44 protein-coding genes are annotated in these 55,750 nt (G+C 50.6%); 22 read left to right on the forward strand and 22 right to left on the reverse strand.

Features of this window, described 5'->3' with window-relative positions; genetic code table 11:
• On the reverse strand, positions 1-3,815 hold a 3,815-nt coding region (locus ACN0YH_RS26800; RefSeq protein ID WP_417382676.1), incomplete at its 3' end, for a DVUA0089 family protein.
• Positions 3,816-4,370: 555 nt separating this feature from the next.
• On the opposite strand from ACN0YH_RS26800, the gene ACN0YH_RS26805 reads away from it, so the two are divergent.
• From ACN0YH_RS26805 to waaF, 3 genes are all read left to right on the forward strand, one after another.
• Positions 4,371-5,759 carry an alkaline phosphatase family protein gene (locus ACN0YH_RS26805; RefSeq protein ID WP_417382677.1) on the forward strand — a complete coding sequence of 463 codons (1,389 nt, stop codon included), beginning with the start codon at positions 4,371-4,373 and terminating at the stop codon, positions 5,757-5,759.
• A 222-nt stretch (positions 5,760-5,981) separates the two neighbouring features.
• Positions 5,982-7,526 carry a PfkB family carbohydrate kinase gene (locus ACN0YH_RS26810; protein WP_417382678.1) on the forward strand — a complete coding sequence of 515 codons (1,545 nt, stop codon included), beginning with the start codon at positions 5,982-5,984 and terminating at the stop codon, positions 7,524-7,526.
• Positions 7,523-8,587, forward strand: a complete 1,065-nt coding sequence (gene waaF, locus ACN0YH_RS26815; RefSeq protein WP_417382679.1) for a lipopolysaccharide heptosyltransferase II — start codon at positions 7,523-7,525, stop codon at positions 8,585-8,587. Before ACN0YH_RS26810 ends, waaF begins: the two co-directional genes overlap by 4 nt.
• A gap of 7 nt (positions 8,588-8,594) precedes the next feature.
• Here the strand turns inward: waaF and ACN0YH_RS26820 are convergent, their stop codons facing one another.
• Both ACN0YH_RS26820 and ACN0YH_RS26825 read right to left on the reverse strand, forming a co-directional pair.
• Positions 8,595-9,854: a glycosyltransferase family 87 protein gene (locus tag ACN0YH_RS26820; protein ID WP_417382680.1), complete on the reverse strand. Its 1,260-nt coding sequence runs from the start codon at positions 9,852-9,854 to the stop codon at positions 8,595-8,597.
• 105 nt (positions 9,855-9,959) lie between these two features.
• On the reverse strand, positions 9,960-10,709 hold the full coding sequence (locus ACN0YH_RS26825; protein ID WP_417382681.1) for a hypothetical protein: 750 nt from the start codon (positions 10,707-10,709) through the stop codon (positions 9,960-9,962).
• 216 nt (positions 10,710-10,925) lie between these two features.
• On the opposite strand from ACN0YH_RS26825, the gene ACN0YH_RS26830 reads away from it, so the two are divergent.
• Both ACN0YH_RS26830 and ACN0YH_RS26835 read left to right on the forward strand, forming a co-directional pair.
• Complete coding sequence (locus tag ACN0YH_RS26830) at positions 10,926-11,684, forward strand: glycosyltransferase family 2 protein (protein ID WP_417382682.1); 759 nt, start codon at positions 10,926-10,928, stop codon at positions 11,682-11,684.
• 7 nt (positions 11,685-11,691) lie between these two features.
• Positions 11,692-12,513, forward strand: coding sequence for a glycosyltransferase family 2 protein (locus tag ACN0YH_RS26835; RefSeq protein WP_417382683.1), 822 nt, complete (start codon positions 11,692-11,694; stop codon positions 12,511-12,513).
• Positions 12,514-12,543: 30 nt separating this feature from the next.
• Here ACN0YH_RS26835 and ACN0YH_RS26840 read toward each other — a convergent pair whose 3' ends face one another.
• Positions 12,544-14,343, reverse strand: coding sequence for an arylsulfatase (locus ACN0YH_RS26840; RefSeq protein ID WP_417382684.1), 1,800 nt, complete (start codon positions 14,341-14,343; stop codon positions 12,544-12,546).
• Positions 14,344-14,687: 344 nt separating this feature from the next.
• Here ACN0YH_RS26840 and ychF point away from each other — a divergent pair, with 344 nt between their 5' ends.
• The 3 genes from ychF (at position 14,688) to hisB (ending at position 17,783) form a co-directional block, all read left to right on the forward strand.
• On the forward strand, positions 14,688-15,779 hold the full coding sequence (gene ychF, locus ACN0YH_RS26845; protein ID WP_417382685.1) for a redox-regulated ATPase YchF: 1,092 nt from the start codon (positions 14,688-14,690) through the stop codon (positions 15,777-15,779).
• Between the two features lie 158 nt (positions 15,780-15,937).
• Positions 15,938-17,002, forward strand: coding sequence for a histidinol-phosphate transaminase (gene hisC / locus ACN0YH_RS26850; protein WP_417382686.1), 1,065 nt, complete (start codon positions 15,938-15,940; stop codon positions 17,000-17,002).
• A gap of 193 nt (positions 17,003-17,195) precedes the next feature.
• Positions 17,196-17,783: an imidazoleglycerol-phosphate dehydratase HisB gene (hisB, locus tag ACN0YH_RS26855; RefSeq protein ID WP_417382687.1), complete on the forward strand. Its 588-nt coding sequence runs from the start codon at positions 17,196-17,198 to the stop codon at positions 17,781-17,783.
• Positions 17,784-18,514: 731 nt separating this feature from the next.
• Here the strand turns inward: hisB and ACN0YH_RS26860 are convergent.
• From ACN0YH_RS26860 to ACN0YH_RS26870, 3 genes are all read right to left on the reverse strand, one after another.
• The gene (locus tag ACN0YH_RS26860) at positions 18,515-19,192 is read right to left on the reverse strand and encodes a hypothetical protein (protein WP_417382688.1); all 678 of its coding nucleotides are present in this window, start codon (positions 19,190-19,192) and stop codon (positions 18,515-18,517) included.
• A 175-nt stretch (positions 19,193-19,367) separates the two neighbouring features.
• Positions 19,368-20,711 carry a DUF1552 domain-containing protein gene (locus ACN0YH_RS26865; RefSeq protein ID WP_417382689.1) on the reverse strand — a complete coding sequence of 448 codons (1,344 nt, stop codon included), beginning with the start codon at positions 20,709-20,711 and terminating at the stop codon, positions 19,368-19,370.
• On the reverse strand, positions 20,704-23,085 hold the full coding sequence (locus tag ACN0YH_RS26870; RefSeq protein ID WP_417382690.1) for a DUF1592 domain-containing protein: 2,382 nt from the start codon (positions 23,083-23,085) through the stop codon (positions 20,704-20,706). Before ACN0YH_RS26870 ends, ACN0YH_RS26865 begins: the two co-directional genes overlap by 8 nt.
• A gap of 427 nt (positions 23,086-23,512) precedes the next feature.
• Between ACN0YH_RS26870 and ACN0YH_RS26875 the strand changes: the two genes are divergently transcribed.
• Both ACN0YH_RS26875 and ACN0YH_RS26880 read left to right on the forward strand, forming a co-directional pair.
• The gene (locus tag ACN0YH_RS26875) at positions 23,513-24,889 is read left to right on the forward strand and encodes a tripartite tricarboxylate transporter substrate-binding protein (protein WP_417382691.1); all 1,377 of its coding nucleotides are present in this window, start codon (positions 23,513-23,515) and stop codon (positions 24,887-24,889) included.
• Between the two features lie 57 nt (positions 24,890-24,946).
• Positions 24,947-26,488 carry a tripartite tricarboxylate transporter permease gene (locus ACN0YH_RS26880; RefSeq protein WP_417382692.1) on the forward strand — a complete coding sequence of 514 codons (1,542 nt, stop codon included), beginning with the start codon at positions 24,947-24,949 and terminating at the stop codon, positions 26,486-26,488.
• Between the two features lie 27 nt (positions 26,489-26,515).
• Here ACN0YH_RS26880 and ACN0YH_RS26885 read toward each other — a convergent pair whose 3' ends face one another.
• Positions 26,516-28,000 carry a hypothetical protein gene (locus ACN0YH_RS26885; protein WP_417382693.1) on the reverse strand — a complete coding sequence of 495 codons (1,485 nt, stop codon included), beginning with the start codon at positions 27,998-28,000 and terminating at the stop codon, positions 26,516-26,518.
• Positions 28,001-28,202: 202 nt separating this feature from the next.
• Here ACN0YH_RS26885 and lgt point away from each other — a divergent pair, with 202 nt between their 5' ends.
• Together lgt and ACN0YH_RS26895 are read left to right on the forward strand one after the other, a co-directional pair.
• Positions 28,203-29,054 (forward strand): prolipoprotein diacylglyceryl transferase, encoded by an 852-nt coding sequence (lgt, locus tag ACN0YH_RS26890; protein ID WP_417382694.1) that lies wholly within the window; start codon positions 28,203-28,205, stop codon positions 29,052-29,054.
• A 315-nt stretch (positions 29,055-29,369) separates the two neighbouring features.
• The gene (locus ACN0YH_RS26895; protein WP_417382695.1) at positions 29,370-29,957 is read left to right on the forward strand and encodes an RNA polymerase sigma factor; all 588 of its coding nucleotides are present in this window, start codon (positions 29,370-29,372) and stop codon (positions 29,955-29,957) included.
• Positions 29,958-30,020: 63 nt separating this feature from the next.
• Here ACN0YH_RS26895 and ACN0YH_RS26900 read toward each other — a convergent pair whose 3' ends face one another.
• Complete coding sequence (locus ACN0YH_RS26900) at positions 30,021-30,965, reverse strand: YHYH protein (RefSeq protein ID WP_417382696.1); 945 nt, start codon at positions 30,963-30,965, stop codon at positions 30,021-30,023.
• A gap of 320 nt (positions 30,966-31,285) precedes the next feature.
• Between ACN0YH_RS26900 and ACN0YH_RS26905 the strand changes: the two genes are divergently transcribed.
• Entirely contained in the window at positions 31,286-33,880 is a 2,595-nt protein-coding gene (locus tag ACN0YH_RS26905) for an alpha/beta hydrolase-fold protein (RefSeq protein WP_417382697.1), read from the forward strand.
• Positions 33,881-33,975: 95 nt separating this feature from the next.
• On the opposite strand, the gene ACN0YH_RS26910 is transcribed toward ACN0YH_RS26905, so the two are convergent.
• Genes ACN0YH_RS26910 through ACN0YH_RS26935 form a run of 6 tightly spaced genes read right to left on the reverse strand, consistent with a single transcriptional unit; the run spans position 33,976 to position 40,131 of the window.
• Positions 33,976-35,586, reverse strand: coding sequence for a hypothetical protein (locus ACN0YH_RS26910; RefSeq protein WP_417382698.1), 1,611 nt, complete (start codon positions 35,584-35,586; stop codon positions 33,976-33,978).
• Positions 35,587-35,643: 57 nt separating this feature from the next.
• Positions 35,644-37,518, reverse strand: a complete 1,875-nt coding sequence (locus ACN0YH_RS26915) for a hypothetical protein (RefSeq protein ID WP_417382699.1) — start codon at positions 37,516-37,518, stop codon at positions 35,644-35,646.
• On the reverse strand, positions 37,511-37,879 hold the full coding sequence (locus ACN0YH_RS26920) for a hypothetical protein (RefSeq protein ID WP_417382700.1): 369 nt from the start codon (positions 37,877-37,879) through the stop codon (positions 37,511-37,513). Before ACN0YH_RS26920 ends, ACN0YH_RS26915 begins: the two co-directional genes overlap by 8 nt.
• 2 nt (positions 37,880-37,881) lie before the next feature.
• Positions 37,882-38,637 carry a hypothetical protein gene (locus ACN0YH_RS26925; RefSeq protein WP_417382701.1) on the reverse strand — a complete coding sequence of 252 codons (756 nt, stop codon included), beginning with the start codon at positions 38,635-38,637 and terminating at the stop codon, positions 37,882-37,884.
• Between the two features lie 32 nt (positions 38,638-38,669).
• Positions 38,670-39,689 (reverse strand): hypothetical protein, encoded by a 1,020-nt coding sequence (locus ACN0YH_RS26930; protein ID WP_417382702.1) that lies wholly within the window; start codon positions 39,687-39,689, stop codon positions 38,670-38,672.
• Entirely contained in the window at positions 39,682-40,131 is a 450-nt protein-coding gene (locus ACN0YH_RS26935; RefSeq protein ID WP_417382703.1) for a hypothetical protein, read from the reverse strand. The genes ACN0YH_RS26930 and ACN0YH_RS26935 overlap by 8 nt, the downstream gene beginning before the upstream one ends.
• A gap of 231 nt (positions 40,132-40,362) precedes the next feature.
• Here ACN0YH_RS26935 and ACN0YH_RS26940 point away from each other — a divergent pair, with 231 nt between their 5' ends.
• The 3 genes from ACN0YH_RS26940 to ACN0YH_RS26950 all read left to right on the forward strand — a co-directional run bounded on the left by ACN0YH_RS26940 (position 40,363) and on the right by ACN0YH_RS26950 (position 43,110).
• On the forward strand, positions 40,363-40,737 hold the full coding sequence (locus tag ACN0YH_RS26940; protein ID WP_417382704.1) for a gamma-glutamylcyclotransferase family protein: 375 nt from the start codon (positions 40,363-40,365) through the stop codon (positions 40,735-40,737).
• Between the two features lie 91 nt (positions 40,738-40,828).
• Positions 40,829-41,296: a DUF1569 domain-containing protein gene (locus ACN0YH_RS26945; protein ID WP_417382705.1), complete on the forward strand. Its 468-nt coding sequence runs from the start codon at positions 40,829-40,831 to the stop codon at positions 41,294-41,296.
• Between the two features lie 128 nt (positions 41,297-41,424).
• Positions 41,425-43,110: an FAD-dependent oxidoreductase gene (locus ACN0YH_RS26950; RefSeq protein ID WP_417382706.1), complete on the forward strand. Its 1,686-nt coding sequence runs from the start codon at positions 41,425-41,427 to the stop codon at positions 43,108-43,110.
• 113 nt (positions 43,111-43,223) lie between these two features.
• Here ACN0YH_RS26950 and ACN0YH_RS26955 read toward each other — a convergent pair whose 3' ends face one another.
• The 4 genes from ACN0YH_RS26955 to ACN0YH_RS26970 all read right to left on the reverse strand — a co-directional run bounded on the left by ACN0YH_RS26955 (position 43,224) and on the right by ACN0YH_RS26970 (position 47,133).
• The gene (locus ACN0YH_RS26955) at positions 43,224-43,814 is read right to left on the reverse strand and encodes a peroxiredoxin family protein (RefSeq protein WP_417382707.1); all 591 of its coding nucleotides are present in this window, start codon (positions 43,812-43,814) and stop codon (positions 43,224-43,226) included.
• Positions 43,815-43,981: 167 nt separating this feature from the next.
• A complete protein-coding gene (locus ACN0YH_RS26960) occupies positions 43,982-44,968 on the reverse strand; it encodes a pentapeptide repeat-containing protein (RefSeq protein WP_417382708.1) in 987 nt (328 codons plus the stop codon).
• 233 nt (positions 44,969-45,201) lie between these two features.
• Positions 45,202-46,218: a zinc-binding alcohol dehydrogenase family protein gene (locus ACN0YH_RS26965; RefSeq protein WP_417382709.1), complete on the reverse strand. Its 1,017-nt coding sequence runs from the start codon at positions 46,216-46,218 to the stop codon at positions 45,202-45,204.
• A 120-nt stretch (positions 46,219-46,338) separates the two neighbouring features.
• A complete protein-coding gene (locus ACN0YH_RS26970; RefSeq protein ID WP_417382710.1) occupies positions 46,339-47,133 on the reverse strand; it encodes an SDR family NAD(P)-dependent oxidoreductase in 795 nt (264 codons plus the stop codon).
• Positions 47,134-47,352: 219 nt separating this feature from the next.
• Here ACN0YH_RS26970 and ACN0YH_RS26975 point away from each other — a divergent pair, with 219 nt between their 5' ends.
• The 4 genes from ACN0YH_RS26975 (at position 47,353) to ACN0YH_RS26990 (ending at position 50,015) form a co-directional block, all read left to right on the forward strand.
• Positions 47,353-47,724: a hypothetical protein gene (locus tag ACN0YH_RS26975; RefSeq protein ID WP_417382711.1), complete on the forward strand. Its 372-nt coding sequence runs from the start codon at positions 47,353-47,355 to the stop codon at positions 47,722-47,724.
• Positions 47,725-47,817: 93 nt separating this feature from the next.
• The gene (locus tag ACN0YH_RS26980) at positions 47,818-48,354 is read left to right on the forward strand and encodes a DinB family protein (RefSeq protein WP_417382712.1); all 537 of its coding nucleotides are present in this window, start codon (positions 47,818-47,820) and stop codon (positions 48,352-48,354) included.
• Between the two features lie 139 nt (positions 48,355-48,493).
• On the forward strand, positions 48,494-48,901 hold the full coding sequence (locus ACN0YH_RS26985) for a globin (RefSeq protein ID WP_417382713.1): 408 nt from the start codon (positions 48,494-48,496) through the stop codon (positions 48,899-48,901).
• Positions 48,902-49,046: 145 nt separating this feature from the next.
• A complete protein-coding gene (locus ACN0YH_RS26990; RefSeq protein WP_417382714.1) occupies positions 49,047-50,015 on the forward strand; it encodes a leucine-rich repeat domain-containing protein in 969 nt (322 codons plus the stop codon).
• Between the two features lie 49 nt (positions 50,016-50,064).
• Here ACN0YH_RS26990 and rph read toward each other — a convergent pair whose 3' ends face one another.
• Positions 50,065-50,805, reverse strand: coding sequence for a ribonuclease PH (rph, locus tag ACN0YH_RS26995; protein ID WP_417382715.1), 741 nt, complete (start codon positions 50,803-50,805; stop codon positions 50,065-50,067).
• Positions 50,806-50,964: 159 nt separating this feature from the next.
• On the opposite strand from rph, the gene ACN0YH_RS27000 reads away from it, so the two are divergent.
• A complete protein-coding gene (locus tag ACN0YH_RS27000) occupies positions 50,965-51,645 on the forward strand; it encodes a 7-carboxy-7-deazaguanine synthase QueE (RefSeq protein ID WP_417382716.1) in 681 nt (226 codons plus the stop codon).
• 11 nt (positions 51,646-51,656) lie between these two features.
• Here the strand turns inward: ACN0YH_RS27000 and ACN0YH_RS27005 are convergent, their stop codons facing one another.
• Together ACN0YH_RS27005 and purE are read right to left on the reverse strand one after the other, a co-directional pair.
• A complete protein-coding gene (locus tag ACN0YH_RS27005; protein ID WP_417382717.1) occupies positions 51,657-52,796 on the reverse strand; it encodes a 5-(carboxyamino)imidazole ribonucleotide synthase in 1,140 nt (379 codons plus the stop codon).
• Positions 52,793-53,287 carry a 5-(carboxyamino)imidazole ribonucleotide mutase gene (gene purE / locus ACN0YH_RS27010; protein WP_417382718.1) on the reverse strand — a complete coding sequence of 165 codons (495 nt, stop codon included), beginning with the start codon at positions 53,285-53,287 and terminating at the stop codon, positions 52,793-52,795. The genes ACN0YH_RS27005 and purE overlap by 4 nt, the downstream gene beginning before the upstream one ends.
• A gap of 246 nt (positions 53,288-53,533) precedes the next feature.
• Here purE and ACN0YH_RS27015 point away from each other — a divergent pair, with 246 nt between their 5' ends.
• Entirely contained in the window at positions 53,534-54,529 is a 996-nt protein-coding gene (locus tag ACN0YH_RS27015; protein WP_417382719.1) for a sugar phosphate isomerase/epimerase family protein, read from the forward strand.
• Positions 54,530-55,750: the final 1,221 nt, after the last annotated feature.

The raw sequence follows: 55,750 nt of genomic DNA on the forward strand, positions 1-55,750 counted from the left end.
CCCGTCAATGCCTGGATGGCAGCACTGGTTGTCGGGTTATAGGAAAACGTTCCATTGGAATTTAACGTCAGGTTTGCACCGGAGGCAAGAGTGACTGGTATGCCGACATTGACTGGCGCTCCCTGCAGTTGCGTGACGTTGAAGAGATCGCTGGCATCCGGGTCGCTGTCGGCTCCATTGCCGTTGTCAGCGAAAACATCCCCGGTGAAAGTTCCAGTCTGATTCAGTTGGAAGGTGTCATGTTGAGCGAGCGGGGTATCGTTAAGGCCATTGATGGTGATAGTGACTGTGGCGGTATCGGTTCCGCCGTTGTCATCATCGATAGTATAAGTGAAGCTGTCAGTAGCGGATTCAGCGTCCGGCAGATAGTCAAAGGCGCCGTTGGGATCGTAGATAAAGTTACCGTCATCATCGAGTGTCAGCAGGGCACCGGAGGCCAGTGTGATCGAACTGTTGACATCTACAGTAATTCCATTGACGGCACTGACAGAAAGGACATCACTGGCATCAGGGTCGCTGTCGGTACCATTGCCGTTATCGGCAAATACGCTGTTACTGAGAGGGGTGTCTTCATCAGTGACAAAGCCATTGTCTGTGGTGACTGCTGCACTATTGGGATCAGGAGCAAAGTTCAGACGCAGTTCATATTCGCCATCGGTGGTGCCATTGTCACCTGAATTTTCGATTTCCGGGTTGTAGTTATCATTGCCTGTACTGGTCACACCAACAAAGTATGACCCAGCAGCTAAGTTCAGCTCCAGAAATGAATCATTACTGAAGTAGTCATCATTGCGGGCAATAATATTATGATCTTCATCAAATAGTGTGAGTACGCTGTTGAGAAGACTGGAATCCCAAAGTCGCTCGGCAAAGACTTCCGCGCGGAATGTACCGGATTCACTAAGCTTGAATTTATACATATCAATATCGTTGGCGTCAGCACGATACATTCTGAGCAGGTGATCCAGATCATAGTCTCCCGGAAACACTGTCTGACCCCCTGACTGTGGCAGAGGGTCGTCACTCATGATCGAGGGGACATCATAAGCATGGCCCAGTCCAAGTGAGTGACCGATTTCATGGAAGGCCGTTTTCATCCAGGAGCCGCCATAAACATCATCTGCAGGGTCGGTATATTCAGAGAAATCCATGATGACCGTCGAACCGCTCGAAACGCCTCCGGGATCGCCAGTGCCGACGGGCAAACTTGCGTCTGCAACGCGCAGGTCACCCGTGACAACAGTCATCCCCTGATCTGCCGTTTCCACGATTTCGAGACCCAGGTAATAAGCATAGATTTCAAAGATTTCGCGTGTGCGTGCTTTCTGTTCTTCTGTAATTGCATTGTGCAACTGATTGCCTTGCACGTCCGATCCGTACGCATCCTGGAAATTGTAGTAAATGACCGAAACGGATCCCGTTAGCTCAGGGTTGGTACCGCTATTACCGATATGAGCATCCAGGGTTGCGGGCAACTGCCGATGACCGGGCTCATCTGTACCGCCTGGCAGGGGAGGCAAACCGACTCCCTGAGCCTGAATTTCAGAGGTGATGATGAACTCTTCAGTGCCAGCATTCCAGTGGTGAGTGGCATCAGTCAGATCGGTCGCCGTATCAAATGAAGAGTTCTGATCAGGTAAGTTCACAACACGCAGGAGTTTGTCCGTGTTGTCAAAAAAGTAGGGGGCGTTACCCGTTCCAATGGCCAGACTGCTGGGGGATGTCAAGGATGTTTCGATAGCTGGATCACCATCCACAACAATTGCCGAATTTCCATCTCCGGCGATGACTTCAATGGTTCGATCTGCTGGGTCAGCATAGGGATCAAATTTGACAATGTACCCCGTTGAGTCAGTATAATAAAGAAAGCCATTGGCATCGAAGGCGATATCGGTGACAGAGGATAGGTTAAGTGTAGTTGTCAGAACTCCGTCAGTCGGAGCAGCGGCTCCACCACCGGCAAGATGGGTCGGAAAGACATTTGGATCAAAGGAGAGGCCTACCGTATATTCAGTGGAACCTGCATTAGTTTCATAAATGTAAATCCCTTCTTTACTGAAAGGAGATATGCCTAATCCTGTTGTGAGGATGAATAGATTTCCTGAAGAATCCAACTTTAAGTCATTGATCACAAGGGGGCCAACGTCTAAAGCAGCAAGAACAAGCCCAGAGTTTCCATCTATCACAATCAGTTGACCGGCGCCGGAGTCGTGTAAGTAGATATTCCCGTCATCGTCGATGGCTAACTGCGCTGGGGTATCCAGCTGCAGGTCAGTTGGAGCATCACCAGGCTCGGGAGTGTCATCAATGCCGCCACCGGCGATCACCGTCACCCGTTGTGAAACCGCATCCACTTTCAGAACATGAGCATCATCAGTGAAATACAGGTTACCATGCGCGTCCAGTGTCATATCGCGAGGGTCTGTAATTTTGAGCGAGCTTGCCAGTGTATATTGATAATTGACAGGATCAAATGGGGAGTCGTCTCCTACCACAATCGTTCCATCGCCGGCGATGATTGTGATTAAACCGGTCTGGTGGTCTACCCGGAGAATGCGGACATCAGTTCCATCGTTGTGCACGAAGTAGTAGTTTCCGGCACCATCAATCACGAGGTTGGAAGGATCATTCAGATCCAGATCCTCAATGGAAGTCTCGCCATCAACGGGTGTGCTGACAGTGTTTGTTATATCTCCTGCCAGGATAGAAATGGTTTCATTTTCGAGACCGAGGGTCGAGTAATTTTCTGATGCTTTATTAGGGGTATCAGACACACCGACACGCAGTCGATACTGAGTTCCGGCATTCAGGGACGTTGAAGTCAGTTTCAAAACCGTGACGTCTGATAAAGCATCGTAAGTGGCGGTGTAATCGGTTGTCAGAAGTGGTTCATCTGTAGTGGTATCAATGATCTGATAAAAACGGGGGTCATTTGCCAGATCGGGATTCAGATCGTCATCATTGAAGTGAACAAGAATCTGGTTGTCGCGGGCTACCAGGTTACCATCTGCTCTTGCAAAGGCAGGATTACCCGGATTAACCAGTGCAAATGAGATCGCAGGTGTGAAGGAATCACCCGAGATCGTCAGGTTTACGCCATTTTGTGGGATAGTGATAGTTGCATAACCACCGGTTCCCAGTAGGGAGGAGTTGAATGCCTCCAGGATTGATTCAGCAATCTCAGATGCATCCTCTGTTGCCGTGTAAACCACCGAAATATTGTTCTGGTCATTCAAGCCGCCGCCATCCAGATCCATTTCAAATGTGACAGAAGCGCCGCCCACGGTGATGGTGAAGGTGTCTCCATCCTGCGGATTGATCACGTCACTTACGGACAGAACCTGTTCCCTTAAAACAGGCTGCGATACAACGGCGACTACTTTCGCTCCGAGGTCGAGCTCAAAGTTAATGGTCTGGTCCATACCGTCCCGGACTGCATCTTCATTAAAGTCCTGGAATGCTTCTCCATTCAGATTGAGTAAAGCATCGACGCCAGTTCCGAAGATGGTAATCTGGTAGTGATCGTCGGGAAGCGCAGAAGCAAAGCGGACGATGACTTCGTTGGGGGTGTTGCCAATGCCCACATAGCCGCGCTCAATAGGCACTTCATTGCCGTCTGTAAACGTTCCATCAGAACCACTGCGGACAATCTGAATCCCTCCAAGGGAATCAGGATCAATCTGCTGCCCGGGAGAAAATACAAAAGTCAATTCCTGGGGGGCTTCGTGATAAACCTCACCATCTGTGAGAGAGAGGTCAATATTCGGTTGAATATTGACCAGAGAAGCGCCCGCTAACAGCGTACGGTCTTCCAATTGCTCGGCAGTGGAATAGGAGCTGACATAGTTTTTAATCTTATTTCGGCTTTGGCGTTTTCTTTGGCCTCTGCGAAGACAGTGAAACAAAGATATAGATCTGCGAAATGACGACACGAAGGAAGGAGGGCCCACAACCATAGTTTCAGTCTCTCTAGCAAATAGAAGAAAGAATCAAGAGAATTTGATTCTAGATATTATTGATTAGCCAAAAATGTGATCCAGTTTTTAGATAGTTAAAAGATAAAATTGGGATATGAGGATTATTTTCATAGAAGGGATTAATCCGGTTATTTCAGTATTATTAAATAACCTAAATTAGCCAAAGTTAGTAGTCAATGAAAATCTACTCAGATAAACGTTTATATCTCTAAAAACAATTTTCATGATTTGTCGGGTCACTCACTCAAGTAAGACAAAATCCTGATTCAAAAAACGGAAGCGATAACCTCAGCGCGTTTTCTACTTTCCTTTTGCGTCATGTCTCCATAAACTACGAATCTCAGGCGGTCGTAAGTGTTTTGAATTAAATGTCTTCTGTAATTAAAGAGATCCATGACTAAACCACTGATCGTAATCAACGTGGTCGGTTTGACCCAGGAAATGCTGGGGGACCGTACTCCTCATTTGACGAAACTGGCAAATGAAGGGTTTTCCAGGTCCATGGGAACGATATTGCCAGCCGTCACCTGTTCGGCTCAATCAACCTTGTTAACAGGGTTGATGCCACGAGATCATGGGATTGTGGCGAATGGCTGGTATGTCCGTGATCTCGCCGAGGTCATGTTCTGGAAACAGTCAAACAGACTCGTCCAGGGTGAAAAAGTCTTTGAAACCGCGAAACATCGCGACCCGGCATATACCACCGCGCAGATGTTCTGGTGGTACAACATGTATGCCCCGGTGGACTGGTCAGTCACTCCGCGCCCCAGTTATCCAGCGGATGGGCGAAAAGTTTTTGATTCGTATAGCCAGCCAGAAGGTCTCAAAGACGAATTGCAATCTGAGCTGGGAGTATTTCCGCTTTTACGTTTCTGGGGGCCGGGAGCGGACATTGTCAGTTCTCGCTGGATTGTCGATGCGTCGATCAAAGTGTTTCAGGAGAAAAAACCAAATCTCACGTTAGTTTATTTGCCACATCTCGATTATAACCTGCAACGACTGGGCGTCAGTAATCCAGGCATTGACCAGGATATTCGCGAAATCGATCGGGAAGCGGGACGTTTAATCGAAGCTGGCCAACAGGCAGGTGCTGAGATTGTTGTCCTTTCCGAATATGCCATTACCGATGTGTCCCGGCCAGTTCATCTCAATCGAATTCTCAGAGAGCAGGGATGGCTGAGCGTCAGAAAAGAGGCATTAGGCTGGGAAACCATGGACTGTGGTGCCTCCGAAGCGTTTGCCGTTGCAGATCATCAGATCGCCCATGTTTACGTGCAACAACCCGATAAAATCTCCGCAGTCAAATCGCTGCTTCAGAAAACCGAAGGTGTTGAAATGGTTCTTGATCGCAGTCAGCAGGCTGAGTTCGGTATCGACCATGATCGCTCAGGAGAACTGGTTGTAATTGCAGCACCGGGAGCCTGGTTCACTTATTACTTCTGGTTGGATGACTCACTGGCACCCGATTTTGCCCGCACAGTCGACATTCATCGAAAGCCGGGTTACGATCCCGTTGAATTGTTTATTGATCCAACCATTAAGTTTCCCAAATTACGCATTGCGAGTCGGCTGGCCAGAAAAATCCTGGGCTTCCGATACTACATGGATCTGACCAGTCTCGATGCGTCTCTCGTCAAAGGCAGTCATGGTCGCTTGCCACTCCCCGGGAAAGAAGAAGCCGAAGCCCCGATCTTTATCTGCTCGTCCAAAGCGATTGAGCGTGATGAAATTCCGATGACAGCGGTCAAAGAAATGTTGCTGGAACTGCAGTTTGGCAAATAGTACCAGACCCTGGTAAGTCAAATTTGGGACAGAAATTGCGCTGATAAACCTTCGAGTTCCTGCCCTTCAATATTCTTTGTCTCTAGTGTTGATAAACGCCCCAGCTTCTCAAAATCGGCATTGACTCAAAACAGCGTTCTGATGATGATTCCGCAGCCTGTGGTAGCAGCCAATTGCATTTACAGATCTGGACTTAAATCAACATCCGAAACGCCCGCATTTATGTCATATCATTTAATCAATACTATTCAAAAATTAGGCCATCCGAAAATTCTGGTTCTCGGCGATTTGATTCTGGATCGCTATACCTGGGGAAACGCAGAACGTATCAGTCAGGAAGCACCTGTCATTCTCTTGCGTGAAGATACTCAGGAAGTTCGGCTGGGGGGGGCAGCGAACGTTGCCAACATGCTGATCGGACTGGAAGCAGACGTAACCATGGCCGGTGTTACGGGAATCGATCTGGATGGGGTCGTAATCAAAGAGACTCTGGAAGAATGTGGTGTGAACTGTTCCGCCATCATTGCTGACCCGAGTCGACCAACGACCGTGAAGCAGCGTTTCATGGGGCGTGCTCAACAGAGGCACCCGCATCAGATCCTGAGAGTCGATCGTGAGGTGAATACGCCCCTCGATCAATCAATTTCAGAAACGTTACTCAATACCATTCTGCCCCTGATTGCGGAACAGCAGGCGATTCTGGTCAGCGATTATGCCAAAGGGGTCTGTACTCCAGACATTTTAGCGACCATCATCAAAGCAGCCCGCTCGGCGAATGTCCCGGTCATTGTCGATCCTTGTCCGGGCCAGGATTACCGAATGTATTCTAGCGCGACAGCCATTACACCTAACCGGCTCGAAACATCGCGTGCTGTGGGCTTTGATGTGAAGAATCAGGAAGATGCATTTCGGGCAGGCAGGCAGTTATGCCTTGATTTAAATCTTGATTTTGTATTTGTCACGCTGGACAGTGATGGCATTGCCTTAACACAGGCAGACGGTACAAGCGAACTGCTGCCGACACGGAAACGCGAAGTCTATGACATCACCGGTGCTGGAGATATGGTGCTGGCTACGATCGGCGTCGGAAGTGCTGCCGGGATTGCCCCTGATGACCTGGCACGCTTGGCCAATGTCGCCGGGGGGCTCGAAGTTGAGCAGATTGGCGTTGTCACTATCAGCCGTGAAGAAATGCTGGCAGATCTCTTGATGGGATCCCGGGTGACCAGTGAAAAAGTATTACCGCTGGAAGAATTACAGCGGCACATCGTGGCCCGTCAGAAGCTGGGACAAAAAGTAGTTCTGACGAATGGTTGCTTTGATGTCATGCATATCGGTCATGTTTCATATCTGGAACAGGCAGCGGCGGAAGGGGATTGTCTGATCGTCGCCGTCAACAGTGATGACAGTGTCCGATCACTGAATAAAGGCCCGGATCGCCCTATTTTCGGTCAGGATCATCGCGCTTCCATGCTGGCTGCTCTGGAAGGCATCGATTATGTGGTCGTCTTTGATGAATCGACTCCTTCCGACCTCATCAGAGTTCTGAAGCCAGACCTGCTGGTGAAAGGCGGGACTTATCAGAAGGAAGAGATCGTGGGGTGGGAAATTGTCGAATCGTATGGCGGGGAAGTGAGAGCACTGGGAATTACCCCCGGTATCTCAACCACACAGGTACTTGGAATGATTCGCAGCAGTCAGGAAAGTGAAACTCTTTCGGCAGACAAAAACGTTCCCATTGAACCACCGAAACGAAAAGCCGGATGAAAATAGCAGTCTTTTTACCGAATTGGATCGGAGACGCCGTCATGGCGACTCCTGCGCTGCGGGCGATGAGACAGGAATTTTCGGATTCAGAAATCGTCTCCATTCAAAGACCTTACGTGGCTGATGTTCTGGACGGACTGACCCTGGTCGATCGATCCATTTCATGGAAAAGCGGCGAAACGCTGACATCTCAGCTACGGTTTCTACAGCAGCTCAGAAGCGAACACTTTGATCTGGCAGTTCTGTTTCCTAATTCATTTCGCAGTGCCAGCCTCGCTTTTCTGGCTGGTATTCCCAGGCGGGTGGGAATCAATCGTGACTATCGGCGTTGGTTATTAACCGATGTGCTTACCGCGGGTGACAGACAGACGCCGCATCCGGCTATTGATGAATATCTGAAAATCGCCGCGCATGTGCTGGGAAGAGAAAACTCTGAGTTTCCAGCGGCATCAGGAATGTCACGATCAATGGAACTTGCGGTAACAGATCAAGATCGTCAACGTTGGAACGCGTTTTGGAATAAGCAGTCTGCTGAATTTAAAAGTCGGCCACTGATCTGTCTGAACCCGGGTGGAGCATTTGGTGCTGCTAAACACTGGCCGACTACTCATTTTGCAACACTGGCTCAACGGATTACCACAGACCTGAAAAAGTCGGTCTTAGTCGTGTGTGGTCCAGCTGAAAAAGAGGAAGCGATCCAGATTGTTGAACAGGCCGGTCACCCGTTCGTAACGTCTCTGGCAGGAGAACCTTTACACCTGGGTCTCACAAAGGCTGCCATTCAACAAGCCGAATTACTGGTGACCACCGATTCGGGACCTAGACATTTTGCTGCTCCCTTTCAGGTGCCTGCAGTGACTTTATTTGGCCCGACACACCAGATGTGGAGCGAAACGTTTTACGATCGGAGCTTGCCTGTGCAGCTCGATCTGGACTGTGGCCCCTGTCAGCAGCGGGTCTGCCCGTTGGGCCATCATCGTTGCATGAAAGAACTGGGGGCGGATCAGGTCTTCCGGGCTGTGATTTCCCTGCTGGATCAACAACAGCGAAAAGCAGCATGAACCCGCTTTAAGCTGCCCAGGATGTTTTCTGACCGACGGGCGCATCCTTTGGCTGGCATACCTGTAATGCACTCGCGCTGGCGCGACTCTCAATATAGACGATCTGCCAGACCATTAATGGGATGATGCCCAATGGCAGAATCGCAGGTGACCAGGCAGCGACGGGCAACAACAAACGTTCGACGCCGCCGGTCCCCAGTGGGATCAGCATCAACCAGGCGACCACTGCCAGAACCCGATGGCATTGTTCCCTGAAACTGACAATCAATGCCCAGCTGGCGATGGGAGCAGCCAGAAGAAATGTCAGTCGCTCGGTTCCCGGCCCGACCAGTAACTGCCAGCAGACCCAGGTTGTGAGCACACCTGTAAAATAGGTTTGCGTCGAACCGGAAATTTTCGCCAACCTGAGACACCAGAGCAGAGCCAGTCCGGCCATGCCCAGTTGCAGCAGGGTATAAACCCGATCATCCACGTAGCTACCGAACTGTTCGGCGATGGTATAGGCATCCCGTAAACCACCCTGCCTGAGAGTGCGGTAAGGGCCCGTCAGCAAACCATACCAGTTCTCGTATTGCTGGAGAACTACGGGTAAGGGGCGTGTTAAAAATGGGGGGATTACCAGTAAAGCACTTGCGGCAGCAAAACGCATGGAAAGCTGCCAGGGAAACCGTGCCATCAACAACAATGCCAAAGCAGCTGGCCAGAGCTTAATATGCACGGCGGCTGCGAGCAGGAAGGCGGCGATCCACCAGCGTTCTTTTTTCAGAGAAACGACAGCGAACACAGCCAGCGCAAAGACCAGTGAGTTACTTTGCGCAGACCAGATCGCGCGCGTACAGCCTGCCAGGCTGAGGATCAGAAAGCTGGCTTCCTGAAAGCGGGACCAGTTACCGGGAAAGATCTCTTTCACGAGTAGTCGTAGCGCGAGCACCAGTAGTGAAATATTCAATGCTGTCCAGAGAATTCCCCCCAGTGAGACAGGCATGATCGCAAAGGGAGAAAACGCCAGTGCAAAGGTGGGGCTATAGCGAAAACCGGTCTTATAGACTTCATTATCATACAGATTCCGGTCAGCCCACCAGTGAATAGATGAGTCTGCAAAACAGGGGTAAACCGATTTTTTTTCCGGTTGAACGATGAATTTGACACTGACGGCAATCCATAACACGGCCCATAAAATCAAGGCTCGTTTCAGCCAGATGACACCCGATGATTCTTCGACCAGGGGGGATTTGAAAAACAGCGGATTCTGTGAGGATTGATTCATGTCAGACCTGAGAAATAGGTGTCTTACATGCAAAGACAGCAGGATGAGGCTGGGAGCATTACGACCCGTGCTTTTAAGATTTTTTGCTAATCAAGGCAAGGTCAATCAACCTGTCAGGGATTGCGATCTTGAGGCGAGCAGACGTTTTCTTAACGTTTGGAATAAATGCCGTCGCTCTTTTCTGCTGAATTGCCCCAGTGCTGAGCGTATACAAATGATTTGCAGCGAGAGGGGGACCGCAAGTCCTTCATTTAACGGTTGAATTGCAAGTCGATCCAGCATGCAGACAAATGAGTCTGAGATCGAGAAACTATTGCGAATTCCGACGGGGTCAATCAGCCAGAGTGATAGTGGAGCAGCATCCTGCTGGGGCTCTTTGATCACGACATTTTCCAGTTTCAGATCTCGATGCCGTAATCCTGCTTGCGCCAAACGTCTGACGATCTTGCCTAGCTCTCTGGCAAGTTCATACAGCAGGTCATGCGATACGGGGAGATTTGATTTCAGCAGTTCATAGGCGGTTACACCTTCAATATAAGGCAATTCCAGTTGATAGAAGGAACCTGACCTGTAAACGGGTGTTGCCGGCTGCGGGGTATTGACTCCTGCCTTGAGTAACTTCCAGGCTCCTGTCAGTTGACGGTCTGGCTGAGACTGTTTGAAGAATGATTTCCAGCGGAGTTGCCACGTAACTGGCCAGCGTTTGAGTGTGATCAAGCCACGTCCTGGTATTTCCAGTAACCATACGGAACGTAAGTCTTCTTCTTTAAGACAGCGAATTGTCGTATAAGGGGTACTCTGGTCGAACAGTTGGAAACAGGGACTCGCTTGAGGATGGGGATCATTCAATTTCAACGTGGCTTTTCATGATTTTGACGATTGCTCTTTTCGAGACAGTAAATTCCTGCCAAACTCTCGGCAATCTTTCAGTAAACAAGTCAATAGATCATAATAACCTGAGTCAGTCAGGTACCATCTTTTAACAGGAACGCGCGCGGTTGACAATCTTGAAAATTGTTCGATTCTCCTGTGAAACGCAACTCGTTCTTAAGTAATATCAAAGTCAGCTTTATGTCGTTATCGATTATCGTCATTGTCAAAAACGAAGAATCATCCATCCGTGAGTGTCTTGCGTCGGTTGCGTGGGCAGATGAAATCATCGTCCTGGATTCCGGCAGCACCGATCAGACGGTTGCCATCTGCCGCGAATATACAGATAAAGTCTATGAAACAGACTGGCCCGGATTTGGACCACAAAAAAATCGGGCCCTGGAGTATGCGACCAAAGACTGGGTGCTCTCTATCGATGCAGATGAACGCATCTCTTACGATCTGCAGACAGAGATCAAACGCATTATTCAAATGCCTGCCCGCTTTGATGCCTATACCATGCCACGCCGGTCAAATTACTGTGGTCGGTATATGAAGCACAGCGGCTGGTGGCCTGATCGGGTTGTGCGGCTTTTTCGACGGGGAAAAGCAAACTTCAGTGATGATCTGGTTCATGAGCGAATCATAGTCTCAGGTAAAACCGGAAAGCTCCGGGAACCGATTATCCATGAATCCCTGCTTACGCTGGAACAGATTCTCAACACAATGAACTCGTATTCAACAGCCAGTGCGAAAATGCTGGCGGAAGAGAAACAGCAGGCAGGGCTCTGTAAAGCTGTCATGCATGGAATGTGGACGTTTATTCGAACCTACTTCCTCCGTGCTGGTTTTCTGGATGGAAAAGAAGGTTTCATGCTGGCTATTTCCAATGCAGAAGGAACCTACTATCGCTATCTGAAACTCATGGTCATCAATAAAGAGAGTCAGAAGGAACTCTGATCAGTTCATGCCGGGAATCGCTGTCATCATCACGACGTATAACTGGCCCACTGCTCTGGAAGCAGTGCTTACCGGTTATTTATCGCAACTTCGTACTCCCTCTGAATTGATCATTGCCGACGATGGGTCGACTGACGAGACGCGCGAAGTGATAGACCATTTTCGCAGTCAGGCGCCGTTTCCAGTGAAACATGTCTGGCATGCTGACGAGGGATTTCGAGCCGGGGCTATTCGTAACCGGGCGATTCAGGATTCAGAGGCAGACTATCTCGTCTTTACCGATGGCGATTGTATTCCCACTCCCTGGTTTATTGCTGCTCATGAGCGGCTTGCTGAGGCTGGCTGGTTCCTGTCCGGGAATCGGGTTCTGCTCTCCGAAAATTTTTCCCGGGAAGTGCTTGAGCAAAAAATTCCTGTCGCCAGGTGGTCGTGGAGAGACTGGGTACAAGCGCGCTATCGCAGGCAGATTAATCGACTCTCACCATTATTCCGAATTCCAGCTGGTTCCTGGTATCGGCGTCGGCTGGCACGCCAGTGGGAAGGTGCAAAAACCTGTAACCTTTCCGCATGGAAACAGGATTTGCTGGCTGTGAATGGATTTGATGAAGATTACACGGGCTGGGGAATGGAAGACTCAGACCTGGTACTGCGTTTAATCCGAAATGGAGTTTTTCACAAAGATGCCCGCTTTGCAGCCGCTGTATTTCATATCTGGCATCAGGAGAATTCCCGGGATCAGCTGGAAGAGAACCAGCGCCGTCTGCAGCAGTTGATCGAGACGGATCGCATTCAGGCTCGCATTGGCATTAAGCAGGCACAGTCCGCTTGAGTGGATCATCCAGATAAAGAATTCAATGTCTTATGCTTTTTCTTTGCGAAAAATCTCTACAAAGAACGCGCCGCGAGTCACTCCATTTCCTTCGTCCAGCCAGGTCTGTAACTTTTTCTGACCTCGGGTCAGGTCGACTTCAAATGTGGTCGACAAATCACCTTCGGACACGACCTGTTCCCGTTTCAAGTCACCAATTTGAATCCGGGCTGTCCCTTTTTTTAGAGGATGATGGGCTGATTCCGGGCGACAGCGTAACGTGATTTCGTACGTGCCCGGCTCAGTGACATTCACGATCCAGAACCCGTTTGCAACCGGATTTTTGGCAATTAACTGATGATTCCAGGGAACCTGTTCAATCGGAGCATGCCAGTCGTGGCAGGTCAGATGGGCCGGGTTTTCAAATCGGGATCCGATTCCGATGGCGACGTATTGATTGAAAACGGGCGTCAAACTGCTCCACCATTTTTCGTATTCTGCTGACAGATATTTGACCACTCCTGCATATTCCGCTGCGACGTTTTTCTTCTGACCGGGATCGTTCAGAATATCATACAGTTCCTTTTCATTGACCAGTCGCCAGCGTTCGCTCATGACAGACGATTTGCGCCATTTTTCAGGAGTTTCAATCCGCTGCGAATGTACAATCAGAGTCCTGTTTCGTAATGCGTCTTTATTACCCGTTAATATCGGAACGAGGCTCGAACCATCCAGTTTCAGTTCGCTGGAAATCGTCAAGTCACACAACTCGGCCAACGTAGGCAGAATATCGATATGCGCTGTCAGCTGGTTGATATTTTTTCCACCGGTCAGACCTCCCCCCGGCCAATAAAGATAACAGGGGACTCGATGGCCCCCATCGTACTCAGAACCTTTCATACCACGCATACCGGCATTAAAGCCGGGCCAGGTTTCCAGTGTGATTGGTTTCCCTTTGGATAGTCGCCTTTGCTGTTTTTTACTCAGGTCTTTAGGGTTTGGGCGTTGCACTCCAGCAGCGGTACCATTGTCAGTCATGAAAATCAGAATGGTATTTTGTTCCAGTCCCGACTCTTTCAGGTAGCGGAGCAGGCGTCCCATATTTTCATCGATATTGGTGATCATGCCATAAAAGGCCGCCATTTTATCCGGTACCTCTTTATCCTCATACGGATTACTGTATTTAGGATCAATCAGATAAGGGCTATGGGGGGCATTGGTAGAAAGGTATGCGAAAAATGGTTTTGTTTTGTCTGCTTCGATAAACTTCAATGCTTCATCAAACCAGATGTCAGTACAATATCCCTGAAATTTTTCAGGCTTCCCGTTGCGCAGGTAAGTGTCGCTGAAATAATCATTCTGCCAGTCATCCGGGGTTTGCCCGACACCTCCACCGCCATGCTGGACGACCGTTTCGAATCCCTGATCCTGGGGACGTAATGGATAGTTATCTCCCAGATGCCATTTACCGAAAAGCCCGGTGCGGTAGCCATTGTTTTTGAAGACTTCTGCCAGTGTGACTTCATTCGTATCCATCAGGGAACGCCCCATGATCGTATGCCAGACACCGGTGCGCGTTGAATAACGGCCGGTCATCAGGGCAGAGCGTGTCGGGGCGCAGGTGGGATCGACATGAAAATTCGTCAGGCGCAAACTTTTCTGATACAATTGATCCAGATTTGGCGTTTTGATCATCTGATTGCCATGGGCGGCAATATCTCCGTACCCCTGATCATCAGTTATGACCACAATAATATTCGGTTTTCCAGATTCAGGAGTGTCTGCCGGGCAATCCTTCAGGCTGATCAATGAGATCAGGATGCAGATCAAAAGGTGCAGAATGGGTCGCATAGCCTACTCGTCAAAGTGTTGATTAATCAGAAATTATTACAGATATAAATCGATTTTTGGACTTTATGTTCATAATCCAGTTTAACTACCCACCCCAGGGAAAGGTAGTAATATTTTAACTTGTCTTAGATTTATACTGACGCAACTGAGGCTCTGTGGGGCGTCCCCGGGATAATTTCAACAGAAACTGAAAAGACGGAGGTTGAGAACCTTCTGACCGATCAATTCCTTTTGATTCCGGACTTCGCTATGATGTGCCACTATCCGGAGAATTTCTTGAAAAGACGGTGCAGATCTACTGCCGGATAAATTATTTCAACATCATTTATTTATTGAAAAGAACCATGGAAGCCGGAATTGTTGGCCTGCCGAATGTAGGTAAATCCACGTTATTTAATGCGTTAACTGCTGCGGGAATTGCAAGTGAAAACTATCCCTTCTGTACGATTGAGCCTAATGTGGGGATTGTCAATGTACCAGATCCGCGGTTGGAAAAAATTCACCAGTATATCCCGACCGACAAGGTGATCCCTGCTATTTTAAGGTTGGTGGATATTGCTGGGATCGTGCGAGGTGCCTCGGAAGGAGAAGGGCTCGGTAACAAGTTCCTGTCTCATATTCGTAATGTGGATGCGATCCTCCACGTCGTGCGGTGTTTTGAAAACGGGGATGTGATCCACGTCGAGGGAAAAGTCGACCCGATCAGCGATATCGAAACGATCGATATTGAATTGATGCTGGCTGACATGCAGAGTGTCGAATCGGCAAAGCAGAAAGCAGCAAAAACTGCCCGATCGGGTAATGCAGAAGCCAAGTCGCGACTGGCTGTACTTGAAGTGTGTGCAGCACGACTGGCAGAAGAAAAACCTTTACGCGGTCTTTCATTCGATAATCCGGATCAGCAGAAAATCTTCAAAGGTTATCAGTTTCTGACTGCCAAGCCCGTCCTTTATCTGGCAAATGTCGATGAAGATGATCTCCAAGGCGAAGGCGAACTCGTGCAGCGTGTGCGTCAACGTGCTGCGGAAGAGGGAGGGGAAGTGGTTGTCGTCTGTGGTCGACTGGAAGCAGAAATCGCGGAACTGGATGAAGCAGATCAGAAGGAAATGCTTGAAAGTGTTGGCCTGGAAGAGCCGGCGCTGGCTTTCGTCGCCCGGGCAGCCTACCACACGCTGGGCCTGCAGAGTTACTTTACTGCCGGCAAGATTGAAATCCGTGCCTGGACCATCCCCATTGGCGCAACCGGACCACAGGCCGCTGGAGTCATTCATACTGATTTTGAGCGGGGCTTTATCCGTGCGGAAATCTTTTCCGTCTCTGACCTGGAAGAATTTCATACGGAAAAGGCAATCCGCGAGGCAGGCAAGCTTCGCGTGGAAGGCAAAGAGTATGTGATGAAAGACGGCGATATCTGCCATTTCCTGTTTAATGTATGAACGGGATTTGCGATAGAACGACTTTCTGAGACTTCTTTTATTTTTTATGAGAACTCCTGACTGAGCGATGTTGTCTGTATTCAGGTCCTTAGCTGAGTATCGCGGCACGTATGGATTGACTTTACCTCTTACATAATTGAATCGAGATTTGCAGTATCATGAGTCTGTTTCGTACCCAGGTTCAACAAATGACCGGTTATACGCCCGGTGAGCAGCCGCAGGAGTCCGGCTGGGTCAAGCTGAATACAAATGAAAATCCCTATCCGCCTTCGCCGCTCGTAAAAGAAGCGGTTGAACAGGCGCTGACAGGTCGGTTGAACATCTATCCCGATCCTCTGGCTACGGAATTCCGGAAAGTCGCCGCGGATCTGTTTCAAGTGGATCCCGACTGGATCCTGCCCGGCAATGGCAGTGATGAAGTATTAACCATTCTGATGAGAACGTTTGCGGATGCCGGCGATCTGGTTTCCGCTCCTTATCCCAGCTATACGCTCTACGAAACACTGGCAGAAATTCAGGGAGCCCGTTTCCAGAAAATTCAACTTAATCCAGACTGGAGCTGGCCAACTACCCAGGCACAGGAAATTTCAGATAAAAGCAAAATTCTGTTTGTGCCAAACCCCAATGCTCCCTCGGGAAACCGCTGGTCCGATGAAGAAATTAGTTCACTGGTACCCTCGCAGGGCGTGCTGGTTCTCGATGAAGCGTACGGCGATTTTTGTGATCAGCCACACAAGGGGGAATTACTTAAATCCAAAGCTGGTGAGCGAATCATTGTGACGCGCACCTTGAGTAAATCGTACAGCCTGGCAGGCATTCGTTTTGGCTTTGCTGTTGCCCACCCCGATCTGATCCAGGGAATGCAGAAAGTCAAGGACAGTTACAACTGCAACACCCTTTCCCTGGCAGCAGCACTGGCAGCACTCAAAGATCAGGAGTGGATGCAGGCCAATACGAAAAAAATTCAAACAACCCGCAAACATCTGATTTCAGAGCTGGGAAAACTGGGTTTCGAAACGGTAGACAGCCAGACAAATTTTGTCTGGTGCACTCATCCGGATCAGGCGCATGAGCGTCGCTATCAGGATTTAAAACGTCGCAAGATCCTCGTACGCTACATGAAGTTTGGTCTGACCGATGGAGTGCTGGATGGCTTGAGAATCACCGTCGGGACTGATGATGAGGTGCAGACGGTTCTCAAGGCACTGCATGAGATTGGCTGAATCACTGTTACATCGTGCAAAGTTTGACATTCTCGCAGGCGCGATTGGAACGGTTATGCAATTCAGACTGACAGCGCCTCTGTAAATTGAAACCAAGTCGACCTGCCGCTGCGATGCATTTTTGAGAAACCCGATCCGGGCTGTAAGATTATAGAAATCAACAAGTTGACCTTTATTATATGAGTTCTCTGAAATGAGCCGCAAAGCATCTATTAAACGTGACACCGCAGAAACCCAGATTGAATTGTCTCTGGAACTGGATGGCAGTGGCCAGTCGGATATTCAGACCGGCATCGGTTTCTTTGACCATATGCTGACTTTGCTGGCCCGTCATGGTCTGTTTGATTTAATTGTCAAAGCCAACGGTGATCTGGATGTAGATTATCACCACACAGTGGAAGATGTTGGCATCTGTCTCGGGAAAACACTTTGCGAGGCTGTGGGTGATAAAAAAGGAATCACTCGCTATGGCTCCATCACACTGCCCATGGAAGAGACCCTGGTTACAACCGCGCTCGATTTAAGTGGTCGTTCCTGGTTTGTGTTTGATGTCGAATTTCCGACAGAAAAAATTGGTCAGTTCGACACTGAACTCGTGCGGGAATTCTGGCAGGCATTTGCCTCAAATGGATTGTTGAACCTGCATCAGGTCCTGCATCATGGTGGTAACAGTCACCACATTTCGGAAGGACTTTTTAAAGGAACGGCGCGGGCTCTCAGGCAGGCAGTCGCCATTGATCCACGCCAGCAGGGAGTCCCTTCGTCCAAGGGTGTGCTATAAATTCTCTGCCAGGTTGATCCGTATTTTTAACGGAGAAACAGAGAGTTAAATTCCTGGTTCTCTGATTGCTTTTTCAAAGCGAATGTCAATGTTCGGTAAGATAGCACTGTTGAAAAAAACGAATTTATTTTTCGTGCGCTTTTTCTTCGCATCTATGTTGACTCTCTGAGTAGAAAAGTTAATCTGAGAAATAGCTCTGGTTTGTTGAAGTGATTCGAACTGGATTTCATGTGAACCAGGAAATATGACTTCAACGTTTCAGTGCGTTTTTAAATTTAACTTTTGCCATTCCGACTTGGACTGTTTCCAGTCACAACCTGAATAAACATCGTGGCAAGATCAGTTTCTTTATTCGAGAACTGCATCAATACCATCAACGATGTTGAAACCTCTTTTCGCAATCAGATCGTTCTCCCTGTTGGTATTTGATCGTCGATCAAACATATCCAGGAGCAGTTTCTATCTTCATTGCGGTGATCGGACAGGTGTGAATTGATGCAGGCTCTGCCGAGGAACGTTGTAGAAATTAAATGAGGAAACTCCCGAAATCACCACTTGTGCCAATACGGATGGCGACTTGGGTTGTTTTGACTGCCGAGAAGAATGGCCAGTAAGTGTCAGCGGCAGCCTAGGACTTGATGGCTCTATACGGATTTTGAGTAAGTTGGTTGGTAGTCAAATTTATTGTGATTGAAGCTCACAATTTTCTATTTCGGGAGTTTCCCTTTTTCTCAGGCAGCCGCCTGATTCCCCTCGATAATTTCATACAGCAATGCATTCTTCTCTTTCCCCACCAGTTTGATTGCTCCGGTATTTCTCAGACAGTATGCCATCTTCTGTGCCAGCCAGCGTGGGATGCCGGCTGCCTTGGCCAGATCTTTGGTCTGAAAGGGGACCGGGAGTTTAACCGGAATTAAATTGAGCAGGTCAGCCGCTGTATTGAATTCGATCTGTTCTTCTACCGATCGTAACACTCGATCAGTCACCCGGTAATCTTTCCCCTTCCAGCGGCGGGGCTTTCTTGCTATCCGGTGTTCTTCCTGGATTGTCAACGCGACTTCCAAGGTCAAACGTGGGTGGGGGAACACATTGGCGAAGTGCACCATGTCTTCAAACAGATCAAACACTGAGCCACGACGGGGGCTGAAGCGGGCGGAAATCGGCTCACCATTCTTCTTCTGCCGTTTGATGAGATATTTCCGGATCGCGATCGGTTTGACAACGTGCACCTCATAGTCTTCCAGAAGGCAGCGGATCTTGTCGCGGATCGCTCCCAGTGAACCATGCTGAATTTCAATCAGTCGGTCACCGTCGATGGCATCAATCCGGTATGAACCAAGCGTGATTTCTTCGCAGTCGCTACTCGGCGCATAGTACGATTTTAATTGACGATGCAGTGAGGTTTCCATACCGGGTGCACGTTCAGGAGAGGTTGAGTTCAGTAAATTGAATGCTGTTTGCCTAGCATGGTAGGCCAGATAGAAAACTGTGTCTATATGAATCTCAAACGCATTCAGGCTGCTCACCCTAAGCGGTCAGCAGCCTGAATAGCTGTTGTAATCGAAGAGGAATCACAGACGCAGATCAGGAATCAATGATCGACAGGCGGCCTGTGCTGTCGCCAAAGGATGTGACCGGGGCTCCAGCACGATCCAGCATGGAAACGTACAGGTTGCTCAATGGTGTTTCCGTTTTGACCTGATGGTGGAAACCGGTCTTGATTGTACCACCACCTTTACCAGCCAGAATGATTGGCAGGTCATGGTGGCTGTGGCGGTTACCATCACCAATGGCGCTGCCATAACAGATCATCGAGTTATCCAGCAGGTTGCTGTTTCCTTCCGGTGTTTCTTTAAGACGTTTGAGGAAGTATGCAAACTGCGAAGTCAGGTACTCGTCAATTTTTTGAATGTCAGCGATTTTCTTTTCATCATTGCGATGGTGTGACAGTTCGTGATGTCCTGAATTAACTCCGACCATCGGAAAGGTCTGGTTACTGCCGGCATTACCAACCATGAACGTAGCGATACGTGTGGTATCGGTCTGGAAAGCTAGAATCAGCAGGTCGTACATCAGGCGAATGTGTTCCTGGAACTCACTGGGAATGCCATCTGGCAATTGCATTTCCGGCGGCTTGATTTTTTCCTGATGCGTACTGCGTTCAATCCGCTGCTCGATTTCTCGCACGCTGGTGAAATATTCGTCAATCTTGCGTTTGTCATTCCGACCCAGCTGTTTCTTCAATTGATCTGCATCGTGTTTGACCAGGTCCAGAATGCTCTGGCGGTCTTTCAGGTGGCGGGCACGTTGTTTTTCCCGTTCGGCACCACCGCCAAACAGGCGTTCAAATGCCAGTTTGGGAACAATCTCTTTTGCCGTGGGGGTCGACGGAGTCCGCCAGGAAATATTAGAAGAATAAGCACAGCTGTAACCAGAGTCGCATTGCCCGGCGTTGCGGCCGCGTGTCATACCCAGTTCCAGCGAAGGCAGTCGTGTCAGATGACCTACCTGCTGTGCAGCAACCTGGTCGACGGAGACACCGGCTTTAATATCGGCACCGCTGGTTTTGGTCGGGTGCGTACTGGTGAGATACACCGAAGCACAACGGGCATGGTCGCCGGCACCGTCGCCGAGTGCGCGGGCATTGATCTGGGCTAATCCGGAGATCACGTTGAGATCCGACTTCAGACTTTCGAGTGGTTTCAGCGTTTTCGGCAATTCATAGTTCTGGCCTGTGGAGGTAGGATACCACGAAGGACCAATCACCCCGTTCGGGAAGAAGATGAAGGCGGTTCTGACAGGAGCTTTCGCCGCAGCGGGAGCAGCGGCTGCCAGGTTTAACTGGGGCTGCATGATTTCCAGCAATGGCAGTGCCATCGTTGTTCCAAGACCCTGCAGGAATGTACGGCGTTTCAGGAGATTAGTCATTGTGAGAACCTCGTTGACGTTTCAGGAAGGGATCGCTTGTGACAATTTCGGTGACGAGCGCCGAAAAGCGATAACCTCTGGTAGTAAAGTTGTTGGTGATTTCATCCAGCGCACACTTGTCGTAGTATTCCACACCACGCCCAATGGCGTAAGTCAGCATCTTCTCTGCTAAAGATCGGCTGAAACCCTGTTTCTGCTCTTCCAGAATCTCAATTAATTCTACGGGACTCTTAAATGTCTGACCACTGGGTAACTGTCCAGAAGAATCGATTTTATGCTTTCCTTCTTTATCTCTCCAGCGACCAATGGCATCAAAGTTTTCAAAGCCCAGTCCTAAAGGGTCCATCTGATCGTGACAGGCCGCACAACCGGCGATCTTACGATGCAACGCCAACTGTTCGCGTAATGTGGCATTCGGTTTCGCACCTGCTGCTTCTTCCAGTTCAGGTACATTAGGTGGCGGTGCCGGGGGAGGTGTGCCCAGAATATTTTCCATAATCCATTTTCCCCGTTTGACAGGAGAGGTCCTGCCCGGGTTGGAGGTCAAAGTCAGGATACTGGCCTGAGTGATCAGACCGGCCCGTTTCGATTTATCGAGGTTGACTTTCTGGAATTCTTCCCCTTTGATTTTATCATTTCCATAAAACTTCGCCAGATTCTCATTCATGAAAGTGTAATCCGCATTGATGAATTCAATGACACTCCGATCTTCTTTCATGATATAGCTGAAAAATTCTTCGGTTTCGCGACGCATGTCTGCTTTCAATTGGGAATTGAATGCACGGAATTTTCGCGGATCAGGTGTCAGGTCATCCAGGTTCCGCAAATTCAACCATTGCCCGGCAAAGTTTTTGACGAATGCCTGTGACTTGGGATCTTCCAGCATGCGTTTGACCTGTACCTGCAGTGTTCGCCGATCGTGCAGCCGTCCCTGGGCTGCCAGATCAAACAGAGTCTGGTCAGGCATGCTGCTCCAGAGGAAGTAAGAAAGCCGGGAGGCAATTTCGTATTGGGCAATGGTCTGTTCGTCGCGGGAATTGGTGGGATCCTGCAGGCCTTCAATTCGGAACAGAAAGTGTGGTGAAACCAGAATCGCCTGGACACCCACTTGAATTCCCTGCTCGAAGGTACGTCCCGACTTCACACGCGCCTCGACCAGTTCTACAACCGGAGCGACTTCTTCCCGGCTGACGGGACGGCGGAATGCCTGTGTCGCAAATTCGCGAATGATCTTCTCTGCACAATAATGGACCGAGCGACCGCTGCCTGGGGTACAGGTGATGATTTTATGGTGTGATGCCGGCAGGTCCGCAGGCAGTTGCCCCAGGGGACCTTTGAATGCGACCTCATTTACATACAGGTTCCGGTCCCGTTTATTGGGGGGACCTTTGGGATCGTAAAAGTCGTTCAGGAACGAAATGGTCAGGACATGCTTGCCTTTGGGAAGTCGGACTGCCTGAGGCATGGTGAATGTACCGGGAGAGTTTCGGTCATCCTTGACTTCGAATGTTTTCAGCAGTTTGCCATCCAGTTTGACCTGCATTTTCGCATGGTCTGTTCCCGCAGGAGTCGAACCGGCGATGATACGGAAGTCATATTTTCCAGCCTGCTTGAGTTCAATCTTTCCTGCCAGGGTGCCCCGTGAATGAAAGCCGGCACCACTTTTTCTGATGGTGACTGCACCTTCTTTCTGGAAGTTCTTCTCAGAGATCTTCTGCCAGGGATAGCTGTCAGGAGTGTTAGCAAAGATGGCTTTCTCAGAGATGTCTTCGGCAGCATCCAGGTATTTTTCCATCAACAGGGGAGGCAATGTCAGTACGTCGCCTATGTTATCGAAACCATAGCCGACATCATCGGAGGGGAAGTTCTCAGCTGGTTCAAAATCAACCCCGACCAGATCACGAATCGTGTTATTGTATTCGCTGCGATTCAAACGACGAACCGTGACGCGCCCCGGGTTGATATCACCAGAGCAGTCCACTCCATACAGGGCATCGTCAAACCAGGCCAGTACGTCTTCCCGTTCCTTGTCTGTTGGCAGAGTTCCTGCATCTTTTGGAGGCATCGATTGAATCTGAATGCGCTTGACGATTTTTTCCCAGGCTTCCCGCTGCGCCAGGATGCTGTCACGGGTCTTGTATTTTTCCAACCCGAGACCGGCTTCTGCGTCTTCGCCTGTGTGACAGTCCAGGCAATATTTTGTAATGAATTGTTTGACTTGAGACTGAAACTGTTTCTCGGATTTCTCCAGACTCAGCGGCTCTGCGTTTGCCTTGGTGAGACAGGTCACCAGGCTCAGACTGCAGGCAGTGATGCAGACGCTCTTCAGCAGTTGAAAATTTGAGAGTCGGCAAATAATTTCGTTCATTCGCATTTATAAAAAACCTTCGGGCGGGGGCTCAGGTTGATTTCTTTCGAGGGGTATAAGATCGAAAGCTGTGAGCGCGTCCATTGCACACGGTCAGACTGAGGCAGGTGTTTAGTGGCAGGAATCTCTACAGTATAGCGTAACGTTGCGAGAGACCGTTTTGCAAGATCAGTCTGCTGCAGATCTCCTGTTACCAGACTATTTTATAACACGATCACCAGCCTGCCTGTATTCTACTCAACAGCCTGGTGTAGAGTTTCAATATTTTTAGTTCTTAAGTATTTAATACGAACTTAATGAAACCGGACACTGTCGGTTTGCTGGTTATTGACAGGCTCTGTTCCGCTCTGCATCCTAGGGACAAGCGATCTGCTGTTCAGGCAGGTTTCTACTTTCCCTAATTCGATCTCCAATCCTTTCTGGTACTGAACTGATGAATCAGCGCGCGATGATTACTGTTAGTGTCCGGTGGAAACTTCTTTTTCTCTGCCTGTTTCTGTTGAACGGTTGTTCTTCAGGTACCGTCGAAAATTATCCGGATCGACCGATCACGATTATCTGTCCCTGGTCGGTCGGGGGCGCGACGGATCGCACGTCCCGACAATTAGGCGTATACCTGGAACAGGAGCTTGGAGTCCCCGTCAACGTCATCAATGCCACAGGCGGTCGTGGAGTGACCGGGCACAGTCGAGGCCTCAATGCCCGGCCCGACGGTTATACGCTGGCCATCATTACCGGCGAACTCAACATGCTGCATTGGCAGAATCTGACTAAACTCACGCATCAGGACGCCATCCCGATTGTTTCACTCGTCGATGGTGCCGCCGCGGTCTTTGTCAAAAAAGAGTCTCCTTTTCAGAACATGCAACAGCTGCAGGATTATGTAAAAGAACATCCCGGCGAACTGACGGCAACCGGCACCGCCAGCGGCGGGATCTGGCACCTCGCGCTGGCAGGCTGGCTCGACTTCAGCGGGCTCAATGCGGAAGACATCAAGTGGATTCCCATGAATGGTGCAGGGCCGTCTTTGCAGGAACTTGCCAGTGGTGGCGTTGATCTGGTCTGCTGCAGCCTGCCTGAAGCCAAGACGCTGTATGAGTCTGGTCAGGTTCGCTGTCTGGGCGTGATGGCGGAGGAGGCTCTGGAGGAGTTCCCCGAAGTGCCTACGTTCATTTCTCAGGGTATGGACTGGAGCATCTCAGGCTGGAACGGTCTCGCGTTACCTGCAGAAACGCCGGAACCGATTGTGGAGAAAGTCTCGGCAGTCGTCAAAAAAATTACCGATGGCGACGTCAGCCTTAATGGAAAGTCATTTCCCGAAGCCATGCGGGAGGCCGGCTTGAGCACCCGCTATCGTGCCAATGATGAATTCTCTGCTTTCCTGAAATCAAATGATGAAACGCTTGGGAAACTTCTAACCAGTGATGCCTTCGCGAAAATGTCAACGCGGGATACCGGTCCGCTGGTCTTCCCCGGCTTGATCGCGTTCGCCATGTGTGTAATTCTTGGCTGTCTGGCAGTACAGAAAAAAGTCCACGCACTCGCTCCTGAAGTGACCGGCGATGCGGTCACTCGGCAGGGGATCATCAATACCATTCTCGTGTTGATCGGGATTGTTTTCTACTTACTGTTTGCCGAAGAACTGGGTTTTATTCTAACTGCGGGAGTCGTTCTGTTTCTGCTGCTCTGGAAGTTTGGCACTCGCTGGTGGGTGTGTGTGTTGATTACGGTATTATTCATTCCGGGAATCTATACCCTGTTTGCCCAACTCCTGAGAGTTCCCCTGCCCCGGGGGGTACTTGGCTGGTAGCTTTCGACTCGACATTGTTCTGACTCTGACATTCGCCTCGCAACTTGAAGAATCAACATGGAATCGACATTCATCACCGCACTTCAGAATATCGTCTCGCCTGAAGTACTGCTGGTAATATTTCTCTCGGCCGTCTATGGACTGTTTGTTGGTTCCATCCCCGGATTAACCGCCACGATGGCGGTCGCGTTGTTGATTCCACTCACCTTTTATCTGGATAACCTGTCTGCCATCGCCGCGATTGTGACTCTGGAAGCCTGCAGTATTTTTGCCGGCGATATCCCGACGACGCTGGTTCGTATACCGGGGACTCCCTCCTCGGCCGCTTATACCGACGATGCTTACTCGCTGACCCGCCGAGGTCTGCATGAGACGTCTCTGGGGGTTTCACTGGTCTTCAGTGTCGCCGGTGGTCTGTTCGGGGCACTCGTACTGATACTGGCCGCCCCACAGTTGGCAAAGATCGCTTTCGAATTTACAACCTACGAATACTTCTGGCTGTATGTGCTTGGCTTGAGCTGTGCTGCCATCGTCTCCACCGGTTCCCGGCTCAAGGGGGCCCTGGCCCTGATGATCGGTCTGATGTTTGCCACGGTCGGATTGAGTGAAGTTCACAGCGTACCTCGCTTCACCTTTGGCTTTGATGAACTGTTTACCGGCATCAACTTTATCCCTGCTATGATCGGTCTGTTCGGGCTGTCAGAAGTGTTTCGTAATACGCTGACCTCGAAGACAGATGAAGAAACCGAAAAACTCAAGTCAGCGCTGCCTGTGGAAGTAGACAAATCCTGGTTCAAACATCTGAAACCCGTTTTCGGCGGCGTGCTGCCTCAACTCTGGAAACGTAAATTCAGCTGGTTTCGTTCAAGTTGTATCGGCTCCACCATCGGCATGATTCCCGGTGCCGGTGCTGACATCGCTGCCTGGATCTCCTACGCTGTCTCCAAAAAATGCTCCAAAACTCCCGAAGAGTATGGCAAAGGATCCCTGGATGCCGTCGGCGATGCCACCAGTGCCAATAACTCGGCGCTTGCAGGTGCCTGGATTCCCGCACTTGTACTCGGCATCCCTGGTGACTCGGTGACCGCAATTGTTATCGGCGTGCTGTTGATGAAAAACATCACCCCCGGGCCAGGCATCTTCGAAAATCCGGATCAGCTGGTTCTCGTGCATGGCATTTACCTGACCTTTATCATCGCCAACCTGCTGTTGATTCCCCTGGGATTCCTGGCCATACGCAGTGGGGCGCAGCTCGTACGCATTCCCCGCCGGATCCTGATGCCTTTGATTCTGATGTTTTGCGTTATCGGTTCATACTCCATCAATGGCAGTTACTTCGATGTCTGGGTCATGCTCGGCATGGGCATCCTCGGGTTTATTCTGGAAGTCTTTGCCATCCCGCTCGGCCCTGTCGTGCTCGGCATTATTCTCGGCAGTCAACTCGAACAGTCGTTTGTGCAGAATCTCTCCAAAGATGACAGCATCCTTTCTTTCTTCAATCGTCCTATCTCAGCCGCCCTGGGGATCTTCTGCATCGCCCTCTGGCTCGTTCCGCTCTTCATGCCTCTGCTCAGAAAAAAATGGTCGAGCCCTGCCTGATGGCATAGACAAGTCATTTCAGTCAACTCAACGCGACAGCAGTTGACCAGTGCGTACCAGACCCAGGCTCACGAATGCCAGGCTCGGTAGCAACAGGGGAATCAGAAATCGTTCTCCTGCTGCAATGGGTAGATACCAGGCAAATGCCAGCCAGAACAGCAGCATCCAAATCAGGTACAGTCGCCGGGCCGGGCCAGTTTCCGAGAGAAGTCCTGCGATCAGAAACGGCAGCGCCAAAAGTCCAAAGAACAGTCGCCCCTCATCAAAGGGCAGGGGACCCAGGCTGCGCAGAAATATGAATGCCTGCCACAGCATGCCTTTGACTTCTCGTTTGATAATTTCGATCACAGTGTGTGTCTGCCAGTAATGCTGTGCTGCATTCCGTAAGGAACCACGTTGTTTGATTAATGCGTGTGGCTCACTGAATTCATCTTCAAACAGCAGATACGAATTCGCATTAAAAGTGGGGCTGCCATAGACGCGTACGTTGCGAATCAACAGTGGTGCAGCAATCACTGTAAAACTACCGAGGACCAGTGCCAGACTGACTACAACCCGTTTCATGGGGGCAGTCGTTTGTTCTGTTTGATTCTCTTCTGTCTTTGAATCATCAGTAGTCCTCTGTTGAAACATAGCGGGAATCCAGCGCTGCCAGTTCAGTGCATAAGAGCAGAACCAGAGCAGGAGCCCCAGCATCAGGAGCAGTGCAGTCCCTTTCGTCAGCCACGCCAGCCCCAGCAGCAAACCAATTCCAATCGGCAACAGGACAGGGTAGCGTTCTGACTTTCTGAGGGCGGGCATTCGCAATATCATCAGCCACAATCCAGCGACAAAAATCAGTAACAGCCCTTCACAGACGACCCGTGCTGTTAACTGACAATACGCGGCGTTGATGCTGAGTAGAATCCCTGTGATGCCTCCCACCAGATTTCCATAATAACGGGCAATCCCCATCGTAAAAATCAGCAGCGCGCATAACCCACACATCGCTGACAATCGCTTCCCCGTTTCATAGTTGGGGAAATTTGCAAGCAATGCCACATACAGCGGATGCTGATTCGCTTCGGTATACTCACCGGCGAACAACTGTCGCAGGAGTGACACCGGTCCCCCCGATTCCTGAACGACTTTCGCCTGCATTAGAAATGAAGCTTGATCGTTATTCTCAGGCGGTGGTTGCTGCGGGAGGATGTTCATAAGTACGACAAAATAGACGACAAGAGAACCGGACAGCAGCAGGCTGCCGGTCCAGTGATTCACGATGGGCCGCGGCAACGCCAATGCAGAATGAATCAGTTGCCCTTGCGACAGTATCTTTTCCCAGACGCGATGTGGCACCAGACAGCCGGCTATTCCCAGTAGCATCATAATCGCCCCACAGGCTGCCAGGGCTGTTACCAGGGAAGGCTGCTGAACGAGAGTTGCCCCCTTCAGCCGCACCATTTCCAGTATCGTCAATCCTGCTGCTCCGGCAATTGCTCCTGATATCAGTCGAGGCACAACAGTGTTCATCGGGAAATCAAGCTTTCAACGGAGATCCAGGGAAAAAAACAATGATCAACCTCAAACCATGCCGGAAATATCAATTCGGACTAGGCTTAACTCGGAGAATGGTCTATCTTTCGGTCTGGTTATCATAGCATATTGAAGTCATTCTGAAATCTCAGAAAAGAACAACAGATCTGCATTTCAGAATCCGGGAGTAATAAGTCAAGTGAATCCACTGATTGCCTATCTGCACTGGGACATCAACCGCATTCTGTTCGAGATCGGCCCGGTGAAGATACGATATTACGGACTCTTCTTTACCGCTGGATTTATATGTGGTTATCTGCTGCTACGCTGGATGTTTCGTACCGAAAAACGGAACGTGGACGATGTCGAATCGTTGTTGATTTATATGGTGCTGGGAACCATTATCGGCGCACGTCTGGGACATTGTCTGTTTTATCATCCGATGGATTATCTCAGTGATCCCATTAAACTCCTGCAGATCTGGAATGGTGGACTGGCCAGTCATGGTGCTGCGATCGGGATTACCCTTTCCGCCTGGCTCTATTCACGTAATCACCCGGATCAGCCTTTATTATGGCTGCTGGATCGTCTGACGATTCCTGTTGCGCTGGCTGGCTTCTTTATTCGCATCGGAAACTTTTTCAACTCCGAAATCCTGGGACGTGTGACCGATGTTCCCTGGGCCATCGTATTTGAGGATGGCCTCGGCCTCAGTAGTCGCGAAGAACAGTTAATGCCTCGTCATCCTGTCATGCTGTATGAGTCGTTCTGTTATGGCTGCTTTTTTATCATCCTCTTACTGCTCTATCGAAAATATCGCAGCGAAACGCCCCGCGGTTTACTCCTCGGCCTGTTCTTTATCATGGTCTTCTCCGCCCGTTTCATTTTGGAATTCTACAAGATGCGACAGGCAGAGTTTGCGGAGAGTCTACCCTTGAGTGTCGGGCAGATGTTGAGTATTCCCCTCGTGATCGCAGGTATTGTCCTGTTGCTCAAACGCAGGCCTGCACCACCCCTCGAAACCGAACTGCAGAACAAAAAAGCCACATAAATCCGGTGATGTGGGATTATGTATAGATTTCTGTGATAGAAATCAGGGGTATTAACGTCTGTTAAAACGTGCCGATCGGGGCTGAAATGTGTGGTTTTGTATATTTTTCAGGATCGTATTGCCTTAAATCCCAGTTAACAGTAAAGTTCGCGGGCAAAATACCCAGATTTTAATACTAACGATCAGGTTAAAACGATCATTTGGATTTCAGGGCATTTTTTTGCAACACGGAGGATGGACTTCGGTGTATAATGAGATGCAGGCTTAACTCGCTTGCTGCCAGATGGCAGCGACTTAAATGAATTGAGGCGATTTGTGGCTCTCACAGATATAGACAAAAATTTGCTCAGGCGTTGTCTCGCTGAAGAGCCGGGAGCATGGAAGGATTTCGTAGACCGGTTTATTGGCCTGTTCACACACGTCATCCACCATACCGCTCATGCACGCAGCATTCGCGTTACTGACAATGATGTTGATGATCTGCTGTCTGAAGTCTTTCTGGTCCTCCTCGCCAACGATTATCGTGTCCTGCGGAACTTCCGTGGTAACAGCTCACTGGCCACTTATCTGACCGTGGTCTCACGGCGTGTTGTTGTAAAAAAAATGGTTGAGCGCCGCATGGCAGAAGCATTAGGGCATGTTTCCACCAAATCCAAAATGGAATATGTCTCCGAAGAACACGCGCGTCACCAGCAGCTTGTCGAAGATCAGGAAGAGATCCAGAACATGATCAGGCAACTGCCTCCCGCAGATGCACAGATCGTCGAACAGTACCATCTGCAGGGAAAGTCTTACCAGCAGATCAGCAGTGAACTGGATATCCCGGAAAATTCGATTGGGCCGACACTGTCACGGGCTCGTAATCGGATGCGGGAAAATCAATCCAACACGCGCACGCTCTAATCGTCCGATTTACATCCTCTCTGTGAGTGAATTTTCTTTCGATTAATCCTCGCTTGTATTTGCTTACCGTCCGCGGCTCGTATTCTGAGTCCTGCCGAAGCCAGGCGGTCCACCAAACGGAGGAGGCCCGAATCCACCACGTCCCGGACCGCCATGTTGTCCCGGCCCCCTTTTCTGAAAACTGGAGTCAGGTGTTCCTCGAAAATTCCGCGGAATGAAGGGAAAAGCTTCGGTCAGGTAATAGTGATAAATGCCTTCAGGATATTCGGGGGTGACGCCAAAGCGACCGTTGCACTCATCTAAATCACCAGCATCCTTGACGTATTCAAAATCCGCCACAAAGGTGCCATCATATTTGCCCCCCGGTCCTCCCGGTCGGCTTCCTTTTTTAATTTGAAAACTCGATTTCATTTTCCTAAGTTTGCTCTGTGCATCTTCGGCGTCTGTATATCCATACTGTGAATAAATCGGGAAGCCGTCCGCGGCGACTCCGATCAGCGTCATTTCCCCTGACTTTCCCTGCCTGGTAATCAGTCCATGAGGCAGGCCATGATAATGGTAGGCTCCGGTAGGCTGTACATGGGCATTGCTCTGATCCAGCCCCAGGTTGATCTTGCCTGAGAGCGCCTCGTAATTCCAGCCGGACCGTCGGTCACGGTTCCAGAATTCTGCCGTTCCCGGATCGAAAACCACCCCGTTGACGGCAATCCCGAAGATGGAATGCTGACAGGGAGTGCTGTTACGCGAGACCTTGGGTTCCACAGGCACACGATATTCATAATGCTGAGGGCGGATTGAGTTTGGGTTGTTGCGGTTGGGAAACTGCCCCGCCTGATGATCGGGGATTCCATTGGCATAGATGTAACGATAATTGCCTTTGACGACCAGCTTAACCTGATTCGTCGCCGTTGTGCCCGCTGGGCCAAATCCCGGTGGTGGATACCCAAACACCGATACCGTGCTACAGATCACACCAATGGTACAGAAAGTGAGTTGTCGACAATTCAATGCGAGCCCCTTTTTTAGGTTTGATCTCGACCGGATGTTTTATTCATCAATTCTTCTTACCAGTCCTGATAACGGGCAGGAAGTCGCCGAATCCACCAGGTTTTCTGCATTTTTTTAAAACTTGCCAAATGTCGTCTTGCTTCATATCGGCCCGTATCGGGGCTGGAAACGGGCGTACTGTTGACAGCCACACGCGCGCTCACAAAAATCGAGTGTGAAGCAGGCAGTCGCCATCATGATTGATCGGCGCTGAATTCTCTCACTCACGGATTGAACTACCACCACTATGATTCTGCGGAATCTGGAAACGGATTGAACCCATGCAAACTCTTCGAACACGATTTTCGTTTGCGTTTCGATCAACTCTTGTATTGCTAACCCTTGTTCTGCTACAGGCACCGGCTGAGGTGCAGGCACAGAAAAAAACAACCAAAACCGGATTTGTAAACAAGGTCTATCAGGACGATCAAGGCGAGCATCGCTATGTCGTCTTTGTTCCTGAAAACTATAACCCCGAGAAAAAATATCCGGTCATCCTGTTTCTGCACGGTGCAGGTGAACGAGGCGACGATGGGTTAAAGCCGACTCAGGTTGGTCTGGGGCCAGTGATTAAGCAGCAGGCAGACACTTTTCCGTTTATCGTGGTCTTTCCACAGGCTGAAATCAGGAAAGAAAGTCTGCTGGCAGGCTGGCTTGCCGATTCCCCCGGCGGGAAACGGGCTCAGCAGATTCTCAATGACGTGATGAAAGAGTATTCGATTAACGCCGATCAGCAGATCCTGACAGGCTGGTCCATGGGAGGTTATGGTGCCTGGAGTATGGCTGCCGCTGATCCGAAACGCTGGTCAGCTGTCGTTCCCCTGGCGGGGGGAGGCAAAGCCGACTGGGCTTCCAAACTCAAGGACGTTCCCATCTGGGCCTTCCAGGGTGCCGATGATCGGGTTGTCCTGCCCACTGAAACAAAGCAGATGGTCGATGCGGTTCAACAGGCTGGCGGAAATCCTCGCTTTACTGAAGTACCCAATGTGGGACACGATGTCTGGAAAGTTGCTTATACAAAACCACTGTTCGGCTGGATGTTGAATCCAACGACCGATGTCGCGAATACTGCTCCGCTGCTGGTCAAGCCCGATCAGAAACGCCCTGCCGAAGTCGACGCAGACACACCGTTTGTTCCTGCTCTGGTGATTGATAACGCCGTCTCGGTTCGGTTGGGAAATCGATTCCTCAAAACACTGGCAGATGCAGTTCCCAGTATGGTCCCTCCCGACATGCTCGAAGGAGGTATCAATGACATCTATGATTCCACGGTCGCCCAGGGGCGCAGCTTCAGCGTGCAGTTTTCCGGAATTTCGTACAAAGGAGAACTGGCCCGCGCTGCTGTAGAAGCCTATGCCGCCGATACCTTAAATATTCAGCTTGGCATTCAAAATGTGGATCTCTACATCAGAAGTACTTACGTGAATGGAAATCGTCATGCCGCTGTGGCAGGGCCGATCTCCGTCAGTATCGGTCACCAGGAGCCGGTCTGGTTGAGTTTCGATGTGAAGCCTTACATTAAAGATAATCGTATCAAGCTGCAGTTACTTCGTTCCCGTTTTAATATTCCTCAGAATAACTGGTATGTCTCCGGGCCCTCGGGTGTTTCCACACGCGGAATCGGCATGACTTCAGAAAAAGTCTCCAGTGGACTCGTGAGTGGTATTTATGGCAGCAAAGGGCGCATTGAAGACGAAGTGAAAGCCATTGTTCCCGGTCTGGTGGAAGAACTGGAAAAGCAGATGAACTTCGACGAAGCCAGCCAGATAGTAGATGCCATCTGGCCGCTCCCCGTCTACCAGCCCCGGATGCAGCTCGCGCCGCGGCAAGTCCTGACAGACAAGCAGGGCATTTCTCTCAGTTTTGGTCTGACGGTTGCCGCCGTTGATTCCACATCACCGCCGGCACAGGTCCAGCGATTGAATTCCTTCGGGCGTTCCGTCAATGACATCCCCAAGGTGACTGACTTACAGATTGGTGTCGCCCCCGGAATGCTGAAACCATTGACGGAAATGCTGGTGGAAGCCGACATCGCGCGGATTCCCGTACAGGATATTCCCGGACATTCTTTCGACACACTGGTCGACCCCAAAACAATGCAGCAGGTCTTCCCTGATCTGAAGCAGTACGGCGATGATTTGAAAATCTGGGCTGAGCTGGTACTCACCAGGCCAATTCAGGTCGAAGATGGCGATCAGTCAAAAAAATCAGAGATCAAGCCTTTCCGATTTGAAGTTCCCCAGGCAGCGATCTCGATGGCGATTAAAAAATCGGCCTCAGATAAAAAATGGATCCCCTATGCCGAATTTACCCTCTCGCTCGGCCAGGATGTAGAAGCCGAAATTGTGGATCGCAGTTATTCCAAACGCGCTTTGAAACTGGACTGGGAAGGGGGGGCAAAAGTCGGGGGCACTGCTCGCTTTGCTCCCGATTATAAACCGCAGGATACCACGATCGATCAACAGAAACTGCGGGATCTGGTTCAGTCTGCCTGGGGCGGCTGGACGAAGCAGGGCCCTGCTTCCGTCGCAGAGATTCCTGATATCGAACTGGGTTTCGGTCGCTACCGTATTAATAAAGTCAACTGGTCTAATCCCCAACTGCTGGCGACCTTCACGGTACCCGAACTCAAGCTGACCAATGACACGAAAGTTGAAATGGAATACGAACTCAAAAGTCCTTACAGCGACTGGGGTGGGCCTTACAAGTTAAAGCCCGGTGAATCGCACACCTTTGATGCTGCCACACCGCTGTTATACCGTCGCAAAGTTAATAACCAGCTGCAGGTATTCACACTGGCTGCGGGCTCGCATTTTGAGTTCCTGCCGGAAAATGGCAATGAGAGTGGCACACTCTTCGAAGCCGCGGATAACTAGAACATATCACATTTTGGTATAAAGTCTCTCTTGCTGTAATACTCGGTCGAATTGGCCATGGAGATGTTACAGTAAAACTGGACACAGTAAGGTCATCATTCCGAGTCTTCTGTTTCACTCTCTATGAGACTGACAGGATACAATGGCAACAGGGTTTCCTCGGCCAGCGAAGCTGGGGAGACTCCTGTCACCAGGATCAGTAGAGCTGCGGGACCGAATGCCAGCCAGGCGAAGAGACGGTGTTCCTGTTCGTCCATCGAATCGTATTTCGGCTCTGTTTTGGTTTCTGCAGCAGCTTTTATCAATCGCCAGAATCCCCGGATCAAGGCGAGTTGAAACAGCAGGTGACCTGCCAGATAAAACAAAGCCAGCAGGAGATTGTCCTGTGAGAGGCTCCATAAAAAGGCAAACTGGACTGTAAATCCTCCCAACCCCGGAAGTCCTGCGAGTGACAGAATCGCAAATCCGGCAATCCACTGCAGAAGTTGATTCGTTTTCCCTGTAACAGGATGTGACAGGACCGAGATCACGAGCAGCAACAGACAACATGCCAGTCCCTGAATGACATTGAATAAGATCAGATTCGGAACGGTGGCAGGTTCTGCAGCAAACAGTAATGTGAACGTTAACGCGGTCTGCCCCAGCAGGAAACAGAGGATGCTTTGCACCAGATCTCCGCGGCAGGCCAGCAGCGCAAAATACAGAAATCCAGAAATACCCCAGAAGCTGATCACCGTTGCGATGCTCTGTACCACGGAGTGATTTAAAGGGACCATAAATCGCAGCAGGCCATACACACTGATTTTAGTACATAAAGCCAGCAGGACCAGACACCAGATGGATCGGTCGGTCGTGTGGAAGCAGGGATTCGAGTCCGATTTCATCCATTGTGTCAATCCATAATGAGCCGGGAAGAACGCCCCTTTGATGGTGAAACCTGCCATCAGGATCAAAAAAATCCAGGGAGAGATCGTACTCCAGTAAGTTTCTGCCAGCGGGTACAACGCGACATCATTCACTGTACCCTGTAAGATTTCATTAAACTGAAATGAGACAGGCTGAGGTGTATCCAGCAGCAGTCCCTGCATCCGGGTATAACCGATTGACGCCAGCATCAAACCTGCCACGATTAATGCATCACCTGGAAACTGCAGATACATCGTACTTTCCAACAGGCGGATCGAGCGTGAACCACTCCAGATGCGGATCAGGCAGAGCATGCAAAATGTGGCAGACAGCAGGAAGGTGGCAAAACTGATGAGGTCATAAGACACAATCAGTCCCGCCAGTAACGCCTGTAGCAGCATGAGCAGGAAATAATGCCCTCGCGATTCAATCCCCATACGTCGGGAGAGCAGTATTAGCGCCGGCCACAGACAAGTAGGCAGTAACAGAAACCAGAGGGACAGGCGGTCTATCGTCCATTGAAAGTGCCGCGGAGTCTCTCCATGTAGTTGATTCATATCGGCTGCAGGCAGTTTCAGCATGATGGAAATGGCGCGGGTGGGACTCTCATCTTTCAACTCGGGTGTAGTCAGCACCGCAGCCAGAATCAGGCAGGAAATTAAAGTATTAGAAAACACGGTCCAGCGGTTGAACTCCAGTCCCAGCTGGGAAACTCCCCAGCCAAAGCAGGCACCTGCGATCGGCATGACGACCAGTAATGCAGGTGACAATGAAATCAGGGAGTTCAGGAACGAATTCATAAAGGACTCAAAAAACAATACAACGTTGTGAAAAGAGAAAGCAGCATAAAGCGGAACTTAAATCTGCAGCACCATCAGCACAAAAATAAGGATCGACATCGTAAAAATCAGAACCAGGGTCGGGAAGGAAGTCTGACCGTTCTGCATGTGACTCAATAATTGTCCCCAGTAACCGGGCAGTTTCTCCAGCGTGCTGCGGCTCAGGATTCCTGTCAGCCAGTCATCAAGCAAGGCCACGCACTTAACTAGGAAATTCACCGGCTGAATGATAGTTCGGTTCAGAATATCGGAGGCATAGTAATGAGACTCACCCAGTTTCAGCAGGGTGGACGATACGCGTTTGCCTGTCATTCCTGACGTTTTTGGCGCCGTCATCCAGGCCAGGATGAAAGCAAACAGGACGGAGAGAAAATAAAACGAACAGAATAACCAGTCTCGGTCAAAGGAGTTCTGAGTGGAACTCAATAGCGGCGACTGCCAGAACTGAGGTACCAATGGCAGCGGAAACAGCATCGCAATCGTCAGCAGGCAGATCAGACCGGTGATCCCCCATAGAAGCGACATGGGAAAAGATTCGGTTGACTTTGTGGGGGGCTGCCGAGACAGAATGAAATAAAACCGGGCCAGTCCAAAAACATAAACCCCGACCAGGGGCAGTAGCAACCAGATCAGTACCTCGTCCCGTAACTCGGTTACCGACGCACGAGCCGAGATCAGAGGATTCAGTATTGCTCCCAGATCAATCAGGGCAGCAGCAAGCAGCAGGAGCAGACAGACTCGTATCGCGGGCAGAATGTCTCCAGGTATTGATTGCTGACGTTGCCAGCAGACCAGGGAAAGGAGTACGGAAATGACACCGGTTTGCACCACGATCAATGGCAACAGATCTGTGAGGAACTCTAAACCGCTGATTCCCAGAACCGCAACGATGATTCCCGTCAGCGTAGCAGTTAGCCAGCTTAGACATCGGGCCCAGTTTGATCCGCGCATGAGAGTGAATGCGGAAAATCCGGTGAGGACCGCAGAGATCATTGCCAGTTGCACCACTAATTTCTGGGTCGCTTCAATGGCGAATAACAGTGGGGCACAGCGTACTATTAAAAACAATCCAACCGGCATCGCCAGCAGATTCAATGCCGCCAGTGAACGACCGGGCCACGGCCGGGAGTTGCTGATTACCAGGGCAGAGGCAGGAAACAGTCCCAGGCGAGGGATCGCTGCCAGCAAAAGGATAACCCCCAGACCGGGTAATGCCACACGATTTTGCGCATGCACTGCCTGAATCGCTGCAGGCTGCAATGTTTTCACAAAATCCAGAGAAGAGAAATTGGAATGGATCAGAAATACTGCCAGCAGGAGCATCGCGTCGGAAAATGCATTCCAGCCCCACCAGTGTCGACTGATGTGTTCTCCTGCCAACTGATTCTGAAAATTCACTTCATACAGCAGATTCAGGCTGAAAGAGAGGATTAACCAGAAGAAAAATAATTCCAGAAAATTGGACGACAGTACAATTCCAGTTGCTGCACAAAAACCGAACAGATAGAGCGGCCATGAATAACGACTCCCAGAATCAATTCGATCTTCTGATTTGGGGCTCAGTAACAGGAAAAACAAAGACCCCAGTGAAATTAATCCGTAAAACGCCAGGCTGACCGGATCGAATATAACTCCGATCTGTAATTGAGGAGTTGATTGTCCAGCGAGAGTCAGCCAGTTCAGCAGTGTCAGCGAATAAGTCTGCTGCTCAAGGCGGGAGCTGAAAAAACAGAGACAGGTCACAGCAACGAGGGACGTCAGAGACACGCCAGTCACTACTGGCCAGCGCGGCTTTCCTCGCAGGACGCCACAGGTCACCAGCGCAGCAATCAGCAACATCACAAACGGTGTGATCAGGCTTAATTGCAGGAGCACTGTGATCGTTTTATTCACCAGGACCTGTTCCTTGATCAGGGAATATATGATAGGAAGGCTCGGTCTCTGGTTCTGTTTCCCGTTTCGGCAGTGGTGACTGTCGTATCCTTCGTGACTGAATCATCAGGAATGACAGCAGGCTCAACAGCGGTATCAGAAACAGAACGATGAGTAGAAAGGAAAGACTTCCTTCCCGCGCACCACGCGACTGACCATAGGCGGCGCAGATCAGACCTGCTCCCTGCAGCCAGAGCAACAGAGAGAAGACCATCGAAAAGGCATTCCGCTGCAGGAGCATACCCAGAAAACCCAATGCAATCAGAAGAACGGCAACCAGTAAATTATTGTGTAACAGTGCAACCGGTGTCAGCAGAATCATGGTCACTCTCCCTGTTCTTCAGAAATGAAACGCGTGATTCCCACAAAGCTAACCAGAACAAATAAGAGCAGCACGATCAATGTCGGCCAGTGATCTGTCAACAACTGTCTTACCAGAAGTAGACTTTCCACTTCGGCAGTAGAAGGTACTGATGTCTGTCTGGTAGTGGGCCCCCATTCACGATGGATCACCCACAGGAATCCACACAGCAGCAGGCTGCAGGCCAGGCAAGCTAAAAACGGTTCACGAAATGATCCTTCCGGGTCAGCATCATCTGCCTGTGAATGTGGTTCTGAAATTCCCCGAAAAACTAACAGCAGCAGCATTCCCCCCGCTGTCAACCAGCAGAGCAGAACCAGTGGCATGATGTCGGCCTGCAGAAACAGCATCCCGCTACTGAGAAATGAGACAGTCGCGGCTGTCAAAGACCATTTCAAATCGGAAGACAACACCGCTGCCCCTCCGAACCCGATTACGATCAAACCGACGACGAACGGGCTGAACTGGGTGGTCAGTTTCAGGATCCCGCTGATACCTTCCACAAAGATTGGTTGCCCGAACCAGTAAAATAAAATACCGACCGCAAACAGGGATAACAGAGGCCAGCCCCACCGCAGCCTGGTCGCTGCAATTCTCTGCTGAGACTGCAGATTCAGGTATCCATAGATGCCCGTAATCATCAACAGCACCAGTACTGTCAGTGTCAGAAACAGCAGGTTATCACCCGTGCCAGGCAGATAAAATCTCAGGTCATCCATTCCACATCTGATCTTCAATAATGAGTACTGAATTAGTTTTTCACACTGGTTGTCAATTTGAGGTTGGCTTTCGGCAGCAGGAATCCGGCCCAGATCGCCAGCAGGCTGAAATTCAGCAGCACATGCATCAGGGGATCTGACATCCCCAATAGATGAAAGGCAACGAATGAAGCCGTGAGCGCGATCAAAGCCAGCCATAGAGTCAGCTTCCACAGCCGCTCCGGATCAAAACCACTGCGTTTCTGAAGAAACACTTTCAGCCGCAGGACAATGACCAGTAAGACCAGCGTGATCACCGCGAGGATTACGACTCTCCCGATTTCTATCCCGGTACTCTTCTCATTCAAAGGGGAAAAACAGCTATGACTGATGACGAGTGGTGCCAGGACCAGCAGGCCAATCAGCATCCGCAGTTCTCGGATCCAGTTTTGCACCGGGCTCAGCCGGCGGTCAGGACAGGCATTGATTAATAAATAAGGACCAGTCCAGGCGAGCAGAAATACGAGAGTTCCAGCAGGTTGAATAACAATCAGCCACAGCGAAGTCAGTCCTCCCTGAGCAGCATGGCTTGAATAGATCGGCAAATAAGCGACCACCGCAGCCCAGGCCAGAAACAGAGGCAGCCAGAAATAACTATTCAGAATCAGAGAAATCATAGGAATACGTCGTCGCTCAGTGATTGCCAGGCTGATTTCACCGGCAATCTGCAGCAAGCTTAACAGACCCAAAATAAGCATGGGGGCAAAACGACTAGTGACCAGTGCCGGCTCAGTGGTTGGCTCAGCAATACGCATCAAGAAGTGGGTGGAAATCAAAGGAAGGAAGCAGAACGTCAACAGGCTGCACAGCAGCGAGAATAACAACAGAACGTATTCTGATCGATTTCGAATCTGCTTCTGTGCATGTGCAATCCGCCGCACCGCACACAACAGACGTGCTTTGAACCCCGTTTCGGTTAAGGGGTAGGCCAGCTCTGCCAGAAAAAATGAGAGGATCAGGAGCATCACCAGCAAAATCGCCAGCCCCAGCAGAAGTAACGCTGTTTCAGCCATCAGTCATCTCCTCAGGTTCTGATGACCGAGCGCGGAATGGTTCGTCGACAATTTGCGCTTTATGGAACGCAGAGAAATCTGCGAAATCAGTTTTCTGCACCGGTTCAGGGAAAGACAGCATGCCTGTCCAGAACGTCATTCCCCAGATCAGCAGCAGGGCACCTGCGAGCGTTATACTTACCGGATGATTCCAGGCTGCGGTCTGCGTGGTTATCCCCAACACCAGCAGCAGCGTTGGTACGACGATTAAGACTGCGGTAAAATTCCAGTACAGTCGTTGTAGAGTAGCAGGTCGAGAATCATCGCCGGGTAGAACCTCGGGTTCTGGTGCTACTTCTTCAATGTCTGCGGAACTGCGAAATCCGATTTTGATCGTAAACCACACGACCAGCGTGCAGCAGACGGCGAATAAAAAATATTTCAGAAAGAGAAACCAATCCATGGCGGACTTTCAGCGATATAATGAGGTACAATCATTGCGGTTTTGATCTTATTGACGATCAGCATCCCCTGCGGATTTTAAGTGAAACAACCGCCGATGCGAAATGTCTTCGCTCTTGTAAATCGTTTAAATGGAAAAAGTAATTCCCACTGTATCAGCATAACTGTTCCCTGTAATCGAAGTAAGTCCAGAGATTCATTCTGGATCCGATTCTATCCGCTGAGTTGAAATATGATGACCGCTAATTCAGATACATTGATATTTGTCTATGGAACCTTAAAACGTGGCTTCTGCCGCGCACACAATCTTCAAGGTCAGACCTTTCTCTCTACTGCAAAAACCACGGCTGAATATACCATGTATAATTGTGGCACCTATCCCGGCCTGGTCAGAAATAATGGGGATGGTATCAGTATTCAAGGGGAATTGTGGCGCGTTGATCACAGGGCACTGAAACTGCTGGACGAAGTTGAAGGCGTCGCCGAGAATCTGTATCAACGTGGTCCGATTCAGTTAATACAACCCCAGGTCACTGAAACAGTAGAGGCCTACTTTTACCAGAGACCTGTCAACCAAATGCCTGTTATAGGTGATAACTGGTGTTAATGAATTGAATTAACACGGAGACGCTTGTGGTATCGCGTCTGTTTCTGGAAAATGAATTTCATTAAATCTCTTTGCTGTCAGGATCAGATTCATGACTACACAGGCCGCCGATCGTAGAAAACTCTCTTATGCGACCTTACAGGAAATTATTGACGATGCCACTCGGTTGACTGCTGCAGATGCACCTGTCACGGGCAACTGGTCGAAAGGGCAGATCTTTGATCACCTGGCGCGGCTCATGGATTATTCTCTGGACGGTTTTTCATTCAAGCTGCCCTGGTTCTTTCGAGTTCTCGGGAAACATTATTTCAAATCTCGCATTATGAAAAATGGCATGTTGCCCGGCATCAAGTTAAAAGGGGATTCCGGAAAAGCTTTACTCCCTGATGCCGTCGATGATCAGGCTGGTCTGGAACATCTGCGGAATGCCATTCAGCGACTTATCTCAGAATCACAGCGTTTCCCCAGTCCCTTCTTTGGTGAACTGAGTCGGGAAGAATGGGATCTGCTGCATCGTCGTCACGCAGAACTGCATATGAGTTTCATCGCGGAGCCATAGATTCGATTCCCGCAGTTGAGAATCATTTCGAATGGGGATGACGGTTGGTAGTGATGCCATCTTGCTCTGTTTATAATTCATACATGTGAATTATCTCAGTAGAACGGATCAGACGGGAAAAACAGCAGATGTCAGAGACAGAATCAGTGAAAGTCGTTATCGTCGGAGGGGTCGCCGGCGGGGCCAGTGCTGCGACGCGCGCCAGACGCTGTAATGAAAACGCGGAAATCGTTCTGTTCGAGAAAGACGAATACGTCTCTTTTGCTAATTGTGGTCTACCTTATTACATCGGCGGAGAAATTACCGAACGCAGTCAACTGCTCGTTGCCACACCCGAACTTTTTAAAAACCGCTTCAATATCGATGTCCGCACGAGACATCTGGTGCAGTCCATCGATGTGGAAAATAAAACAGTATCCGTATTGAATCAGGAGACAGATGAATCTTGCACTGAAGCCTGGGATCGACTGATCCTTTCTCCCGGTGCCACTCCCATTGTCCCCCCACTGCCGGGCATCCACGCGAAGAATGTATTCACGCTCCGTAACCTGAATGACACAGATGCCATCAAAGGCTATATCGAACAGCACAACTGTCAGCGTGCCGTTGTGGTGGGGGCCGGTTTTATTGGCCTGGAAATGGTCGAGCAACTGCATCACCTCAAAATGCAAACGGACCTGGTCGAACTGCAGCCACAGGTACTTCCGCCACTCGATCCCGAGATGGCACAGTTGATTCAGAACGAACTCGTTGCACATGACGTCAATCTGCATCTGGGGACCGCATTGGAAAAGGTGAATGTTGAAAATGAGACTGCCGTGGCGGTCGAACTGGAGAATGGCACGACGATTGAATCCGATCTGGTTATCCTCGGAATCGGCGTGGCACCTGCGACGGGGCTGGCGAAAGCGGCCGGTCTTGAAATCGGAAAGTTCGGCGGTATTTCCGTTAATGAATTCATGCAGACCTCCTGTCCGGAGATCTACGCTGTTGGTGATGCTGTTGAATACATGCATGGCGTGCTGATGCAACCTCTCCGCATTCCACTTGCCGGACCTGCAAACCGCGCTGGCCGAATCGCCGGTCAACATGCAGTAACCGGATCTGCCGACCCCATGATGTCTCCCGTGGGCACAGCAATCGTCCGCGTGTTCGGCTTAACAGCCGCCATGACCGGCTTGAGCAAGAAGTTTGCTGAAAAGGCTTCTCGCGCGAATCGTTCAGTGATCGTCGTTCCCAAACATCACGCCGGCTACTATCCCGGCGCAGAATCACTGTTTCTCAAACTGACCTATGATCCGGAAACCGAACGGGTTTTGGGCGCTCAGGCCATCGGGAAAGCTGGCGTCGATAAACGCATCGATGTCATCGCGACAGCTTTGAAATTCCGGGCTTCCATCCGCGATCTGGCCGGTCTGGATCTGGCTTATGCACCCCCGTTCGGCTCGGCGAAAGATCCCGTACACATCGCCGCCTTCGTAGCCGGAAACGATCTGGATGGACTTGCCTCTATTGTTGAAGTGGATGCCGACCTCGATGCATTTCAGATTCTCGACGTCAGATCGGACAGGGAAGTCGAGACGTTCCGCTTTCCCAACATTATTCATATCCCCGTCGACGAACTCCGCCAGCGACTCTCGGAACTCGATCCAGAAAAACCGATCGTTACTGTCTGCCACACCGCCCTCCGGGCATACATCGCGACCCGCATCCTCAAACAGTCTGGCTTCAAAGATGTCCGCAACCTCACCGGCGGTATGCTGATGCAGCGTTATGCTCGACCGGAAATGTTTAAATACAATCAACCCGGTTAACAGGAATTAACGAAACAGTTCTCAAGGCCAGTCCGTCCGCTCATGCAGAGAGATGCCTGCTCACTTTTAATATGACGATCAGTCACAATCGAGATCAGGTAGAGGCAGGCAGGTTATTCACCTAATGCCTGCAGGACCTCTTTGGCATTTGCCCGACCTCCATGCGTTTTGCTGATTTTGGCATACTTGATCTTGCCATCCTTGTCGATGACGAATGTGGAAGGATACGCGGTTTCCCGTTTGGCATTCCATCGCAGGTGGTATGCGTTTGTAAATTTGTAATCCGGATCGACCAGGAAATAAAAGTTTTCAGGCAGACTCTGGTCGCGAATGAATTCGTCGGCCCGTTTCTCCAGATCTTTGGCGGCACCAGGGTACACCATGACCACGCTGGCTTTCGCTTTCTTAAATTTAGCGGTGTTTGCGATGAACTGGCCTACCTGCCGCGTACAAACGGGACATTGATATTCCGGGTAACCCCGCAGCACCAGTAACACGACCGGTCCCTTTTTCAGTTGTTCGGATAAAGAAACTTTCTCCCCTTTGGGAGTCGCCAGCTGAAAATCTTTCGCTTTACCTCCGACAACAGGTACAGCCGCTTCTTTTGCCGCGGCATCAACTGACCTCAAGTTTCCAGATGGGATGAAGAAGAAAAGAATCAACATGGTAACGCTAAACGAGCGGACTGTTTTGAGCGAGTACATAGCGATCAGCTCCTGAAGAAAAATGAATAGAAAGCCATACGTAGCTGTGATTACATGCAGCCAAAATGTAAAGCCACATTAATATCATAGCCATCTACGCCCGTCAGACATGTGAAATTCTGATGTAAAATCTGAAACGGAGATTTTAGCTTCACCCCGACGCTGTATCAGGGATTGGACTGTAATACGCCAATCAACCGCTCGACTTCCCGGTCGAATACGGCGGGGTCGCTTTCGTTTTTCTGGAAATCAGCGGCAACTCGATTGCAGAGCACCTCTTTTTGCTGATGTTCCCAACTGCCAAACAAATGCTGATCCAGATTCAAAGGCAATAGCGAATGAATCACGTTGGTGTCGCGTTTAAACTCACGGTCCTCATTATCAAACGCGCGTTCAATTTCCACGTTCACCCACTCACTCTTCAATGAATGCTGGGAAGTACATAGCAAAACCTTATCCAGGATCTTCATACCGCGATTACGATTAATAGGGGGGGCCGCTGCAGTGAGAGTCTGTTTCTCATCCAGCCAGCAGCGAATGCCTCTCGACTGAAGTGCCGCGTAGAGTCGTTCAGCAAAGGCAGCATCTTCCGGGCTGTAACAGATAAAACACGAAAAGAAATCCAGGGCCGTCTGTTCAAAATGACCAGCGATGTACTCAATCAGTTCATTCGACAGCCCACATCCTCGCAGAAACGCTGCCGGAATATGACCGCGGGAACTCATCAGTGTATCCATTCCCAGAGTACTCGGCCCCCCGTGTGAAACCAGTTCCAGGTTCACAGCGCGGGAGAGATCAACGTTGACCCACAGCGTATTTCGGGATCGTGCTCCATTAAAATCCACTTCACGTAGATTCGATCCGTGAAAATTAGCCCAGCTCAAATCTGCATTACATAAATCTGCAAAACACAAGTCGGCCTTTTCCAGGTTGGATCCAGCCAGATTCGCTCCCACCAGGTCGGCACCACTCAGGTCAGCTCCTGTTAAATTCGCACCGCTGAGATCGGCTCCTACCAGGTTCGTTTCCGTCAAGTCTGCACCACTCAGGTCGGCGCCACTCAAATCCGGTTTGATATCCGGATTCTCAGTCCGCCAGCGATCTATGGACACAGCGCCGGTTCGAAACACATCTACATACTCAGAATTCGCCACAACCACTTCCTTGGACCAAATGAAATAAAACCGGCTCCCATTCTGACAATGACACCAGCGAACTGCAATTCACTACACAACGGTTCTGTAAAAGCAATCAAGTCTTAACAGATCCAGGTGAGGTAAAACTGATGGATCAGTCATTGTGAATGTAAGACGAAGTGATTCATCGCGAACGGGATTTCATCAGCGAACTCATTCGGGTCAAGTATGAGTTGGTGCTGGTTACTGACTCACTCCCAGCCTTCCAGTACAATCTTGCCGATGGTACGCCCTGCTTCCAGGGTCTTATGGGCTTCGCGGAGATTCGCTGCATTGATGGGAGAGAGAACCTGATTGGCGGTACAGGAAATGTTGCCAGCATCAATCCATTTCGCAACTTTATTTAACAGGTGATGCTGCTGAATCATATCCGGCGTTTCAAACATGGACCGCGTAAACATGAATTCCCAGACAAACGTTGCCGATTTCGTCTTCATCATTGACTGAGCCAGCGGCTTACTGTTTTCGACGATCGAGACAATCTTGCCTTGCGGACGAATCAGATCAACCACAGACTCCCAGTGCTGGTCCGTATTATTGAACAGTGCAATCGAATCAACATACTTCAAGCCCAGCGCTTCAATCTGCGGACGCAGGGGGTCATAATGATTGACCACATGCTCGGCTCCCATTTGTTGTACCCACTCCACCGATTCAGGTCGCGACGCTGTCGCAATCACTGTCAGCCCCGCCAGCTTCGCCAGTTGAATTCCAATCGAGCCCACGCCCCCGGCTCCTCCGATAATTAACAGCGTCTCACCGGAATTGGCTCCCTCATCATCCAGTTCCAGTCGTTCAAAAAACGCTTCATAAGCTGTGATTGATGTCAACGGAATCGCTGCCGCCTGCGCGAAAGTGAGCGACTTCGGTTTCGATCCGACAATTCGTTCATCGATCAATTGCAATTCGGAATTACATCCGGGCCGCGTAATATCACCTGCATAGAACACCTCATCCCCCGGTTGAAACAGTTCCACTTCGGGGCCAATGGCTTCCACAATGCCCGCTGCATCCCAGCCGAGCACTTTGGGTTCGGGCTCAACCTGATCCTTTGGTGCCCGGACTTTGGTATCCACCGGATTGACGGCAATTGCTTTGATGGCTACCAGCAGGTCTCGCCCCACAGGCTCAGGTTTTTCCAGTTCCACATCCAGCAGTGATTCAGGATCTTCGATGGGCAAATACCGAGTCAGGCCAACAGCTTTCATAACGGTGTTCCTTCCGCACGTTTAAAATTCAAATAGATTCCTGGTTGATCATGTTCTTACGATTGCCGGGGAAAATCAAGCAAGTTCGCGGCTCGATCTTATACTGAAAGGCAACAAGCTCTAACCCAGATTATCAACCAGACCACCCTCCACGCGTAACGCTGCTCCTGTTGTCGCTGACGAAACAGGCGAGACAGCATAAGCCACCATCGCAGCGATCTCAGTCGGTTCAATAAACCGCTCGATCAAAGAATCAGGACGGAAGCGACGAATGAACTGCTTCCGCATCTCTTCTGCTGACATCCCTTCATCTTCCGCAAGCTGTGCCACGAATTCGGCAACTCCCTCCGTCCACGTCGGCCCCGGGAGTACCGCATTGACATTCACGCCGGTCCCTCGCAGCGTCTTTGCCAGACCCCGCATCACTGACAGTTGCGCGGTTTTGGTCATCCCGTAGTGTACCATTTCATCAGGGATGCTGATCCCTGACTCACTGCTGATGAAAATGATCCGCCCCCAGCCACGCTCTTGCATCCCCGGTGCCAGCGCACGGCTCAGGCGGATGCCACTCATCACATTGATTTCGAAAAACCGCGACCACTCTGCATCGGGAATTTCGAAGAAGGGCATCGGCTGAAAGATACCTGCATTGTTCACGAGAATATCCACGTCACTCACGGCATTCAGTCGTTCCAGGAATTCCGCCACTCCGTCTGCAGAACCCACATCGCCGTGTACGGGAACCGCTTTCCCTGGTCCCTGAATCGCATTCGCCGCCTCTTTCGTCCGATCAGCGTCGCGACCGTTGACGACGACCGTCGCCCCTTCATCCACCAGCGTCTGAGCAATCGCCTGTCCGATGCCCGAAGTCGAGCCTGTGACCACTGCCGTTTTTCCCGTCAGTTGCAAATCCATAATCAAGTCTCCTGTTACTTGTTAAACGCGTGAGAAATCCTGGATGAATTCGAATGTCGATTCAGAAAATATGCGAACTCCACGGACAAACTGATATAATCAGGGAGCACTTTCAAATCATAGACGCGGTACCCGCGGCGATCAAATATCAGCAGGGATTCACCGGTTCCTGCAGACTGATGACATTCGATTCACTCCGAATACACAGGGGAGAGCAGCATGGGAAACTGGATCAGAAGGCGAATCTCGCTGATCACGACACTTTCCATTCTGGCGTTCTTCTGGGTACTCACTGGGATTTACGGCACTACCGAGGTGCAGCAGTCTTATGTGAAGCTCAACCGGGCCGGCATTCCGGCCCAAACTCCCATTTATACCGACCACCGTCCCGATGATCCCAACAGTGTCTGGGATTTGATTGCTTATCCCAACGCTCCCTTACCTTTTATTGTCAGTCTGGAAATCGACTCAGGAGTATCCGGTTTGTGGGGAGGTCCCATCCGACAATACTTCTTCTGGTGCCCCATTTATCATACTAAAGCACCCTTCTGGGGAAGGTCGGTCGCAGGCACGTATGAGGACACAGAATAAACCAACCAGCAACCTCGTTCGTGTGCTTTCGTGCTTTTCGTGGTAGAATAACAATCAGCGATCTACTGACTCCATCGATTCAACGAGCCCCCCATGACCAACGAATTGAAAATCAACCCATTGGAAGCCCGTGACCCCGAAATCGGCCGTTGGCTCTGGGCACTCGCCGAGGTCCGCCAGCGTACACTCCGTCTGGTGCAGGACTGTGATCTGCGACTGCTGGACTGGCGCGGTCCGGATGGCAAAGAGAATTCCATCGGCTCATTACTTTATCACATTGCCATCGTCGAAATGTCATGGCTCTATCTCGATCTGCTGCAGCAGGAGTTCCCGCCTTCAGTCAAGGAACTGCTTCCGGTTCCCATGGCTGACGAAGACGGCAAGGTCAGTCAGGTATCCGGCATGTCTCTGACAGAACATCACAAGCGGCTTGATTCCACCCGCGAAATCGCATTTTCAGTTTTTCAGAAAATGGACCTCGTAGAATGGCGTCGGCTCAGACCGCCTGTCAATGATCAACCTTATGAGACCACACCCGAATGGGCCGTTTTTCATCTCATCGAACACGAGGCGGGACACGCCTTCCAGATCTCCTCTCTCAAGGCCCGCTGGCAGCGGTTGGAAAAGTGATCTTTTACTGCGCTGGTCCAGTTCCCGGTCTTCGAGTGCAATTGATGTTTAAATTACCATATTGCTTTACAATGGAAAAACTGATAGTACAGTCACATGTGAGCCCGTTGTGAGTGATCCTGTTTCAAGTGAATTATCCATGGAAGCATTGACGCCGAAAGATCAATTTCTACAAAGCCTTGATCGGTGCATGGAGCATGAAAACTTTATCCCTGCGTTTTATGATCGTTTTTTGTCAACGTCTGATGAAATCCGGCATAAATTCCCACATACCAATTTCGAGCAGCAAAACAAGATGCTGCTACGTTCGCTCCGATTAGCAGCCGGCGCCACATCCGGCGATTCCGAGGCGCTCAAAGAACTGCGCGAGCGTGCCAGGACTCACGATCAATACCATCTGAATATCGAGCCACAACTCTATGAGGTCTGGTTGAAAGCAGTCATCGAAACGGTTCAAGAATTCGACGCAGAATGGGATGAAACCGTGGAGAAAACCTGGCGCACCATCCTGGGCTATGTGATCAGCTATATGGTCAAACGATATTAATCACGTGGTTCCGATAGCCGCCCGCAAACCCTTCATGTGTATTTGTATTTTTCGTGGTAACAATCATTTTTAGCATGAGCAAGATTAGAATTGTGTGTAGAATAGAATGTAGATCATTTCCGGTCATTAGTCTGGTAATCAACTCATGGGCAGATTATTGCGATTCAAGCCTGAGAGAATCACAGGCTGGCATTATGTCAGATGGGGTTGTGTACTCCTGTTGCTTCTGATCCTGTTCTTCAGAATTAGAAACTCATATCAGAAGCAAGTCCGGTATTACACCACCGCACGTTTAGAATATCAGGGTCAGGCACACCTGTATTATCATAAAAGTCCATTGATTCCCATCCCGGGGAATCTGCCCTTCAAGGTTCCCGACTGGTTTTTTTCAGAAGAAGTCAAAGTCGTCGACATCGAGTTTAAATTTAAAGAGACTCCAGTAGATACGTTACAGGGAATTGAGTCTTTATCGGGGCTGTCACATCTGGATCTCTCTTCCAGCCGCTTCTCCAGTGATCCACTGATCTATCTCTCTGAGCTGACTCAACTGGATCAGTTATCATTTTGTGATACGAACGTGGAGGACGCTGAGCTGAGGTATCTCAAGAAAATGAAGAACCTGAGGATGCTGAATTTGACCAATAATTTCATTACGGATCAGGGGCTGATTCACTTAAAATCGCTGAAGAATCTGGAGTATCTGTCGCTCAATAAAACTGATATTACAGATGCCGGTCTCGTACATCTGTCAGAATTGAAGAAGCTGCGAAATCTTTACCTGAGTAATACTTCCATTACCGATAAAGGCCTGGTGCATTTAAAAGGTTTGAAAAACTTATCCATACTGAGTCTCATCAATACCGAAGTAACAGACGCCGGTCTCTCCCATCTCCAACAATTGAACCAGCTTCAAAAACTATATCTGGATCATACCCAAGTCAGCGAAAACGAACAGCATCGCTGGCAGATCGCATTACAACTCAGGGCAAAGAAATATACAGGAAAAGATATCCAGGTCAACTCTCGCTATCCCTCAAGACTGGATGGGCTTTCTCACACGGGTGTCATTTCAATGCCACTGCCACCCCAAGCTTACCCATCGGCTTCGAAATAACAAGCCCTCTTTTTTCGTGTAGTTTCGTGTCTTTCGTGGTAGCAGAAAATCACAAAGGCCAGTCCGCTCCGAAGCACTCGCGTTGAATCTCCGTCAGCTGCTGGATTCCCAGTGTCGCCAGTTCCAGTTGTGCGTCCAGCATGCTTCGATTAAAAACCTCTCCTTCCGCGGTGCCCTGGACTTCGATGAAGTCGCCGCCCCCGGTCATCACCACGTTCATGTCCACGCCGGCGGTACTGTCTTCGATGTAATCCAGATCGAGTACCGGCTCGCCGTTCACCACGCCGACGCTCACCGCAGCAACGCTGTCCGAGAAGATCCGTTTCGGGTCAAAGACTTCCCCGGGAGCCAGTTCGCAGGTCTCGGGAATCGCCAGTACCGTATCCAGCAGCGCCAGGAACCCGCCTGTGATACTCAGCGTTCGCGTGCCGCCGTCGGCCTGCAGCACATCGCAGTCCACTGTAATCGTGCGTGGTCCCAGAGCTGCGAAATCAATTACCGCCCGTAAGCTGCGACCAATCAACCGCTGAATCTCACTCGAGCGTCCGTCGGCCCGACGCTGTTTTCGAGGCGACGTACTCCCGGGTAGCATGTTGTATTCTGCCGTCACCCAGCCGGTCGGGTTCTCGTCATGTTTCTTCCAGGGAGGCACGCTGTTGTCCAGACTGGCCGTGCAGAGCACCACCGTGTCACCTGCAGAAATCAGGATGCTTCCCGGCGTTGCTTTGGTGTATCCGCGTTCGACTTTGATGGGACGCAGTTGTTCGGGCTGGCGGGAATCGTGGCGCATGGGAGTGTCCTGTTCTACTGGAGAAAGCAATCGAATCTGTGTTCAGTTGATTTTTCGCTAAAGTTACCACGCTTTGACCGTGCATTTCAATGCAAGAACCCGCGCTTTCTATTAAGATAGACTCATTGACTGCTCCCTTTATTTCAGGATATTGAATTCGTGTTGATCTCGGAAATCTTTCACTCACCTCAAGGAGAAGGCAAATGGATCGGGGTCCCCTCGATTTTCATTCGCACCAGTGGCTGTAATCTGCGCTGCTGGTTCTGTGATACGCCTTACACCTCCTGGAATCCGGAAGGTGATAAAATGTCCGTCGATCAGATTCTGGAACACATCAAGCAGTACGACTGTGAACACGTCGTCGTCACCGGCGGCGAACCCATGCTCAGTCACGAGGTCGAATCCCTCACGCAGCGCCTGCACGCGGACGGCAAGACCATCACGATCGAGACCGCAGGCACCATTCTCAGCGACGTCCATGCCGATCTGATGTCCATCAGCCCTAAACTCTCGAACTCCATCCCCGTTAAAGATCCCGCCTGGGCTCACCGTCACGATGCCCGTCGCGATCAGCCTACCGTCATCCATGAACTGATTAAACGACATCCCTACCAGATCAAGTTCGTCGTCGACCGCCGCGAAGACATCGCCGAAATCGAAGACTACCTGGTCCGTTATCCAGAAATCGATCGCGCGAACGTCTATCTCATGCCGCAAGGCACCACGGCAGAAATGCTGGCCGAACGTTTGCCCTGGATTGAAGAAGTCGCCGCGCAGCTCGGCTGTCAGGTCACCCGGCGGATGCACATCGAACTCTGGGGCAACGTCCGCGGCAAATAGTTCTGTGAAACTCAGCCGTGAAAAATCGCGGCCCGCGCGTCCTTGACCCGTTGAATTGCTGCTTCGGAAGTCTCCGCCAGCGCCGTTAAATGCCCCATCTTGCGACCTATTCGCGACTCCTGTTTACCATACAGGTGCACTTTCACGTCAGGAAACTGCTGCAGCGCCGTCCAGTCAGGCGGACCCGGTTCCCAGTGATCCCCCAGTAAGTTCGCCATCGCGGTTGGACCCAGAGATTTCGTTGAACCCAGAGGCAGCCCGCAGATGGCCCGCACCTGTTGTTCGAACTGACACGTTACATGCCCGTCGATGGTCAGGTGTCCCGAATTGTGAGGCCGCGGCGCAATTTCGTTAATCATCAGTCGCTGATCGTCCGTTAAAAAGAACTCAACGCACAACACGCCGACCACATCCAGATGCTCAAAGACCGCCCGTGTCACTTCGACGGCTTTCCGGTTCACTTCGTCTCCCATACCCGAGGGGAAGACCGAAATATCCAGAATATGATTCGCATGGTCGTTCTTCATCGGCCCGTAATACGCGAACTCCCCATCCAGCCCCCGCACACCCACGACCGACAGTTCGCAGATGTAATCGATAAACGCTTCCAGTACGGTTTCGTCCGCTCCGACTTCCTTCCAGGCGGCTTCCGCCTCTTCGGGTGAGTCAATCTTAACCTGCCCCTTGCCGTCATAACCCGAAGTTGCCGACTTTAACACCGCCGGACAACCCAGTTCCGACAATGCCGTTTTTAGTTCCTCCACCGACCTGACCACCGCGAACGGCGTTACCGGAATTCCCGCGTCCCGCAGTTCCGATTTCTCACGAATCCGGTTCTGCGCGACGTGCAGCACATTGGCTCCCGGACGAACCGGCGCGAATTGCGAGGCGGCGTCGGTTGTCACCGACAGCACGTTCTCGAATTCGAAAGAAATCACATCCACCTTTTTCGCGAAATTCGCGACCGCGTCAAGGTCATCATACTCGCCCACGATTTCCAGGTCCGCCACCTGTCCGGTTGGCGTCTGACTTTCAGGCGAAAAGACATGTACGTGGTAACCCAGTCGGCGGGCTTCGATGGCAAACATGCGTCCCAGCTGGCCACTGCCCAGCATACCCAGCGTCGAGCCAGGGGCGATCAACTCACTCATAATTCCGAATTTTCCAGTACGGTGTCAGTTTGCTTCTTGCAGAATTCGTGCATCTTCGTTCGCAACTCAGGACGGGAATTCCCCAGGATTCGAATCGCCAGCAGCGCCGCGTTCTTCGCTCCCGATTCCCCAATCGCCAGCGTACCCACAGGCACGCCGCCCGGCATCTGTACGATCGACAGCAGCGAATCCAGCCCCTGCAGCGCCCGGCTCTTCACAGGAACACCCAGAACCGGCAGTACCGTCTGGGCAGCCACCATGCCCGGCAGATGCGCCGCGCCCCCCGCGCCCGCGATAATTACTTCCAGACCCCGCTGCTCGGCGTCCTTCGCATATTCATTCATCCAGTCGGGAGTACGATGAGCCGAGACCACCCGGCACTCATGCTCGATTCCAAACTCCTTCAGGATCGTCGACGCTTCTTTCATCGTTTCCCAGTCCGATTGACTGCCCATGATGACTCCCACCAGCGGGGAACTGTTTTCTGACATGATCGACTTTCCTGTTGAGACAACGCTCGGCCCGCACGCGGGTTAATTTATAAGCAAGATTGTGTTATTTCGAATGGCTGTGGCACTGATAATACTCAATTTCCTTACCTGATAGGAGTCTGCCATCCCCTTTTTTTGCAGGCTCCTGCCGACAAGTGCACGTTCGTTTGACATTCTGAGCCCGCTGGTCTAGTGTTAGAGACGATTTCTTCATTCCCAGATGTGACAATTTGAAAGGATCTTCTTATGGCACGCCCTGTAACATTATTCACCGGACAATGGGCCGACCTCCCCCTGGAAGAGATGTGCAAAAAAGCACAGGACTTCGGCTATGACGGCCTGGAACTTGCCTGCTGGGGAGACCATTTCGAAGTCGACAAAGCACTGTCCGACGACACCTACTGCAACCGCAAACGGGAACTCCTCGAAAAATACGACCTGCAGCTCTTCGCGATTTCCAATCACCTCGTCGGCCAGGCCGTCCTCGATAACATCGATGCCCGCCACAAAGCGATCCTCCCCGAATACGTCTGGGGTGACGGCGATCCCGCCGGCGTCAATGACCGGGCCATCGAAGAAATGAAGAACACCGCCCGCGCCGCTCAGAAGCTCGGCGTCAGCGTGGTCAATGGCTTCACCGGTTCCAGCATCTGGCATCTGCTCTACGACTTCCCACCCACACCACGGGAAATGTACGACGCCGGTTACCAGCTCCTCGCTGACCGCTGGAATCCAATTCTCGACGTCTTCCAGGAATGCGGCATCAAGTTCGCCCTCGAAGTCCATCCCACCGAAATCGCATTCGATATCTACTCCGCGGAAATGTCGTTGAAGGCTCTCGACAATCGCGAAGAGTTCGGCTTCAACTTTGACCCCAGCCACCTCATCTGGCAGGGCGTCGATCCCGTCGAGTTCATTCGGTACTTCCCCGATCGTATTTATCACGCGCACATGAAAGACGCCTCCGTCACTCTTAACGGTCGTACCGGAATTCTCACCAGTCATCTACCCTTCGGCGATCAGCGTCGTGGCTGGGACTTCCGCAGCGTCGGACGTGGCGGCGTCCGGTTCGAAGAAATCATCCGTGCCCTCAACGACATCGGTTACGGCGGCCCGCTTTCCATCGAATGGGAAGACATGGGTATGAACCGCGACCAGGGGGCCCGCGAAGCCTGCCAGTTCACCAAGAACGTCGACTTCGCCCCCTCCGACATCGCCTTCGACGGCGCCTTCGGAGACTGAATTCAGAGCTTCGGTTAGATCGATCTGAAGAAACAGGGAGAGCGACTTTCGTTCTCCCTGTTTTCACGCGCACAAACTCAAATTCTCACCTCCCCGATGCTATCCATAATTAGGTTGGCTCCCAATCAATTCTTAATCTCACATATTGTTTTTTACTCTAACAACAAACGGGTAACCCCGAATGCAATTCGGGGCGAGCACCGCGAGCAGGAAACTGACAGCGAAATCTTTCGAATGTTTCCATATACATCCCACTCTCTCAGACCCCGTGTGCCACTGCTCGGCTCGCCCGACAGTGATAATGTAAACGCCCCCTCAAACCTCCTGACAAATCAACATCACCCCTCCCACCACTGCGCAAACCACCTCCTGTGAATGCAGGCAGTAGAACCGACGATCTGGAACAGATTGAACTTGACGCCGCCGCGCCAACAGCGATAAACGTTGTCCTGTGTCGCGCGCGTGCCCAGTTTACAGAGCACTGAAACACGCGACACTTGTTCTTGATCTTCACCATAAAACAGCCCCTTTTTTCCATGTTTTCAGTTTGCATAACAACACCTGTTACCAATGTATGCCTGCGGGTCGCCGCACTTCGCAGCCCTTCACGCCAGAACCGCCCGAATATCATCCCAGATCGCGCCCATATCGACTCAGATCGCCACCCGATTCTGTTCAGCCCCCCTTGACACCCCCGCGCCTCTGCAGAAAATATTCCTGCGAACAATGAAAACAGATTGATCCCGAATTCAGTTCTCTCACAAAACTCATCAGAAAATAAATCAGCAAAACAGTCCATCACTCAACCTCATTCCTCATTTTGTAATGTCACACGATAGAAACGGGTACCCCCGAATGTAATTCGGGGCGAGCACCGCGAACAGGAGGTCGCAGCTGCCGCGTTCATAAAGAACCGAGCTTCCCATACTAAGTTATCACGATTTTTGGGCGGCACTGTTGGGACCCGCCTGACAGTACTTAAGATTAAAGCTCCCTCGCCTGCTTCACCACGAATTATAAAGATCGGCCCCCATGCCCCGCAGATGAATCTCTCGAACTGATGAACGGGTAACCCCGGATGTAGTTCGGGGCGAGCCCGGCGAGCAGGAGGTCTTAGCTGCCGCGTCAACTCCGAACCCGGGCTGCCACTCGACTCGGCACAGGATGACAAATTCACAGCAACCGCGGCTAACGCCGTTCGGCTAATAAGAAAGAAAATCG

Origin of the sequence: Gimesia sp. (assembly GCF_048262075.1) — a bacterium.
Lineage (GTDB): Bacteria > Planctomycetota > Planctomycetia > Planctomycetales > Planctomycetaceae > Gimesia.

Excerpts from the sequence above, each read along its gene's own strand:
- ACN0YH_RS26805 (WP_417382677.1), top strand. The coding sequence starts at position 4,371 with ATGACTAAACCACTGATCGTAATCAACGTGGTCGGTTTGACCCAGGAA.
- ACN0YH_RS26810 (WP_417382678.1), top strand. The coding sequence starts at position 5,982 with ATGTCATATCATTTAATCAATACTATTCAAAAATTAGGCCATCCGAAA.
- waaF (WP_417382679.1), top strand. The coding sequence starts at position 7,523 with ATGAAAATAGCAGTCTTTTTACCGAATTGGATCGGAGACGCCGTCATG.
- ACN0YH_RS26820 (WP_417382680.1), bottom strand. The coding sequence starts at position 9,854 with ATGAATCAATCCTCACAGAATCCGCTGTTTTTCAAATCCCCCCTGGTC.
- ACN0YH_RS26830 (WP_417382682.1), top strand. The coding sequence starts at position 10,926 with ATGTCGTTATCGATTATCGTCATTGTCAAAAACGAAGAATCATCCATC.
- ACN0YH_RS26835 (WP_417382683.1), top strand. The coding sequence starts at position 11,692 with ATGCCGGGAATCGCTGTCATCATCACGACGTATAACTGGCCCACTGCT.
- ACN0YH_RS26840 (WP_417382684.1), bottom strand. The coding sequence starts at position 14,343 with ATGCGACCCATTCTGCACCTTTTGATCTGCATCCTGATCTCATTGATC.
- ychF (WP_417382685.1), top strand. The coding sequence starts at position 14,688 with ATGGAAGCCGGAATTGTTGGCCTGCCGAATGTAGGTAAATCCACGTTA.
- hisC (WP_417382686.1), top strand. The coding sequence starts at position 15,938 with ATGAGTCTGTTTCGTACCCAGGTTCAACAAATGACCGGTTATACGCCC.
- hisB (WP_417382687.1), top strand. The coding sequence starts at position 17,196 with ATGAGCCGCAAAGCATCTATTAAACGTGACACCGCAGAAACCCAGATT.
- ACN0YH_RS26860 (WP_417382688.1), bottom strand. The coding sequence starts at position 19,192 with ATGGAAACCTCACTGCATCGTCAATTAAAATCGTACTATGCGCCGAGT.
- ACN0YH_RS26865 (WP_417382689.1), bottom strand. The coding sequence starts at position 20,711 with ATGACTAATCTCCTGAAACGCCGTACATTCCTGCAGGGTCTTGGAACA.
- ACN0YH_RS26870 (WP_417382690.1), bottom strand. The coding sequence starts at position 23,085 with ATGCGAATGAACGAAATTATTTGCCGACTCTCAAATTTTCAACTGCTG.
- ACN0YH_RS26875 (WP_417382691.1), top strand. The coding sequence starts at position 23,513 with ATGAATCAGCGCGCGATGATTACTGTTAGTGTCCGGTGGAAACTTCTT.
- ACN0YH_RS26880 (WP_417382692.1), top strand. The coding sequence starts at position 24,947 with ATGGAATCGACATTCATCACCGCACTTCAGAATATCGTCTCGCCTGAA.
- ACN0YH_RS26885 (WP_417382693.1), bottom strand. The coding sequence starts at position 28,000 with ATGAACACTGTTGTGCCTCGACTGATATCAGGAGCAATTGCCGGAGCA.
- ACN0YH_RS26905 (WP_417382697.1), top strand. The coding sequence starts at position 31,286 with ATGCAAACTCTTCGAACACGATTTTCGTTTGCGTTTCGATCAACTCTT.
- ACN0YH_RS26910 (WP_417382698.1), bottom strand. The coding sequence starts at position 35,586 with ATGAATTCGTTCCTGAACTCCCTGATTTCATTGTCACCTGCATTACTG.
- ACN0YH_RS26920 (WP_417382700.1), bottom strand. The coding sequence starts at position 37,879 with ATGATTCTGCTGACACCGGTTGCACTGTTACACAATAATTTACTGGTT.
- ACN0YH_RS26925 (WP_417382701.1), bottom strand. The coding sequence starts at position 38,637 with ATGGATGACCTGAGATTTTATCTGCCTGGCACGGGTGATAACCTGCTG.
- ACN0YH_RS26930 (WP_417382702.1), bottom strand. The coding sequence starts at position 39,689 with ATGGCTGAAACAGCGTTACTTCTGCTGGGGCTGGCGATTTTGCTGGTG.
- ACN0YH_RS26935 (WP_417382703.1), bottom strand. The coding sequence starts at position 40,131 with ATGGATTGGTTTCTCTTTCTGAAATATTTTTTATTCGCCGTCTGCTGC.
- ACN0YH_RS26940 (WP_417382704.1), top strand. The coding sequence starts at position 40,363 with ATGATGACCGCTAATTCAGATACATTGATATTTGTCTATGGAACCTTA.
- ACN0YH_RS26945 (WP_417382705.1), top strand. The coding sequence starts at position 40,829 with ATGACTACACAGGCCGCCGATCGTAGAAAACTCTCTTATGCGACCTTA.
- ACN0YH_RS26950 (WP_417382706.1), top strand. The coding sequence starts at position 41,425 with ATGTCAGAGACAGAATCAGTGAAAGTCGTTATCGTCGGAGGGGTCGCC.
- ACN0YH_RS26955 (WP_417382707.1), bottom strand. The coding sequence starts at position 43,814 with ATGTACTCGCTCAAAACAGTCCGCTCGTTTAGCGTTACCATGTTGATT.
- ACN0YH_RS26965 (WP_417382709.1), bottom strand. The coding sequence starts at position 46,218 with ATGAAAGCTGTTGGCCTGACTCGGTATTTGCCCATCGAAGATCCTGAA.
- ACN0YH_RS26970 (WP_417382710.1), bottom strand. The coding sequence starts at position 47,133 with ATGGATTTGCAACTGACGGGAAAAACGGCAGTGGTCACAGGCTCGACT.
- ACN0YH_RS26975 (WP_417382711.1), top strand. The coding sequence starts at position 47,353 with ATGGGAAACTGGATCAGAAGGCGAATCTCGCTGATCACGACACTTTCC.
- ACN0YH_RS26980 (WP_417382712.1), top strand. The coding sequence starts at position 47,818 with ATGACCAACGAATTGAAAATCAACCCATTGGAAGCCCGTGACCCCGAA.
- ACN0YH_RS26985 (WP_417382713.1), top strand. The coding sequence starts at position 48,494 with ATGGAAGCATTGACGCCGAAAGATCAATTTCTACAAAGCCTTGATCGG.
- ACN0YH_RS26990 (WP_417382714.1), top strand. The coding sequence starts at position 49,047 with ATGGGCAGATTATTGCGATTCAAGCCTGAGAGAATCACAGGCTGGCAT.
- rph (WP_417382715.1), bottom strand. The coding sequence starts at position 50,805 with ATGCGCCACGATTCCCGCCAGCCCGAACAACTGCGTCCCATCAAAGTC.
- ACN0YH_RS27005 (WP_417382717.1), bottom strand. The coding sequence starts at position 52,796 with ATGAGTGAGTTGATCGCCCCTGGCTCGACGCTGGGTATGCTGGGCAGT.
- purE (WP_417382718.1), bottom strand. The coding sequence starts at position 53,287 with ATGTCAGAAAACAGTTCCCCGCTGGTGGGAGTCATCATGGGCAGTCAA.
- ACN0YH_RS27015 (WP_417382719.1), top strand. The coding sequence starts at position 53,534 with ATGGCACGCCCTGTAACATTATTCACCGGACAATGGGCCGACCTCCCC.